This window comes from Lutaonella thermophila, from assembly GCF_055387725.1.
Map to the genome: position 1 here is coordinate 576,560 of NZ_AP043783.1, position 57,671 is coordinate 634,230.

57 protein-coding genes (2 of these 57 running past the window's edge) are annotated in these 57,671 nt (G+C 33.5%); 7 read left to right on the plus strand and 50 right to left on the minus strand.

Features of this window, described 5'->3' with window-relative positions; all coding sequences use genetic code 11:
* The 19 genes from ACZ5CF_RS02640 to ACZ5CF_RS02730 form a co-directional block, all read right to left on the minus strand.
* A protein-coding gene (locus ACZ5CF_RS02640) for a murein hydrolase activator EnvC family protein (protein WP_464580194.1) crosses the window boundary here: on the minus strand, nt 1-835 show its 5' portion. It extends 386 nt beyond the left edge of the window; only the first 835 of its 1,221 coding nucleotides appear in the window; the start codon lies at nt 833-835; the stop codon falls past the left edge of the window.
* A gap of 2 nt (nt 836-837) precedes the next feature.
* Nucleotides 838-1,599, minus strand: coding sequence for a lipoprotein insertase outer membrane protein LolB1 (gene lolB1 / locus ACZ5CF_RS02645; RefSeq protein ID WP_464580195.1), 762 nt, complete (start codon nt 1,597-1,599; stop codon nt 838-840).
* 16 nt (nt 1,600-1,615) lie between these two features.
* Nucleotides 1,616-2,545 carry a tetratricopeptide repeat protein gene (locus ACZ5CF_RS02650; protein WP_464580197.1) on the minus strand — a complete coding sequence of 310 codons (930 nt, stop codon included), beginning with the start codon at nt 2,543-2,545 and terminating at the stop codon, nt 1,616-1,618.
* A 41-nt stretch (nt 2,546-2,586) separates the two neighbouring features.
* Entirely contained in the window at nt 2,587-3,606 is a 1,020-nt protein-coding gene (locus tag ACZ5CF_RS02655) for a sugar phosphate nucleotidyltransferase (RefSeq protein ID WP_464580198.1), read from the minus strand.
* Between the two features lie 33 nt (nt 3,607-3,639).
* A complete protein-coding gene (gene dut, locus ACZ5CF_RS02660; RefSeq protein WP_464580199.1) occupies nt 3,640-4,074 on the minus strand; it encodes a dUTP diphosphatase in 435 nt (144 codons plus the stop codon).
* The gene (locus ACZ5CF_RS02665; RefSeq protein WP_464580200.1) at nt 4,064-5,533 is read right to left on the minus strand and encodes a lipopolysaccharide biosynthesis protein; all 1,470 of its coding nucleotides are present in this window, start codon (nt 5,531-5,533) and stop codon (nt 4,064-4,066) included. Before ACZ5CF_RS02665 ends, dut begins: the two co-directional genes overlap by 11 nt.
* A gap of 75 nt (nt 5,534-5,608) precedes the next feature.
* Nucleotides 5,609-6,103 (minus strand): hypothetical protein, encoded by a 495-nt coding sequence (locus tag ACZ5CF_RS02670; protein WP_464580201.1) that lies wholly within the window; start codon nt 6,101-6,103, stop codon nt 5,609-5,611.
* 130 nt (nt 6,104-6,233) lie between these two features.
* On the minus strand, nt 6,234-7,094 hold the full coding sequence (gene atpG, locus ACZ5CF_RS02675) for an ATP synthase F1 subunit gamma (protein WP_464580202.1): 861 nt from the start codon (nt 7,092-7,094) through the stop codon (nt 6,234-6,236).
* Nucleotides 7,095-7,193: 99 nt separating this feature from the next.
* On the minus strand, nt 7,194-8,774 hold the full coding sequence (gene atpA / locus ACZ5CF_RS02680; RefSeq protein ID WP_464580203.1) for a F0F1 ATP synthase subunit alpha: 1,581 nt from the start codon (nt 8,772-8,774) through the stop codon (nt 7,194-7,196).
* Between the two features lie 11 nt (nt 8,775-8,785).
* A complete protein-coding gene (gene atpH, locus ACZ5CF_RS02685; RefSeq protein ID WP_464580204.1) occupies nt 8,786-9,322 on the minus strand; it encodes an ATP synthase F1 subunit delta in 537 nt (178 codons plus the stop codon).
* 9 nt (nt 9,323-9,331) lie between these two features.
* A complete protein-coding gene (locus ACZ5CF_RS02690; RefSeq protein ID WP_464580206.1) occupies nt 9,332-9,832 on the minus strand; it encodes a F0F1 ATP synthase subunit B in 501 nt (166 codons plus the stop codon).
* Nucleotides 9,833-9,923: 91 nt separating this feature from the next.
* Entirely contained in the window at nt 9,924-10,118 is a 195-nt protein-coding gene (atpE, locus tag ACZ5CF_RS02695) for an ATP synthase F0 subunit C (RefSeq protein ID WP_042240059.1), read from the minus strand.
* A 59-nt stretch (nt 10,119-10,177) separates the two neighbouring features.
* A complete protein-coding gene (atpB, locus tag ACZ5CF_RS02700) occupies nt 10,178-11,293 on the minus strand; it encodes a F0F1 ATP synthase subunit A (RefSeq protein WP_464580208.1) in 1,116 nt (371 codons plus the stop codon).
* A 68-nt stretch (nt 11,294-11,361) separates the two neighbouring features.
* On the minus strand, nt 11,362-11,775 hold the full coding sequence (locus tag ACZ5CF_RS02705) for a DUF6168 family protein (RefSeq protein ID WP_464580210.1): 414 nt from the start codon (nt 11,773-11,775) through the stop codon (nt 11,362-11,364).
* Nucleotides 11,768-11,992, minus strand: coding sequence for an AtpZ/AtpI family protein (locus ACZ5CF_RS02710; protein ID WP_464580212.1), 225 nt, complete (start codon nt 11,990-11,992; stop codon nt 11,768-11,770). Before ACZ5CF_RS02710 ends, ACZ5CF_RS02705 begins: the two co-directional genes overlap by 8 nt.
* Nucleotides 11,961-12,374 carry a bactofilin family protein gene (locus tag ACZ5CF_RS02715; protein ID WP_464580213.1) on the minus strand — a complete coding sequence of 138 codons (414 nt, stop codon included), beginning with the start codon at nt 12,372-12,374 and terminating at the stop codon, nt 11,961-11,963. The genes ACZ5CF_RS02710 and ACZ5CF_RS02715 overlap by 32 nt, the downstream gene beginning before the upstream one ends.
* A gap of 10 nt (nt 12,375-12,384) precedes the next feature.
* A complete protein-coding gene (gene porW / locus ACZ5CF_RS02720; RefSeq protein ID WP_464580214.1) occupies nt 12,385-14,937 on the minus strand; it encodes a type IX secretion system periplasmic lipoprotein PorW/SprE in 2,553 nt (850 codons plus the stop codon).
* A gap of 128 nt (nt 14,938-15,065) precedes the next feature.
* A complete protein-coding gene (locus tag ACZ5CF_RS02725) occupies nt 15,066-15,761 on the minus strand; it encodes an ABC transporter ATP-binding protein (RefSeq protein ID WP_464580216.1) in 696 nt (231 codons plus the stop codon).
* 14 nt (nt 15,762-15,775) lie between these two features.
* The gene (locus ACZ5CF_RS02730) at nt 15,776-17,263 is read right to left on the minus strand and encodes a DUF5687 family protein (RefSeq protein WP_464580217.1); all 1,488 of its coding nucleotides are present in this window, start codon (nt 17,261-17,263) and stop codon (nt 15,776-15,778) included.
* A gap of 150 nt (nt 17,264-17,413) precedes the next feature.
* Between ACZ5CF_RS02730 and ACZ5CF_RS02735 the strand changes: the two genes are divergently transcribed.
* On the plus strand, nt 17,414-18,466 hold the full coding sequence (locus ACZ5CF_RS02735; RefSeq protein WP_464580218.1) for a 2Fe-2S iron-sulfur cluster-binding protein: 1,053 nt from the start codon (nt 17,414-17,416) through the stop codon (nt 18,464-18,466).
* A 107-nt stretch (nt 18,467-18,573) separates the two neighbouring features.
* Complete coding sequence (locus ACZ5CF_RS02740; RefSeq protein WP_464580219.1) at nt 18,574-19,179, plus strand: TetR/AcrR family transcriptional regulator; 606 nt, start codon at nt 18,574-18,576, stop codon at nt 19,177-19,179.
* 42 nt (nt 19,180-19,221) lie between these two features.
* On the opposite strand, the gene ACZ5CF_RS02745 is transcribed toward ACZ5CF_RS02740, so the two are convergent.
* The 3 genes from ACZ5CF_RS02745 to ACZ5CF_RS02755 are packed head-to-tail and all read right to left on the minus strand — an operon-like array spanning nt 19,222 to nt 21,832.
* On the minus strand, nt 19,222-20,256 hold the full coding sequence (locus tag ACZ5CF_RS02745; RefSeq protein ID WP_464580220.1) for a glycosyltransferase family 9 protein: 1,035 nt from the start codon (nt 20,254-20,256) through the stop codon (nt 19,222-19,224).
* 5 nt (nt 20,257-20,261) lie between these two features.
* The gene (locus tag ACZ5CF_RS02750; RefSeq protein ID WP_464580221.1) at nt 20,262-20,867 is read right to left on the minus strand and encodes a DUF4254 domain-containing protein; all 606 of its coding nucleotides are present in this window, start codon (nt 20,865-20,867) and stop codon (nt 20,262-20,264) included.
* Nucleotides 20,868-20,908: 41 nt separating this feature from the next.
* Complete coding sequence (locus tag ACZ5CF_RS02755; protein ID WP_464580223.1) at nt 20,909-21,832, minus strand: DUF6427 family protein; 924 nt, start codon at nt 21,830-21,832, stop codon at nt 20,909-20,911.
* Between the two features lie 49 nt (nt 21,833-21,881).
* On the opposite strand from ACZ5CF_RS02755, the gene ACZ5CF_RS02760 reads away from it, so the two are divergent.
* A complete protein-coding gene (locus tag ACZ5CF_RS02760; RefSeq protein WP_464580224.1) occupies nt 21,882-22,103 on the plus strand; it encodes a DUF6341 family protein in 222 nt (73 codons plus the stop codon).
* On the opposite strand, the gene purD is transcribed toward ACZ5CF_RS02760, so the two are convergent.
* From purD to ACZ5CF_RS02860, 20 genes are all read right to left on the minus strand, one after another.
* Entirely contained in the window at nt 22,098-23,375 is a 1,278-nt protein-coding gene (gene purD / locus ACZ5CF_RS02765; protein ID WP_464580225.1) for a phosphoribosylamine--glycine ligase, read from the minus strand. The two genes, ACZ5CF_RS02760 and purD, sit on opposite strands and share 6 nt — an antisense overlap.
* Before the next feature lie 63 nt (nt 23,376-23,438).
* The gene (locus tag ACZ5CF_RS02770; RefSeq protein WP_464580226.1) at nt 23,439-24,419 is read right to left on the minus strand and encodes a UDP-glucuronic acid decarboxylase family protein; all 981 of its coding nucleotides are present in this window, start codon (nt 24,417-24,419) and stop codon (nt 23,439-23,441) included.
* 3 nt (nt 24,420-24,422) lie between these two features.
* Nucleotides 24,423-25,775, minus strand: coding sequence for an undecaprenyl-phosphate glucose phosphotransferase (locus tag ACZ5CF_RS02775; RefSeq protein ID WP_464580227.1), 1,353 nt, complete (start codon nt 25,773-25,775; stop codon nt 24,423-24,425).
* A gap of 43 nt (nt 25,776-25,818) precedes the next feature.
* Entirely contained in the window at nt 25,819-26,562 is a 744-nt protein-coding gene (locus tag ACZ5CF_RS02780) for a WecB/TagA/CpsF family glycosyltransferase (RefSeq protein WP_464580228.1), read from the minus strand.
* Nucleotides 26,549-27,769, minus strand: a complete 1,221-nt coding sequence (locus ACZ5CF_RS02785) for an O-antigen ligase family protein (RefSeq protein WP_464580229.1) — start codon at nt 27,767-27,769, stop codon at nt 26,549-26,551. The genes ACZ5CF_RS02780 and ACZ5CF_RS02785 overlap by 14 nt, the downstream gene beginning before the upstream one ends.
* Nucleotides 27,750-28,790, minus strand: a complete 1,041-nt coding sequence (locus ACZ5CF_RS02790) for a glycosyltransferase family 4 protein (RefSeq protein ID WP_464580230.1) — start codon at nt 28,788-28,790, stop codon at nt 27,750-27,752. Before ACZ5CF_RS02790 ends, ACZ5CF_RS02785 begins: the two co-directional genes overlap by 20 nt.
* On the minus strand, nt 28,783-29,304 hold the full coding sequence (locus tag ACZ5CF_RS02795) for a serine O-acetyltransferase (protein ID WP_464580231.1): 522 nt from the start codon (nt 29,302-29,304) through the stop codon (nt 28,783-28,785). Before ACZ5CF_RS02795 ends, ACZ5CF_RS02790 begins: the two co-directional genes overlap by 8 nt.
* Nucleotides 29,279-30,382: a glycosyltransferase family protein gene (locus ACZ5CF_RS02800; RefSeq protein ID WP_464580232.1), complete on the minus strand. Its 1,104-nt coding sequence runs from the start codon at nt 30,380-30,382 to the stop codon at nt 29,279-29,281. The genes ACZ5CF_RS02795 and ACZ5CF_RS02800 overlap by 26 nt, the downstream gene beginning before the upstream one ends.
* Entirely contained in the window at nt 30,379-31,536 is a 1,158-nt protein-coding gene (locus ACZ5CF_RS02805) for a hypothetical protein (RefSeq protein WP_464580233.1), read from the minus strand. Before ACZ5CF_RS02805 ends, ACZ5CF_RS02800 begins: the two co-directional genes overlap by 4 nt.
* A complete protein-coding gene (locus ACZ5CF_RS02810; RefSeq protein WP_464580234.1) occupies nt 31,514-32,758 on the minus strand; it encodes a hypothetical protein in 1,245 nt (414 codons plus the stop codon). The genes ACZ5CF_RS02805 and ACZ5CF_RS02810 overlap by 23 nt, the downstream gene beginning before the upstream one ends.
* The gene (wecC, locus tag ACZ5CF_RS02815) at nt 32,745-33,965 is read right to left on the minus strand and encodes a UDP-N-acetyl-D-mannosamine dehydrogenase (protein ID WP_464580235.1); all 1,221 of its coding nucleotides are present in this window, start codon (nt 33,963-33,965) and stop codon (nt 32,745-32,747) included. Before wecC ends, ACZ5CF_RS02810 begins: the two co-directional genes overlap by 14 nt.
* Nucleotides 33,952-35,097 (minus strand): non-hydrolyzing UDP-N-acetylglucosamine 2-epimerase, encoded by a 1,146-nt coding sequence (wecB, locus tag ACZ5CF_RS02820; RefSeq protein WP_464580237.1) that lies wholly within the window; start codon nt 35,095-35,097, stop codon nt 33,952-33,954. The genes wecC and wecB overlap by 14 nt, the downstream gene beginning before the upstream one ends.
* Nucleotides 35,098-35,177: 80 nt before the next feature.
* Nucleotides 35,178-35,942, minus strand: a complete 765-nt coding sequence (gene rfbD / locus ACZ5CF_RS02825) for a dTDP-4-dehydrorhamnose reductase (RefSeq protein WP_464580239.1) — start codon at nt 35,940-35,942, stop codon at nt 35,178-35,180.
* Entirely contained in the window at nt 35,935-36,489 is a 555-nt protein-coding gene (gene rfbC, locus ACZ5CF_RS02830; RefSeq protein ID WP_464580240.1) for a dTDP-4-dehydrorhamnose 3,5-epimerase, read from the minus strand. The genes rfbD and rfbC overlap by 8 nt, the downstream gene beginning before the upstream one ends.
* Nucleotides 36,486-37,343: a glucose-1-phosphate thymidylyltransferase RfbA gene (gene rfbA / locus ACZ5CF_RS02835; protein ID WP_464580241.1), complete on the minus strand. Its 858-nt coding sequence runs from the start codon at nt 37,341-37,343 to the stop codon at nt 36,486-36,488. The genes rfbC and rfbA overlap by 4 nt, the downstream gene beginning before the upstream one ends.
* Complete coding sequence (rfbB, locus tag ACZ5CF_RS02840; protein ID WP_464580242.1) at nt 37,340-38,356, minus strand: dTDP-glucose 4,6-dehydratase; 1,017 nt, start codon at nt 38,354-38,356, stop codon at nt 37,340-37,342. Before rfbB ends, rfbA begins: the two co-directional genes overlap by 4 nt.
* A gap of 3 nt (nt 38,357-38,359) precedes the next feature.
* Nucleotides 38,360-39,352 (minus strand): hypothetical protein, encoded by a 993-nt coding sequence (locus tag ACZ5CF_RS02845; protein WP_464580244.1) that lies wholly within the window; start codon nt 39,350-39,352, stop codon nt 38,360-38,362.
* A gap of 5 nt (nt 39,353-39,357) precedes the next feature.
* A complete protein-coding gene (locus ACZ5CF_RS02850; RefSeq protein WP_464580245.1) occupies nt 39,358-41,046 on the minus strand; it encodes a DUF6909 family protein in 1,689 nt (562 codons plus the stop codon).
* Between the two features lie 41 nt (nt 41,047-41,087).
* Nucleotides 41,088-42,584, minus strand: a complete 1,497-nt coding sequence (locus tag ACZ5CF_RS02855) for a GH3 auxin-responsive promoter family protein (protein WP_464580246.1) — start codon at nt 42,582-42,584, stop codon at nt 41,088-41,090.
* A gap of 5 nt (nt 42,585-42,589) precedes the next feature.
* The gene (locus ACZ5CF_RS02860; RefSeq protein WP_464580826.1) at nt 42,590-43,459 is read right to left on the minus strand and encodes a M23 family metallopeptidase; all 870 of its coding nucleotides are present in this window, start codon (nt 43,457-43,459) and stop codon (nt 42,590-42,592) included.
* A gap of 109 nt (nt 43,460-43,568) precedes the next feature.
* Between ACZ5CF_RS02860 and tatA the strand changes: the two genes are divergently transcribed.
* Together tatA and ACZ5CF_RS02870 are read left to right on the plus strand one after the other, a co-directional pair.
* Entirely contained in the window at nt 43,569-43,760 is a 192-nt protein-coding gene (gene tatA / locus ACZ5CF_RS02865) for a twin-arginine translocase TatA/TatE family subunit (protein ID WP_464580247.1), read from the plus strand.
* A gap of 194 nt (nt 43,761-43,954) precedes the next feature.
* Entirely contained in the window at nt 43,955-44,122 is a 168-nt protein-coding gene (locus tag ACZ5CF_RS02870; protein WP_464580248.1) for a DUF6747 family protein, read from the plus strand.
* A gap of 81 nt (nt 44,123-44,203) precedes the next feature.
* Here the strand turns inward: ACZ5CF_RS02870 and ACZ5CF_RS02875 are convergent, their stop codons facing one another.
* From ACZ5CF_RS02875 to ACZ5CF_RS02885, 3 genes are all read right to left on the minus strand, one after another.
* Complete coding sequence (locus ACZ5CF_RS02875; protein ID WP_464580249.1) at nt 44,204-45,172, minus strand: DUF4837 family protein; 969 nt, start codon at nt 45,170-45,172, stop codon at nt 44,204-44,206.
* Between the two features lie 24 nt (nt 45,173-45,196).
* The gene (locus ACZ5CF_RS02880; RefSeq protein WP_464580250.1) at nt 45,197-46,777 is read right to left on the minus strand and encodes a lytic transglycosylase domain-containing protein; all 1,581 of its coding nucleotides are present in this window, start codon (nt 46,775-46,777) and stop codon (nt 45,197-45,199) included.
* Nucleotides 46,778-46,853: 76 nt separating this feature from the next.
* A complete protein-coding gene (locus ACZ5CF_RS02885; RefSeq protein ID WP_464580251.1) occupies nt 46,854-48,044 on the minus strand; it encodes a phosphoglycerate kinase in 1,191 nt (396 codons plus the stop codon).
* A 120-nt stretch (nt 48,045-48,164) separates the two neighbouring features.
* Here ACZ5CF_RS02885 and ACZ5CF_RS02890 point away from each other — a divergent pair, with 120 nt between their 5' ends.
* On the plus strand, nt 48,165-49,325 hold the full coding sequence (locus ACZ5CF_RS02890) for a DNA polymerase III subunit (protein WP_464580253.1): 1,161 nt from the start codon (nt 48,165-48,167) through the stop codon (nt 49,323-49,325).
* A gap of 25 nt (nt 49,326-49,350) precedes the next feature.
* On the opposite strand, the gene ACZ5CF_RS02895 is transcribed toward ACZ5CF_RS02890, so the two are convergent.
* The 5 genes from ACZ5CF_RS02895 to ACZ5CF_RS02915 all read right to left on the minus strand — a co-directional run bounded on the left by ACZ5CF_RS02895 (nt 49,351) and on the right by ACZ5CF_RS02915 (nt 56,670).
* Complete coding sequence (locus tag ACZ5CF_RS02895) at nt 49,351-49,866, minus strand: OmpH/Skp family outer membrane protein (protein ID WP_464580255.1); 516 nt, start codon at nt 49,864-49,866, stop codon at nt 49,351-49,353.
* Nucleotides 49,867-50,097: 231 nt separating this feature from the next.
* Nucleotides 50,098-50,934, minus strand: coding sequence for a class I SAM-dependent methyltransferase (locus ACZ5CF_RS02900; RefSeq protein ID WP_464580256.1), 837 nt, complete (start codon nt 50,932-50,934; stop codon nt 50,098-50,100).
* Nucleotides 50,935-51,012: 78 nt separating this feature from the next.
* The gene (gene mnmG, locus ACZ5CF_RS02905; protein WP_464580257.1) at nt 51,013-52,884 is read right to left on the minus strand and encodes a tRNA uridine-5-carboxymethylaminomethyl(34) synthesis enzyme MnmG; all 1,872 of its coding nucleotides are present in this window, start codon (nt 52,882-52,884) and stop codon (nt 51,013-51,015) included.
* 5 nt (nt 52,885-52,889) lie between these two features.
* Nucleotides 52,890-53,312: an rRNA maturation RNase YbeY gene (gene ybeY / locus ACZ5CF_RS02910; RefSeq protein ID WP_464580258.1), complete on the minus strand. Its 423-nt coding sequence runs from the start codon at nt 53,310-53,312 to the stop codon at nt 52,890-52,892.
* Nucleotides 53,305-56,670, minus strand: a complete 3,366-nt coding sequence (locus ACZ5CF_RS02915; RefSeq protein ID WP_464580260.1) for a hypothetical protein — start codon at nt 56,668-56,670, stop codon at nt 53,305-53,307. Before ACZ5CF_RS02915 ends, ybeY begins: the two co-directional genes overlap by 8 nt.
* 91 nt (nt 56,671-56,761) lie before the next feature.
* On the opposite strand from ACZ5CF_RS02915, the gene ACZ5CF_RS02920 reads away from it, so the two are divergent.
* Nucleotides 56,762-57,671: the 5' portion of an alkane 1-monooxygenase gene (locus ACZ5CF_RS02920; RefSeq protein WP_464580261.1), read on the plus strand. 140 nt of this gene lie beyond the right edge of the window; only the first 910 of its 1,050 coding nucleotides appear in the window; it begins with the start codon at nt 56,762-56,764; the stop codon falls past the right edge of the window.

Genomic DNA, 57,671 nt, shown 5'->3' on the forward strand with positions numbered 1-57,671 from the left:
GTTTTCCTTTATTAGCTTCAAACCCTGCATTTACCAATTTAGTTTCCGGTGTTAGTGCAAAATTAGTAGAACGCGTATTGCCCGAGCTTTTATTTGATTTTGCTATAGCTGCTTTAATTATTTCGTTTATTTGCTTTTCTATAGCTGCTGCTTCACGTTGCTTTTTCCTAATTTGTGTAGCATATTTGCTTTCGTTCTTTTGTATGGTTTGCAATAACTCTCGTTGTGCTTTTCTTTCTTGCTCCAGTAGCGCTTGCTCTTTTTTGTTTTCGGCAATTAAACGCTCTTTTTCTTTGCGTTGTGCTATTAGTTCATTATTGAGCTGTTTTAGTTTTTCTGTTTTTTGCTGAATACTATTTGCTTGCTCTTTTCTGTAATTAGTGTACTGCTTTAAATATTGTAATCGTTTATAAGCCTGAAAGAAGTTTTTAGATGATAAAATAAACATTAACCTGCTTTGTGTAGATTTGTTTTTGTATGATTTTCTAATCATTTCGGCATAATCTTCTTTTAAAACTACGAGTTCTTCGGTGAGATTTCTAATTGCCTTAAGGTTACTGTTTATTTGTCTGTTAAGTAGGTTTGCTTGCTGGTTTGTAACGCTTATTAATTGGCGTCTAACACTTATTTTTTTATTAATATCTTCTACATGCTCTAAAACCGATCGCTTTTGCTTTTTTTCTTTAAAAAGTAACTGATTTATAGTTTTAATTTCTTCTAACAAGCGCTGACGCTTTTGCTCAAGCTCTTTTTGTTGGTTGGTTTGAGCAAAGGCAGGTAGCAAAAAAAATAATGCTGCAACTACTATAAGTAGGTTTTTTAATTTAACAAGCATGGTTATTCTAACACTATTTCATTAAATCCTTCCGGTATTCTGTACGGAAAAGTAACTCTTTCGTTAAAAGTAATATTTTTATATTCTAGTTCTATTTTAGTTTGTGCCACCCCTTCTGTTGCAATTAATGTTATTTTATCAGGAAATGTTTTATTATCTATTTTAAGGTAGTTATTATAAAATATTTGCAAGCTTCTATTTTGCAAAGGCATACTAACTTGTTGTGCAACCATTTTGTAGTGCGCCGGATCTACAACAAATAATTGTTGCCAAAAAGCGTCTTCTTCTTTAGGTTCTAACTTATAAGCATTCCCAGATGCTGTTACTTTAAAATCTGATGGGTTTAACTCTTGTATTGCTTGACCCAAAAGTAAGTTTTGAACTTTATAAAAGTTTAGTTCTGTTCCTAAAAGTTTGCTTAAATAGCTAAAATCACCATCAAAATAAGTGTTATCTAACTTATTATAAAAACTAACCCTATTGGGCGTAATAAGCACCTTAACTACAGATAGTGTGGCGCTTAGCCAAATAGCACTGTCTTTTTGCATTCTAAAACTAACGGTAAAGTTTTGTTGTGTGTGCCCATCGTTAAAATCAATCTTCATTCTTCCTCTTATGGTAGAAAAATCTAATGCTTTGTTGTAATGATTAGCAATAACCTCTTTTGCTGCTACATTTTTAGAAGCTTTCTTGCCAGATATAACATTTTTAGTTCCGCAAGACACAAAAAACAAAGTAAAAATTACCACAAATAGTTGTCTCATTTAGATACAGTAAATTTTAAAGTCGGCTTTTAGTTTTTTTAAGATAAATAGAGGCTTTTTTTGTATCTCCTAATGATGAATAAGAAACCGCTAATTGTTTATAAATGTTGTTTTTAAGCTCTACGTCATCAATCAAAAAATCGAGTGCCATTTCTAAAACCTCAGCAGCTTCTTTATATTGGGCTACACTGTTTAAAGCCAATCCTTTAGCATAATAAAAGTATGGTTGTGTTGGAAAATTATCTAGCGCTTCCGTAGCTACTTGCAGCAAGGCTTGCTTATGTTCTACCTCTATTAGTTTAGCTAATATGGTTTTGTATTGATTGATTGGGTTTTGGGTATCTTTCTGAATTACAATTTCGCGTGTTGTTTTCTTCTTGTTCTCTTCAAATTGGTAGGCTAAAACTAATGCTCTTAGGTTTTTTCTCTCTGTTGTAACACCATGTTTAGCATCTAATTCGTCTAAAACCTGTAAAGCGTGCTCATAGTTGCCAAACTTAGCGTAAAGTTTGGCCAAGTTTTCGCGCAATTGTAAGCTTTTTATTTTTAATTGATTATCTACATTAAGTGTATTATACATATCTCCACGGGCATCATAAACTGCTAAAAGTGCTTCTAAATACCATATGTTTTCGGGTTCTACTTTAACCGCATTCTCTAAATACGATTGTGCTACAGCATATTTTTTTAGTTGAAAGTAATTTTTCCCCAGCTCAAAATCTACAGCTACATTAGTAGGTTGTAAATTTTTGCAAAGCATAAGTTTTTCTATGGCTCTATCGTAATTTTCTACAGCCCTTTCTTTAAGAGCTTCAAAAAAATGCTCCTGAAAACTATCCGATACTATTTCTTGCGTTACATCGGCTGCTGTATCTTCTTGAGCATAACTGCCGTTTAAAAACAACAAGCCAAAGGCTATAAATAATATGTAGTTTGCTTTTTTCATTATGCTATACCATACGCAAAAAATATGCCCAATTAACTTTGTTACACCAATTGAGAGTAGTCTCCAATACTAATACTGGTAAAGTTGCCATCGTACTCTACGTGATTGCCAATCATAGCATTTTGTAAGGTAGCATTTTTTATGGTTGTGTGCGCCTGAATTAAGCTGTTTTTAACAGTTGAGTTTTCTATTGCCGTATTTTCTCCAACCGACACATGCGGACCAATTGTTGTGTTTTTTAAAACAACACCTTTGGCAATAAAGCAAGGCGATATTATCTGTGCATTCTCTAATACAACCTCCGAATGAATAAGTTCTTCTTGGGCATCTGCAGCTAAAAAATCTAACATTTTAGCGTTTGTCTCTACCGTTACATTTTTATTACCACAGTCCATCCATTCATCTACAGTTCCTGTTTTAAATACTTTACCTTCGGCCATCATTCGTTTTATACCATCGTTTATTTGGTATTCTCCGCCATTGGTAATGTTTTCATCTAAAACTTCCTGCAATTTTTCTTTTAATACACCAACGTCTTTAAAATAATATATACCAATAACAGCTTGGTCTGATACAAATTCTTTTGGTTTTTCTACCAGCTCAACAATTTCGTTTTTATCATTAAGTTTTACAACCCCATAGGCCTCCGGATTAGCCACTTTTTTTGTCCAAATTACACTATCTGCATCCGTATCTAAATTAAAGCTGACCCTAATAAGCGTATCGGCATATGCAATAACAGCCGGACCGGAAAGCGATGGCTCTGCACACATAATTGCATGGCCGGTTCCTAACGGTTTGTCTTGTCTGTAAATAGTAGCTTTAGCACCAAGATCTTGAGCTAATGCGGTTAAACTTTCTACCACATCTTCACCAAAAAAAGCCGGATCTCCTAAAATAAAAGCAATCTCTTGTACCGGTTGTTTTAATACTTTTACGATGTCTTGTACCAGTCTGTGCACTATTGGTTTTCCGGCTACCGGAATTAATGGCTTTGGTACTGTTAATGTGTGTGGTCTTAATCTTGAGCCTCTACCGGCCATAGGTACTATAATCTTCATAACGCTTTCTTCTGTTTTTTGCAGTATTACTCTTTATTTTACTCCTGTGCTCCCAAAACCTCCTGCTCCGCGTTTAGTTTCTGAAAGTTCCTGTACTTGTTCCCAAACGGCTCTTTCGTGTTTAGCAATAACTAACTGTGCTATACGCTCACCGTCTTCTATTGTAAAGGGTTCGTTAGAGAGGTTTACTAAAATCACTCCTATTTCGCCTCTGTAATCGGCATCTATGGTTCCGGGTGCATTTAACACTGTTATGCCTTTTTTGGCTGCTAAACCACTTCTTGGTCTAACCTGAGCTTCGTAACCTATGGGAAGTTCTATAAATAACCCTGTTTTAATAATAACTCTTTCTAACGGTTGTAGTGTTACCGGTTCTGAAAGATTAGCTCGTAAATCCATCCCAGCAGAAGCCTCCGTTTCGTAATGAGGTAAGGTGTGTTTAGATTGATTGACTATTTTAATTTTCATTGCGACTGATAAGTAATTTTAATCTGTTTTTTTCTAGTTTATATATAATTCCCAAAAATATTAAAAGTAGGAGTGTGCCAATAACCAAATTTCCATTGAAACCATAAAATACAATAGCAGAAAATGCAATGGCTGTTCCTAGGCTAATGCCTATTTTTTTTAGATTGTATGGTATTGGATAGTGTTTTTTGCCGAAATAAAATGATAACAACATCATAGTACCATAAGCAGCCAATGTTGCCAAAGCAGATGCTTTATACCCTATAGTAGGAATAAAAGCCAAATTAATAACAAGTGTAATTAGTGCTCCTGTAACCGATATGTATGCTCCAAAACGTGTTTTATCGGTAATTTTATACCAAACCGATAAGTTGTGATAAATACCCAAACACAGGTTAGCCAATAATATTACAGGAACAATCCACATTGCTTCCCAAAATGCTTTATTCTGAATAAAAATTAGTTTTAACACATCGGCAAAAACAACTACAGCCAGCAAAATAACAGCTCCAAACATTACAAAATATTCTAATATAATAGCGTAGTGCTTTTGAGGGCTCTCTGAGTTAGCATGACTAAAAAAATAGGGTTCTATGCCAAGTCTAAATGCTGTTACAAACAACGTCATAAACACTCCCAGTTTGTAACATGCAGCATAAATTCCTACTTGAGCTTCTGCAATGTTTTCAGGTAGTAGGTATTTAAGTAAAATTTTATCGAATGCTTCGTTTATAGAAAAGGCTATTCCGGCAATTAAAACCGGATAAGCATATTTTATCATTTGTTTCCACATATACTTATTAAAGCCAAGCCCAATTTTTTTGTAAACCGGAAAAACCCAAACAAATGTTATTATACTTGCTGCTAAATTGGCTAAAAACACATATTTTACTTTGTTTTCCGGCCAATATATGTGTGCCAAAACAGAATTTGTAGAATCTGAAACAAGTTCCGGTAAAAGCAAAAAGAAAAACAGGTTTAACCCTAAGTTTATACTTACGTTCCCTATTTTAATTAAAGTGTAATTTTTAGGCTTCTCGTTAGCCCTAAACCAAGCAAAAGGCAAAACCACCAAGGCATCAAAAAATAAAATGAGTATGGCATATGTAATATAAACCGGGTTGTATTCTAACCAATACGCAATATCATTTTTAAAAATTAACCCGACAATTACAAAGATTGATGATGATATTAATAGCGATGTTAGTGCAGTAGCCTGTATAGTTTGTTTTTGATTAGGATGCTTGTTTACAAACCTAAAAAAAGCGGTTTCCATACCATATGAAAGCACTACATTCCCTAAAATTAAGTAAGCAAACAACGATGCATAAATACCGTATTCTTTTTGAGTCATGAATCCGGTGTACAACGGAAGCAATAAAAAGCTTAGCATTCGGGGCAAAACCGTTGCTAAACCATAAATAAAGGTGTGCTTAACTAGTTTTTGTAGTGCGCTCAAAAGAAGTGTTACATGTTAACCGTGCTAAAAATATTGATTTACGGTTGTTTAACAAAGCTCCAAAGTTATTTAATATTAGTTATAGTTAATAGGGGCTTTTTGTACAATTCCGGAAATTTTAAAAAATTTCTCTGTATTTCCATCAACATATTTTAAAACAGCCTCGTCTTCTTTTAGCTTAAAAGGTATTTTATGTTTTGGTTTTGGAATGGTATTACCAAACTCTTTTTTAGGATCACTATGCATTACCATATCAGATTTCTGATCTGGTTTTATTACAAAGTTAGCAACACAAGTAACAGCATCTGAAGTACTTTCTGTTGTTATTGCTGCTTTCATTCCTCTAAAATACAAAGAGTCTAAACTAACTCCTTCTGGCATATTTTTTACCGTAAACGATACTTTAATTCCGTTACCACTTTCCGGCCTTCCTCCATACCAATTTTGTGCAATAGGTTTTTGCACTATAAAAGGTGTTTTTTGTTCTAATTTTTGAGAAGAAGAACAACTTGAAAATGCTATAAGCATAATTACACTTAATAAACTGTTATAGAAAGCGGTTGTTTTCATAAATATACAAATTAAGGATTAAGCAAAAGCTTACAGTAGCTCTGCTAAATATACAAAACCAAAAGCGTGCCAAAAACAAAACCCCAAGATTTTCTTGGGGTTTAATATGGTTAAAATTTAAAGTCTAACTTTAGTTGTTTAGTGCTTCGGCACCTCCAACAATTTCAAGAATTTCTCCTGTAATTGCTGCCTGACGGGCCTTGTTGTAGTTAAGCGTTAATTCGGCTTTTAATTCTTTAGCATTATCTGTTGCCTTGTGCATAGCAGTCATACGTGCACCATGCTCTGCAGCAAACGAATCTCTAATAGCTTTAAACAGCTGCATTTTTAGAGATTTAGGAATTAACGTCTGAACGATTTCGGCTTTAGTAGGCTCAAAAATATAATCTAATTGCGTTGTGCTTTCTGAAGCTTGGGCAACAATAGGTAAAAACTGCTCTGCTTTTACAATTTGCGTAGCAGCATTTTTAAATTGATTGTAAACTAATACAATCTTATCATAAGCTCCTTCAGCATATTTATTCATTAGCATTTGAGCAATCTCAGCTACATTTTCGAACGTTAACTCGTCAAAAATGGCATTATTATTTTCTATAACCGAAAAGCGTTTTTTAAGAATATCGTTTCCTTTCTTACCAATAGTAACAAAGTCTACTTGCTTACCGGCATAAACCTCTGTTGCTTGGTTTGTAGCTTCTTTAATGATATTACTATTAAACGCACCACAAAGACCTCTATTAGATGTAATTGCAACCACAAGCACTTTATTAACCTCGCGTTGTTGTGCATATACACTTCCAGAATCTCCTTCTAATGTAGCACTAAGACTTTGCAACAACTCGGTAAGCTTATCTGAATACGGACGCATTGCTGTAATAGCATCTTGAGCCTTTTTTAATTTGGCTGCAGATACCATTTTCATAGCGCTCGTAATTTGCATTGTAGAGGCTACCGACGATATTCTGTTGCGTATTTCTTTTAAGTTTGCCATTTTAATTAAATCGGTTCGTAACTAATTACGAAATAAGTATTACTTATGTTGATTTATATATAAAGTTTCTGCCCCTTGAACAGGGCAGAAACCTACAAATTATGCTTTATATCTAGCAGAAACATCTTTAGCTACTTTAGTTAAGGTATCTGTAACCTCATCGGTTAATTTACCTGCTTTTAAAGTATCTAACACGTCTCTGTGCTTAGCATTTAAATACTCTAAGTACTCTTTCTCGAACTCTTTAACGCGCTCTACAGGAACGTCTTTTAATAAGTTCTTAGTACCTGCGTAAATAATTGCAATTTGGTCTTCTACGGTAAACGGTTCTCCTTGAGCTTGCTTTAAGATTTCTACGTTACGCTTACCTTTTTCGATTACGTTTAATGTAGCAGCATCTAAATCAGAACCAAACTTAGCGAATGCTTCTAATTCACGGAACTGAGCTTGGTCTAACTTAAGTGTTCCTGCTACTTTTTTCATTGATTTAATTTGAGCTGATCCACCTACACGAGATACCGATATACCTACGTTAATAGCCGGACGAACCCCTGAGTTAAATAAGTCTGACTCTAAGAATATTTGCCCGTCTGTAATAGAAATTACGTTTGTAGGAATATAAGCTGATACGTCTCCTGCTTGAGTTTCGATGATTGGTAACGCTGTTAACGATCCACCTCCTTTAACAATTCCCTTAAGAGTATCAGGCAGGTCGTTCATTCCTTTAGCAATATCATCATCGGCAATAATCTTAGCAGAACGCTCTAGTAATCTTGAGTGTAAGTAGAATACGTCTCCCGGATAAGCTTCACGTCCTGGAGGTCTTCTTAATAATAATGACACCTCACGGTATGCTACTGCTTGTTTAGAAAGATCATCGTATACAATTAAAGCAGGACGACCTGTGTCTCTAAAGTACTCACCAATTGCTGCTCCAGCAAACGGTGCGTAAACTTGCATTGGTGCAGGGTCTGAAGCATTTGCAGCTACAATAACTGTGTAGTCTAACGCTCCTTTATCTTCTAAAGTTTTAGCGATAGCAGCTACTGTAGAAGCTTTTTGCCCAACTGCAACATATATACAATATACAGGCTCACCTGCATCGTAGAATTCTTTTTGGTTAATGATGGTATCAATAGCAACAGTAGTTTTTCCGGTTTGACGGTCACCAATAATAAGCTCACGTTGCCCTCTACCAATTGGAATCATTGCGTCTACCGCTTTAATACCGGTTTGTAAAGGTTCATTTACCGGCTGACGGTAAATTACACCCGGTGCTTTACGCTCTAATGGCATTTCGTAAAGCTCACCTCCAATTGGACCTTTACCATCTATTGGGTTACCAAGGGTGTCTACAACACGCCCTAGCATTTGTTCTCCAACTTTTATAGAGGCAATACGTTGGGTACGTTTTACGGTAGCTCCTTCTTTAATTTCTTTAGAAGGTCCTAATAATACTATACCTACGTTATCTTCTTCAAGGTTCAATACAATACCTTCCATTCCACCTTCAAACTCTACTAACTCGCCATATTGCGCGTTAGAAAGTCCGTAAGCACGTGCAATACCGTCACCCACCTGAAGTACGGTTCCTACTTCATCTAAAGAAGCTTGTGCTTCGAATCCTGATAATTGTTGCTTTAAGATTGCTGATACCTCAGCAGCTTTAACTTCTGCCATCTGTTTCTATTTTAGTTTGTTGCTAATGACCTTTTTAAGTTGTTTAATTGATTTGAAATGCTTGCGTTATACTGTTTGTCTCCCACACGTAAAATAAAGCCTCCAATAATACTTTCGTCTATTTTATTTTGAAGCTCTACTTCTTTATTGGTAAGTTCTTTTACTTTGGCAAGCACTTTTTTCTCTAAGTTAGAATCTAAAGGAAATGCTGTTGTAACAACAGCTACTTCTTTTCCTTTAAGTTCATCAAAGAGTACTTTATATTTTTTAGCTACTTCGCCTAGTAGCGCAATTCTTTTATTGGCAGCCAACAAGTCTATTAACTGTAAGGTTAGTTTATGGCTGTCTTTAAAAATTGCTTTAAGCGATGCTTTTTTGTCTTCTGTTTTTACAATTGGGCTTTGAAGCATTAATTGTAACTCTCTGCTTGTAGCAATAGTTTTAGCCACTTGCTCCATATCTTTAGCAACTGCTTCGGTAGCATTTTGCTCGTTTGCAAGTTCTAAAATTGCTTTAGCGTAACGTATTGCTGCTCTTAATCCCGTCATTGTTATAAATTAGTTTAAGGTAACTTCTTCTAACATCTCGTCTACCAGCTCTTGGTGCTTTCCTTTTGTTGAAAGTTCTTTACGCACCACCTTTTCTGCTATGCTAACAGATAAAGAAGCTACTTCGTTTTTAAGTTCTGCTAATGCAGCTTTCTTTTCGGTTTCTATAGTGGCTTGCGCTTGCTTAATCATTTTATCTGCTTCTGCTTGCGCTTGCTCTTTAGCCTCTGCAATCATTTTTTCTCTCATCTCACGCGCTTCTTTAAGCATGCTTTCTCTCTCTGCACGAGCTTCTTTTAATACTCTGTCGTTGTCTGCTTTAATGTTTTCCATTTCACGCTTAGCGTTTTCAGCAGCTTCAAGAGCATTTTTAATTCCTTCTTCACGCTCGTTAACAGCATTTAAAATTGGTTTCCAAGCAAATTTTACTAATAAGAACATTATTCCTAATAGTAATACAATTTGCATTACGAATAACCCAACCGAAAAATCATTTAATAATGTATCCATTATATTATGTGTTTAACTACTAATTATCTTTAGTTTAAGTACACTTTCCTGCAACCAACCGTTACAGGAAAGTGTTTTTGTTTAGTTTGGATTATTTTCCTAAGAATAATGCACCAAACGCTAAACCTTCTAATAGTGCAGCAATAATAATCATTGCTGTTTGGATTTTACCAGTAGCTTCTGGCTGACGTGCAATACCTTCCATTGCACTTCCACCGATTTTACCTAAACCAATACCAGCACCAATTACTATTAAACCAGCACCTACTAAATTTGGAATTGTCATAACAATTAATTTATATAGTTAACAATTAAACTCTTTTTTAGTTTCTTACTTTGCGTTTATTAATGATGATCGTGCTCTGCAACGGCCATACCAATAAATAAAGCCGATAGCATGGTAAAAATATACGCTTGTAAGAAGGCCACTAACAACTCTATTAGTGTTATAAAAAACGACAGTACAAACGACAACAATGTAGATCCTACTGCTCCTAAAGAAGCTTTCATTGTTATCATAATTGCTATTAAACTCATAACAACTATGTGTCCTGCCGAAATGTTTGCAAATAAACGAACAAGCAGTGAGAACGGTTTAATTAAAAATGCTCCTGCTAATTCTATAATTGCGAGCACCGGACGTATTAAAATTGGAACTCCCGGCATCCATAAAATATGCTCCCAGTAATCTTTATTTCCGCTAAAGGTGTAAATAACTAGTGTTAGGATAGCTAATGCAGCTGTTACAGCTATCTGTCCTGTAACGTTAAACCCAAGAGGTGTTAAACCAAGTAGGTTAGAAATCCAGATAAAGAAAAATACTGTTAGTAAATAACCTGTAAACTTTCTGTAGTGCTTGTCTCCAATATTTGGCTTTGCAATCTCGTCTCTAACATAAAGCACTAAAGGCTCTAAAATTCTACCAAAGCCGGTTGGTATTTTGTTTTTCTTGTACTGCTTAGCTAATGATCCAAAAGCTAACAACATTAGTAATCCCACCAATAAAATTCCGAAAACGCTTTTGGTTATAGAAAGGTCTAAAACTTTTGATGCATTTACAGGATGGTGTTCTTCATCAAAAACAACCTTATCGGCTCCTTTTTCAAGCTCATAAATTTTACTGTGAACTTTTACAAACTTTAAGCCTTTTTTCTCTACAATAACACTGCCGTCATCGTTGTGATGAAATTCTGAAGACATGAAGGTAACCAGCCCCTCGCTAGTCCATAATATTACAGGTAACGGAAACCCAACATGTACGCGCTCACCTTCGCTATTGGTATAAGAAAAAAGCGAAAAATCATGCGAATCTTTAATGTGATGTAAAATGTAATCTTGTATTTCTTTTGGAGTATCAACAGCATCTCCTTTTTCAGAACCTCCTCCTGCAAAAGAAGTGGTTGTTGTTAATGCTGCTGCCAGTAAGACTAATAACTTGATAGATTGTTTTACTGCCTTCATTCTAAAATAATTCAAAAAACTATCCTTAAAAATTTCGTGCAAAGGTAGTTATTTAATTGAAAAAACAATTATTTTTTATGCTTAAAATTATTCTCGTGCAGTTGGTTTAAAATCCTGGCAATAAAATAAACCTCTACCATTAAAAAAATAAACAACGGAATGAGTAATTGAAGGCTTTCTGAAGGTGTTAGTTTCTGCTGGTTAAAAACAGAATTGTAAAAGACCGTACAAAAGGCTACAATTTTTAATACTAATGCAACCAAATACAAAAATCCTATTTGAGGTTTAAACTTATTTATTGTGCTAAGCCCCAGCAAAACAGCGCATATTATAAATGATGAGACCCCATAAAAAATGTAAACTTCTTTTATGTTAAAGAGGGTTAGTATTTTGTTGCTGTCTACAAGATTAATATGAGCCAAATACCCTAAAAAAGATAACCCGAAAAAACTGATGGCGTAAGCTATTAAGCTTTTAATCATTTTTTTTTGATAGTTTAATTACTTGGCTAATTACCATATACATTGCGGCAAATACAGCAAAAAGTGTTATTGAAGATTCCCAATAGGTTGTTTCGTATTTTTTATCAAGCCATTTGCCCAATAAATTACCCAAATAAATGGTAGCCCCCATTTGGAAGGCTACAGTAGTAAACCTAATGTAAGGGTTAGGCCGATTTTTCGGTTTTTTGGGTTCCATTTTGAATTGGCTTTACACCGGCGCCTTTCATAGTGCAATTTGCATTAAAGTTTGCTCCGGGCTCTACGGCAAGCTTAGCAACTGTTACGTCTCCTTCTATAACAGCCGAAGCTTTTAAAAGCAATAAACTGTTTACTTGAAGCTCTCCTGAAAATTTACCCTCAATATCGGCATTTTCACATTGTACTTTACCATTTATGCTGCCGTCACGCCCAATTACTACTTTTCCGGTAGTTGTTAAGTTTCCTTCTAAATGTCCGTCTATTCTAAAATCGGCTTCAGAAGTTACATCTCCTTTAATTTTGGTTGTTGCACCTATTCTGTTAGGTTGTGCGTTGGCAGCTTCCATAGAAAGTTTTCCTTTTTTGTTGTCTGAAAACATAGCTAAAAAATCAATTAGTGTTCTGAGTACTTATTTTACTTAAATAATCGTCTAAATTCTTATGAATTTGTACAATTTTGTAGTTGTCTGACAAAATTACAAAATTCTCATCCCTTACTTTGTAATCTTTGTTAATATTTAACAACTCTGCATATCCTAAAGCGTATTCTTTTTGTTTAAATCCATGCACTACCACAAACATTGTTGTAGTGTTGTAAATATCTTTAGATAGTTTTAAATGATCGTAACGCAACTCTTTTAACGAGCGTTCTAATGTTTTGTATAATTTATTAATAGCAACTGTATCTGATTTTTTAAACGGAAAAACCAATTTGTAATTTCCTCTCGGCACAGATTCTGCAAAGTTGCTGTTGCCTAATTTAGGTAATTGTTCTTCTATAATTTTTTGCGCATGCTTGCCCTCCGGATTGTTAGGGAAATTAAGCGCCACATAATTTAATGCTTCTTTAAAAGCCTCAAATCCTTGTAATCTTCCTATTGCCATAGCCTTAAGCATTGCAAATTTTGCTGCAATTGGCAAGCCGTTATATGTTTTAGCGTATTGTTCTGATGTTGTTATTACATGCTCATAATTTTGAGCTTCAAATTCTTTGTATAATTTACTATATAAAGCCTCCGGACTGTTTTTTGATTGATTGTCTATTACATTTTCCGGGCGTAAAAGCAATTGTGCATATTGCGATGATGGATAATTTGTCACAATATCTTCTTTAACCTTCTCGGCTAAAGGATTGTTTAATATTTGATATACTTTATATAGATTATATTTTGATGGAAGAATTAGTTTTTCTTCGGGGTTAGACTGAAGCACTGCTACTAATTTTTGAGCTGCCAACTCGTACTCTTTAAATTTTTCTTTATAAATAAGCGCAAGTTGGTAGTTAGCAAAATTACGTTCAAGTTCTAAACTATCAATTACCTTACTATTGGTTGGAATTTTCTCTATATAATATGTAACATCATATAGTTTATCTCTTGGCACTACTTGGTTGGGTTGTGTGGTAGCACTTGTACCGGCTGTTTCTTGCTCAGAAACTGTTGTTTTGTTAGATAAGCGCCAATTGTCTTCTAAAGGTCTGTCTCCCCATTTATTTTTAAATGCTGTTTTACCGTAGCCTACAATAGTAGTATTGTAAAAGTAAAATGTATCTCCGGAACTTACATTAGTGTTAGACAGCCCTGTGCCTGCAAAACCGGTTTGCTGCTTTAATTGCTCTCTTTTAGCTTCTTCTTGCGCTTCTTTTTCTTTTAGTTTTTCTATATGAGCTGTAAAGTAAGCAACGCGCTCTTGGGCAGATGCATTCACTAAATACAGAATACTGTCGTTTTTTTGTACTAAACTTTCGTATTGTATAACCTCATCTAAATTGTTTCTTTTTTTAGTGATGTTTCTAAATTTTCTGGTGTTTTCAGATATGTTTGTAAGTGTACTATCGTAATATGCGCCCGCTATTTTATAGTTTTTATTGTAAAAGTTTATTTCGGCTAAGCGCTCATAATTTAGCGCATTTAAAACAGCATCTTGTTTAGAGGCACGTAACGATTTATTGAAAAAAGTAATTGCGGTTTCTGTAGAATCTGCTTTATGATGGTAATTAGCTATTTCGTGATAAATTTTGTGTAAAAATGGTCTGTTTTCTCTGTTTTCTGCCATTTCTTGTAATTGCTCGTAAATAGCTTCTTTGTTATTATCTGTAAGCTCTTGATTTTTTAACAGTTGTAGTTTAGCGTGAATATGATACGTTCTTGATGTTTTTCGGTTAAGTTCTACCACTTTACTAAACGCCATATTTGCGGTGTCTTTAACACCCATTTTGTTGTAAAGCTGACCAACAATGTAATAGTACCTTCCTTTTTCTTCGAAGTTTTTGGTTGCCTTAGCTGCTAATCGTAATCTTTTAGCTGCACTATCTAAATGTTTTAGGTTTATGTATGCTTGTGCCATCATTGCAGAAGCATCTGCATAATCTTGGTCTGTTAGACGCTCTTGTTTTAGTAGTTTTTTTAGGTTTTCTAATGCAAGCTCTTCGTTTTCTAGCCTAAGATTTACTTTTTCTCGCCAAATTTTAGCTTGTGCTATTGTGCTACTATTAGGATATTTATAAAGGATGTAGTTAAACGCTTCTAGTGCAGGAATAAAGCGTTGATCATAGTATCTGGATTTTCCTAACAACAAAAAAGCTTCGTCTATTTGCGGGTTGCGTTCTCTGTTGTTAATTTCCATACCATGTTTTTGTATGGCTTTTGTGGCTTTTTCTTCGGCTCTTTCAAAATTAGGGTTTTTAGGAGCTGATGATAGTTTTACCTCATCAGAGACAGCCATGCGCTCTACCGGAAGAATATCCCAGTAATTATCTACATACGTTGCATTTAATTGCGCTACACCTTGTTGCAATGCATTGTACCCGTTATAAAGCGTGTTGTATTCTGCCGTAATAGCATGCCAATTACGATTTATAAAAGTGTCTTTTTTGGTAGAACACCCAATAATCGTAGCAGTTAAAACAAGCGTAAGACCCAGTGTTTTGTGTTGTAGTTTCAAAATATAGCTAAGGAATCCTTTTGTTTTGTAAACTAAAAAAGGCTTGGTTTAGTATGTTTACAGGTAAAAATAATGTTATTTTTTAAACAAAAGGAATTCTTATAATGCGCAAACAATTAATTTGTACGCTATCCTGCAAAAAACTGTTCTAATTCTTTAAGGGTTTCTGTAGATGTTTTTATGTCTTTTACCACTTCGCCTTTGTGTAGTACAACAATGCGATCGCTAACTTCGGTTACGTGCATTAAATCGTGACTAGAAATAAGCAGTGTTTTATCTGGGTTTTGTGCCAACTCTTTTATAATACGTTTAAGCCTTATTTGAGTGGTTGGGTCTAAATTTGCAAAAGGCTCATCTAACACAATAACCTCCGGATTACCAATAAGCGAAGCTACAACACCTACCTTTTTTTGATTTCCTTTAGAGAGATCTCTTAAATATTTTTTCTTACCTAAAATCTCATCATTAAAAAACTCTTTAAACTCAGCTAAAAGGGCATCCACATCGGCTTTGTTGCTCCCGCGTAATTCGCCAATAAAATAAAAATACTCTTCGGGTGTTAAGTAGCCAATTAAAAAGCTCTCATCTATAAAAGCTGATGTGAACGGTTTCCATTCTTCGCTTTTGTTTACCTGAATTCCATTATTTTCTATATACCCTGTTGTAGGTTGTATTAAATCTAACAACAAGCTAAAAAAAGTTGTTTTTCCGGCTCCGTTGTTTCCAACCAGACCAAAACTTTGTCCTTTCGGAATTTGTAAGCTCTCTATGTTTAGTACCGTTGTGTCTTTGTATTTTTTAGTTAGGTTATGTACTGTTATCATTGCTTTCTGTTTTTTTATTCTGATTGTTGTTTAAATCCGTGAATCATGGCGTATTTGCGTTTAATGTAGGCATTTGCTATGGGGTTTAACAACCAACTTCTAAGCATTAACCCAACTACACCAAAGGCCCCTAAAACAATTGATGCTATGCTAAATGAACCCAATTTGTAGGCTAAATACCAAATACCAATAGGAAGGAGCATTAGCGGTAAACCAATAATCCATTGGGTTGCTCCCGTACCTTGGTAATTCATAAACGGACTTTTCTCTAAGTCTATTCTTTTTTTATTAAACGATCCGGCATAGATAATTACCGGAATGTTTACTCCTATATTGTAGAGTGCACAAGCAATATTTAGCGCGAGAATATGCCATCCAAAATATACATATGGAGTGCTCAAGAAAAACAAAACTACCACGCTAAATGTCATTAACCCAATTTTAGAAGAGAGGTATTTTTTAATTGGAATGTTCTGTGCCATCATCATGGGGTAATAACTACTGTCCCAAGCGGGTATAAACTGCCCGAAATTAATCATAAAAATTCCCGATGTGAATATGCCCACAAACACAAAAAATGCCGGCATTTGTTCATGATAAATATCGTTCGGGTAAAATATAAGCCCGTATGCTAAAATTAAAAGGCTAATCCAGATAGTTGTTTTAGGTCTTTTGTTTCTCCAAATAAGTTTTAAATCTAATTGTAAAAAAGGGGCAATATCTCCAAAACGTCTGGTCCAAGACAAATCGGTTGTAGTAGCTTCCTTTGTTTTGGCTTGTAAAGAAGCATCTAAATAAAACTTTTTAGTTAAAAATTTATAATTAAATGCATAAAGACCAATTAAAAGCAAAAGTGGAAACCCTACTAAAAAAGGCTTGTTAATTAAAGTAGTTAAATCATTCCCTATATAATTGCTAATGCTAAAAATTTTAAAAACTTCTAAAACAACAAATACCAAAGCAATGACTAAAAAGGGAAGTAACGCTTTTAAGTTTTCGGCAAATTTCTTCTTCAGCAAAAAGTTTGCATAGTTAACACTTAAGGTTAAACAGTATAAAGAAAACATCCATGCCACCATACCCCAAACCGGCTTATTTCCTGCAAAAACACAAATTATACCAAATGGTATTATAACTAAAAGCGGTAATAAATTATAAAAAGAGAAAAATGATTTTAACAATACATAATGTACTACCTTGCCCTTTTTTATTGGGAGTGTTAGCAAGGGTTTAATGTTAACTACCGGAAGCGTTTGCATAAAAAACCTAAACACCAGCTCTATAGCCAGCCAGATAACTACATAACTGTTTACAATTTTTAACGGGTCTTTTTCCGGGTATAAATCTTCAAGTAACGGGTATAATCCAAATCCTAATCCTAAAAAAGCTACTGCAAAGTAAATGGCTAAAAATCCCATTAATATTTTTAATCCAATACTTTTATCTACACTGGCCGATCTAAAAAAAGATTTCCACTGTAGTGTAATAAAGTGTTTATACATAGTGATAGGATAATTTTGGTTAATTGGTAGTTATTAAACTCATTTTGTTACAAGTATACAGTTATTTTTAATGTGTTAGCTAGTAATTGCAAACACTTTTTACACACTTTATTCGTGTTGTTTTATATTTTTGGGCAAATTTTACAGGTTATGGCTCAATTTTATCCTTTAACAGTATCGCACATTAAAAGAGAAACCCCTAATTCTGTTGTGGTAACTTTTACTATTCCGGATAACTTACAAGACGTTTTTACGTTTTTGCCCGGACAATACATTACCATAAAAAAAGAGTTAAATAATACAGAGCTTAGGCGCTCTTACTCCATCTGTTCTCCGGCCGGAAGTAAAGATTTATCTGTTGGAATTAAAAAAGTTAAAGGTGGTACTTTTTCTGTTTATGCCAATAATGAGCTACAAGTGGGCGATACGCTACAGGTTAGTGCTCCAGAAGGAAAGTTTGTTTTAAAGCCAGACAATAATAGTCGTACCGTTGCTGCATTTGCTGCAGGGAGTGGTATTACACCCATAATGAGCATAATGCAAAGCCTTTTAAAAAATGAGCCTAACAGTACGTTTATTTTGGTTTTTGGCAACCAATCGGTTACAGAAACTATGTTTTATAATCAAATTACAGAACTGGCACAAAAATATAGCCAAAACCTAAGCGTATATTTTGTTTACAGCAGAACTAAAGAAGGCAATGCTTTATTTGGAAGAATAGATGCCTCTGTAGTAAACTACGTGATAAACAACAAGCATAAAAACCAACATATTGATGCTTTTTATTTATGTGGCCCGGAAGGAATGATAACTACTGTTAAAGAGCAACTTGTTGCTAACGGTGTGTCTGAAAACGCAATTTTAACAGAGTTGTTTACAACCAGTAGCAATGCTGTTTCTGCTAGCGAAGATATTGCCCCCGGAAAAACAAAAGTTACCGGAGTGGTAGATGATGATTCGTTTAGTTTTATTATGGATAAAAAGCAACGTGTATTAGATGCCGCTTTAGATAATAATGTAGATGCACCTTATTCCTGCCAAGGCGGTATTTGCAGTAGCTGTATTGCACGTGTAAAAGAGGGTAAAGTAACAATGGCCAACAACCAAATTTTAACCGATGCCGAAATAGCCGAAGGTTTAATACTAACATGCCAATCTCACCCTGTAACAGACACGCTTGTTATTGACTATGACGACGTGTAGTTAATCGGGGAACTTTGCTGTGATAACGATTAAACCACAATTTCTGTCTTTACAAATAAACAAGATTACATACTAATTGGTATCTTAAAGACACTAGATACTATAGTATGTCTAAATCGATAAAGCGCAAACTTACTCGGCAACTAATACTAGACCAAGGATTGGCTTTGTTTTTACAAAACGGATACCAAGCCACCAGCCTTGACGATATTCTGTCTGATTTACAGCTTACCAAAGGTGCCTTCTATTATCATTTTTCAAGCAAAGCAAATTTTCTATTAACCATCATAAAAGAAGTGGTTTCTAAGAAAGTGTACAGTGAGCTTATAACACCTCTTGACGAATCGGGAAATCCTGTCAACTTAATTTTTGATGCTATAGAAAAAAGCCTGGTAAAACTAAGCCCAATAGAGAAAAGACACGGTTTTATGCTTAGTAATTTTTTTAACGAATTTGCATCGTCCGATACTGAAATTGCAACAGAATTAAAAAGTATTATAACCGAATGGCAGTTGGGTATTGTAAAATGTTTACAGCGAGGTAAAACAAGCAACTTTATATCGCGCCACGTAGATAGCGAAGCTGTTTCTGTTTTTATTATTTCGTCTTATTTGGGGGTTAGAACACTAAAAAAGGGAAACGGAGATGAAACAATTAGGTACAAATACTTAACAGAACTAAAAAAATACCTCAACAATCTACAAGAAAACTAGCTTAAAACATACTCATCGGTATGTGTTGTTGTTTCATCGTATTTACAGTAAATCTGTCACCTTTTTAACTACCATTTCCGGGGTAATTGTTGCCATGGCTTGATCATAATTTTCAGGTATTTTATTACCATAAACCGATGTTGGTATAGCGGGAAATTTAGTTCTGTCTGCTAATAGTGCATTGTTTGGGTTTTGAGCAAACGGATAAAAGCCTGCATACGGGTGTGTTACTCCCCAAAGTGTAACCGTAGGCACCCCAAACATGGCTGCTAAATGAGCATTACCACTATCCATAGATAGCATAACATCTAAATTGGCTATTAAAATTAACTCTTCTTTAAATGAGGCCTTTCCGGCTAATACTAAAACATTGTTGTGTTCTTGTTTTAGTTGTTTTAATTTATTTACATCATTAGGACCGCCAAATAACACCACTTTATACGTATTGTTTGCTGCTAAATTACAAACAACTTGTTTCATTAAGTGCATGGGGTAGGTTTTACCGGAAAATGCTGCAAAAGGCGCAATACCAATCCATTTTTTGGGCTCTGCACCTAACAACGTTGTTATTTTAGGTGTTAGCGATGGTTTAGGTAGTATATGCTCTTTTTTAAGTTGTAGTGTAAAACCAAGTTCCCTGAAAACATCTGCATACCTCTCGTGTGTAGTTTGTAGAGGTTTAAAAATTTTGTTTTTTGCCCTGGTAAGTGCTTTTTTTTCTTTACGCCCTTTATTTATTTGACGAACAGGAATTCTACTTAGTAAAAAAAACTGCTTTAAAACATTACTTCTAAGCACATTATGCATATCGGCCACAGCATCTATTTTTAGTGCTTTAAGCTCTTTGTAAAGCTTATACAACCCTGCTATACCTTTATGCCGTGTTTTAACTTGAGCAGAATAAAACGATACATTAGACAGGTTGCTAAAAATAGGTTCAAAAAAAGGTTTAGAAAGCACCGTTAGTTTAACCTCGGGGTGTTGCTCTTGCATGGCTTTTAAAACCGGAACCAGCATAGCCACATCTCCCATAGCAGAGAGCCTTATTACAAGAATGTGCTTATAAGGTTGGCTCATTAGCCTTATTTTTTGCTTTGATATAGTACAGGATTTAACTCTTCGTCATTGTACATTTTCATTTGCTTATAAACTTTCATGTACTTGTTGCCTTGTTCTATATCGTGTAGTAATTGATCTATAGCAGTAGATAAATCCTTTTTTTGCTCTAAAAGCACCGCTAATTTAGCCTTACATTTAGCTCTGTGTTCTTCAGAAGCATCTTCGCGTTCTGCTTCTTCCTTCATGTGGTAAATTTTTAATGCCAAAATAGAAAGCCTGTCTATTGCCCAAGCCGGACTTTCTGAATTTATGGTAGCATCCGGCTTAACTTTTACGTCTTTGTACTTGTTTAAAAAATAACTATCTATATACTCTACCGTATCTGTTCTGTCTTGATTAGATGCATCTATTTTACGTTTAAGCTCTAAGGCCTTAACCGGATCTATGTTTGGATCTCTAATAATATCTTCGTAATGCCATTGTACTGTATCTATCCAGTTTTTTCTGTACAGTAAATGCTCGATTTTATCTTTAGGATAAGGATTATAAAACGGCTGATTTACATCGTCTATTTCGTGGTATTTTTCTATACTTTCTTCAAAAATTTTAAAGGCAAATTCGCTAAACATAATTTGTGTTTTAGATTGCAAATATACTGCTATTTTATGGTTTAGATAAGCAATTGTATAACAACACTCAAACTAAGTAAGCTCAACAAAACAACTTCTTTTAACCACTTTTTACTGAGGTTTTGTACGTAATTACCAATTATAACAGCCAACGGAAAAAAGGCAAAAATTAAAGCCTCTTGTATATTGTTGGAAAGCGCTATAACTGCCACGGCTATTATTAACGTTTGAAATACAATTGTTTTAGAACCGTGTTTAATAGTTTTCTTTCTTTTTTGCTTGAGAAAATAATGTGCTACAGCTACAACAGTAATTGCTAAAATAGCCACAATGGGAACCCAGTTGGTTGGCAGCTTATTAACTGTTATTACAAACGATGCATTAAGCATAAATAGGTTTGTAAACCAGTTTACATCTTTTAATAATAGGGCATAACATAATACCAGTACAGATACCGTTAGAAAACTAACCAAAGGAACAAGCCAATTTTTAAAATCTTTTGATACGTACTTAAATATAACAAGGTATAGTACAATAAAGTATAGTATTGTCCACTCAAAACAAAAGAAGGCGAAAGTTATCCAGAATGCAGCATCAAATATTTTTAACTTAATGTCTCGTAAGGATTGGATACTAATAATTTTTCTGAGTGCTAACAGTATTAATATCTGAGAGAATACCAGCCAGATATTGTTTAAAACTTGAGGAAAAACACCAACTAATATTCCGTATACAAAAATCACATAATGATTTTGCTTGCTTAATTTATTACGTTTAGCAATAAAATCTGCCGCTAAAACAGAAAAAAACAACGCACAAAACAGCAGTAATGCTATAAAAATGGTTTCGGTGTAATTGGCAGGTGTCTGCTTGTGTATGGTAGCCCAAACCACACAAAAAAACAGGAATCCACCAATTAAAATAAAGTTTATGGGTTTAGTTTTTCCAAAAATGCTTGAAATCATTCGCTGTTTTATTATTTTTGTACCCTAAATATAAGACAACTTTTAGGTCATGAAATCATTTTTTGAAGGAATTGAAACGTTATTCGTAGACTATTTGTTTTGGCCCTTAGACGTTTTACGTTTTACCGAAAACTGGTGGGTAGCCAATACATTAAACTGGATATTTATAATTATTGGCTTTGTAGCAATGGTATATTGGGTGTTAGAACTTAAAAAGTTTAACGATAACAACGAAGAAGATAAGAGTATTACCTCTCACTCTTTTTTATAAATCAAAACCAATATCTTTTCTATAATACATCGTATCAAAACTTATTTTTTGTAGGTTTTGGTACGATTTTTTTAGTGCTTCTGTAAAGGTTTCACCAAACGCTGTTACGGCTAAAACTCTACCTCCGTTGGTTACTACTGTGCCATCATCTAACATTTTAGTTCCGGCATGGAAAACAACAACATCTTCTGATACTGCCTCTATACCGGTTATCTGTTTGCCTTTTTCGTATGCTTCAGGATATCCGCCAGAAACTGCCATCACTGTTGTAGCTGCTTGTGGTGTTGTCTCTATATTAATCTTATCAAGTGTTCCTTTAGCCGTTGCTAAAAGCAATTCTACCAAATCGGTTTGTAGTCTTGGTATCACCACTTCGGTTTCGGGGTCGCCCATTCTAACATTGTATTCTATTACAAACGGGTTACCATCTACATTAATTAATCCTAAGAAAATAAACCCTTTATAGGGTAATCCATCGGCTTGTAATCCTTTAATGGTAGGAACAACAATTCTATCTTCTATCTTCTTCATGAAAGCTTCATCTGCAAACGAAACCGGAGAGACAGCGCCCATTCCTCCGGTGTTTAAACCTGTATCGCCTTCACCAATACGCTTGTAGTCTTTTGCAGTGGGTAAAATTTTATACGATTTCCCATCTGTTAAAACAAAGCAACTAAGCTCTATTCCGGACAAAAATTCTTCGATAACCACTTTAGTACCTGCTTTACCAAATTTGGCATTAATAAGCATGTTTTGAAGCTCTGTTTTTGCTTCTTCTAAACTATCTAAAATTAAAACGCCTTTACCGGCTGCCAAACCATCTGCCTTTAGTACATACGGTGGTTTAAGCGTTTCTAAAAAAGCAAATCCCTCTAGTAAGGTGTTAGACGTGAAACTTTTATAAGCTGCTGTTGGAATATTATGGCGCTGCATAAATGCCTTAGCAAAATCTTTGCTGCCTTCTAACTGTGCAGCTGCTTTTTTAGGCCCTATTACATGAATATTTTGCAGGCTGCTATCTTCTAAAAAGTAATCGTGAATACCTTGCACTAATGGGTCTTCAGGGCCCACAACAACCATTTGAATGTTCTCTTGTAAAACCAGCTTTTTTATCGCTTCAAAATCAGTTGCCGAAATGTTTACATTGGTGGCTATTTGTGCTGTTCCTGCATTGCCCGGAGCAACAAATAGGTTATTACATAGTTTACTTTGCTTGATTTTCCAGGTAAGTGTATGCTCTCTTCCTCCCGAGCCAAGTACAAGAATATTCATGAAATTAGTTTTTGCAAAGTTAGGGTTTGTTGTATGTTTAACAGTAAAATTATTGTCTTCTTTTTATGCTTTTTTGTTAAACTCTCTATGGGCCGATTTTTTAAGTTCTTCTTCTGATAGTGATTTAAAATACTCGAATGTAATTCTCATTCCGGTAGCTCTGTCTACTTTAGGCTCCCACCCCAGTATTTCTTTTGCTTTACTTATATCGGGTTGTCTTTGCTTGGGGTCGTCTTGCGGAAGCGGTTTATACACTATTTTCTGATTAGTTCCGGTTAGTTTTATAATTTCTTCGGCAAATTCTTTAATGGTTGTCTCATGCGGATTCCCGATGTTTATGGGATATACATAATCACTCATAAGCAATCTGTAAATCCCTTCAATTTGATCGTCTATAAAACAGAACGAGCGTGTTTGTAATCCGTTGCCAAAAACGGTTAAATCTTCTCCGCGTAGGGCTTGCCCCATAAAAGCAGGAACAACTCTACCGTCGTTTAATCGCATTCTTGGCCCATAGGTGTTAAAAATTCGGGCAATACGCGTATCTAAACCGTGGTATCTATGATACGCCATTGTGATAGATTCCATAAAGCGCTTGGCCTCATCATAAACTCCTCTTGGACCAACCGGACTCACATTTCCGTAATATTCTTCGTTTTGTGGATGCACAAGGGGATCTCCATACACCTCTGATGTAGAGGCTACTAAAATGCGTGCCTTTTTTTCTTTTGCAAGGCCTAATAAATTATGGGTGCCCAAAGCACCAACTTTTAAGGTTTCTATGGGTATTTTAAGATAATCTATTGGGCTGGCCGGCGAAGCAAAATGTAAAATATAGTCGAGCTTGCCCGGAACATGCACAAATTTGGTTACATCGTGATGATAAAACTCAAATTCTTTTAGTTTAAATAAATGCTGTATGTTTTTTAGGTCGCCGGTAATAAGGTTATCCATTCCTATTACATGATAACCTTCATTTATAAATCTATCGCATAGGTGAGACCCTAAAAACCCGGCTGCACCGGTTATTAATATTCGCTTCATGAATTAGTATGCTTTTTCTTCTCCTCTAATAGCGTTAAGCAATGTTTGTACTATTATTTTTAAATCGAGCGCCATGCTCCAGTTTTCTATGTAAAAAATATCAAACTTAACACGATTTATTATGTCTGTTTCTGTTTCTATTTCGCCTCTATATCCTCTTACTTGTGCTAAGCCTGTAATCCCCGGTTTAACAAAATGCCTAACCATGTATTTATCTACCAATCTGGCATATTTTTCTGTGTGTTTAACCATATGTGGTCTTGGGCCAACAACCGACATATGCCCCAAGAAAACATTATAAAATTGTGGAAGCTCATCGATACTAGTTCTTCTAATAAATTTTCCGATGCGTGTAATACGTGCATCTCCTTTAGTGGCTTGGAGTTTATCGGCTTCTTTGTTTAATGCCATCGACCTGAATTTGTAACAGGCAAACTCTTTAGAGTTAATTCCGTTGCGGTACTGTTTAAAAAATACGGGGCCTTTTGATTCTATTTTTATTAATATTGCCAGTAACGGTGTTAACCACGACAAGATAAAAACTATTACTAAGCTTGAAAACGCAACGTCAAAAGCTCGTTTAATTACATAATTAATAGAATTGTCTAGTGGTATATCTCGTAAAGAGAGAATCGGTAAGTAGTCGTAGTATTCAAATTTGAGCTTTCTTGTAAATATGTTTTTGTTATCCGGTAAGAATTTAACAACTTTTAAGTTGTTATCTGCAAAATCTATTATTTCTTCTATTTGATCGTTATTTAGCTCTGCAATAGAACAGTAAATTTCATCAACATTGTTTTCGGCTATGTATTTAAAACATTCTTGAAGATTGAAATTAAGCGAGTTAACATCGAATTTGCGTTTAAATACGTATCCGTATTCTAAACGTTCTCTAAAAACTTGTATAAGCTGATTGGTTTTAGCGTTGTCACCAATTACAACGGTAGTTCTTCTGTTACCTCCTAAGCTTTCTCGGTACTTTTGAAGCAAATAATACCCTAATATTTTAAAAACCGATATTAGAATACAGCATATTAAAAAATACTGCCCCAGTAATAATCTGCTAATTAAATTCTCTTTAAAAAAGCCAATAAATGCATAGAGCACCAAAAAGAAAAAAACAAATTGCCTGAATAATAACGATAAAATTAGAGGTATTTTAGTGTAACGCTCAACTTCATAAAACTGATTTCGAACAGAAATTATAATCCAGGCTATCGCTAAATAGCTAAAAAACAAGATTGGGTTGTGTAGCCTAATAGGAAGAAAGTATGCCAATAACAAAATAATTGCTAAGTCTACTGCATACGAAATAGGCTTTAAAAACCCCGAGTATCTTCCTTGTTTTGTGAACATTTAGCGTGCAATATTGGCACTGCAAAGAAACAAAATATTTAGCTTATTTTTTTTTTGAAAACTTCTCTTTAATAACCAATATGATAAATCTTGCGTTACCAACAAGATATCTTTTCCATAACCTTTTAGGCTCTTGAATAAACCTATAAAACCACTCTAAACCTAATTTTTGCATCCATATCGGGGCTCTCTTTACTTTTTCAGCAACAACATCAAAACTACCGCCAACTCCCATTATAAAGTTTACATTTTTTAGAATTTCCTTATTGTCGTACAAAAAGTTTTCTTTTGTAGGAGAACTAATTGCCACAAATAAAATGTTAGCACCACTACTAGCTATTTGTTTTGCTATTTCTTTTTCCTGGTTTTTGTTAAAATACCCATTTCTGTATCCTGCTATTATTTCTGGTGAGTAAAGCTCAGAATACTTAGTTACAACTTTTTTTACTACCTCTTCTTGAGCTCCAAAGAAAAATATTTTATGTTTGTTTTTGTAAGCGCTTTCAACAAGTTTTTGCATTAAGTCTATCCCTGCTACTCTCTCTTTTAAGGGCTTCTTTAAGAATTTAGACGCCCAAACAACGGCTTGGCCATCTGCATTTATTAAATCGCTGCTATTTACACTCTCCCTTAGTTTCAAGTCTTTTTGCATTGCAACAATTTTCCCCGCATTAACAACCACGTGATGTATTTGCTTATTTTGCTGTATAGCCTGTTCAACTCTATCCAGCGTTTCTTGCATTGTTAGGTTGTCTATTGTAGTGTTTAGAATGTTAATTTTTTTCATTCCATTTATCAATTGAAATAGTCCCATTCTTTAGTAGATAAAAACAGTAGAATAAAAAGACTGTAAAAGCCAAAACTCCCTTTTGTCTTTCTAGTATCGATTCGGTTAATCCTACAGTTAAAAAAACCAAAAGAATTTCTAACAATAAATAATTTCTTGTTTTAATAGACTTGTATAATATGTATATTATTAATGTAGCAAATAAAATAACTCCAAACACTCCATGACCAGCGAGTACACTCAAATATTGGTTATGTGGATTGTATCTCCTTTTTGCGCATGGCCAACATTCTATTTCTTTAGACCTATACTCTTTTATTAACTCTTCTTTTAATTTTCCTGTTCCTATTCCAAACCATTTGTTATTTTCCCAAACATTAAATGATGCTTTTATTTTTGCAACCCTTACTGATACGCTTCCATAATCATTATTATCATAATAATTTAATCCTTTAAAAGATAAGACTTGATTAACTTTATATTGAAAGTCATTAGACAAAAAATAGAATGTTAAAAAAGAAATAATACTTAAAGAAATAGTAATTAAATATCTATAATCAAAAGACAAAAGCATTTTAATTAAAATAATTACTATTGTTGCTAATATTACAATTCTGCTTGCCGTGAAGAATATAAATAGTAAAAAGAAAATAATAAAAATATTAGATTTTTTTTTGTTTTTGAAAATCTTTTCTCTATCTAGTAATATCATTGATATTAAGGCATACATTGCCATGTAAGTAGGGTGAAAACCGTATTTCTCAATACTTTGAAAGTACCAATTCCCTAGTGTTTCACCTTTGTAAGCATCAATTAAACAAAATAAAATTGTATAGAATGAAATGAAAACTACTCCATATACAAACCCTCTAAAAAAAATATTTTTTTTAGGTATTATAGTAGGGATTATTATTAGTGGGATAAATAGAAATGAAATATTTTTCTCAATAAACTTAAGGCCTTGAGAGAAGTTTGAGTTTAAATCTAATCGAACTATATAATATACAATTATTAGAAAAAATAAACTCTTAAAAAAATCTAGTTTAAATAATATCCTTAATTTAATTCTGGCAATTATTGATACTATCCCTATTAATATTAATAATAATGGGGCTATTTTATCTGAAAATGAAAATGAAAATCCTAATAAAAAAATTAGGACATTATAACATAAAAGTATAATATCTTTATTTAAGAAAGTTTTCATAAATGTAATTATTATACCTATTTACCATATTTGTATAGCTAAACTTAGTTTTAAATTGTTTCATGCTATTTTTCGAAAGCCTATAATATTCTTTTTCAGGCATCCTGCTTATAATATTAAAAACATTAAGTATCTCATGAATAGAATTAACTAAAAACCCATTAAACCCATTTCTTAAAATTTCACAATTTCCTCCAACGTCATTACATACTATTGGAAGACCATAAGAGCATGCTTCAATCAACGATAAAGGAAGGCCTTCTTTTTTTGAAAATAACATCACAAAATCAACTTCTTTGTATATTTTGTCCATATTTGTAATATGCCCTAAGACTTCAAACTCTTCATGGCCCTTAGCCTCTTCCCTAAGTTTTGTCAATTCATTTCCGCTTCCAGCAAAAATGATTTTAATATTTTTTGGGATCTTCGATTTTAAGTTTTGAACTATCTTTACTTGTTGTTTAATGTTATTAACTCTTCCAGGATACAAAATTTTTATATTATGATGTGAAAATTGTGGTATATAACTAATTTGATTGTAAGGTGGTTTAATTCCATTGTAAATTACTTCAACTCTATTTTTTAATTTAAAATAATTCATGTGGTTATAAGCTACTCCATTTGAAACAGCAATAACGTTTTTAGGAAATAATGTAACAAGCTTTAAACTGTTAAATTCATTATGCGCTATATGTACTAAGTTCATTTTAATTTTTAAAACCTTAGAAATAGCTATTATAAAAGTAGTTATCTTTCTATGATGAGATATGACAATTGCATTGTTTAATTCTTTAACAATATTTTTTAAGTTAAGTTTAAAGTATTCGTCATTGTTAATTTTTCTCTTATAAGTATTGTGAAGTTCATTGTAACTGTCAAATGAAGAGATTTTATACTCTCTAAAATTTAATTGCTTAGATAAGCCTTCGTGAAGGGAGAAGCATAAGCTCTGGGCACCGCCAACACTTTTAAAACTGCTATATATGCTAATTAGTTTAGTTAGGTTCTTGTTTTTAACCATTTTTCTTAAACTTATTTACCCCAAAACAAATAGTATTGTCTGGGATATTTTTTGTTATAGTAGAATTTGCAGCAACAATTACATTCTTGCCAACTATTACTGGGCCAATAATCACAGAAGAGGTGTATATTATAACATTATCTAAAATGTACGGTTGCTTTATTATTTTTCCGTTGTAATCAAAAACCTTGTTGTTACTCCCGCCTAGAGTTATGTTTTGATATAATGTTAATCTTCCTTTACTTTCTACCTCTCTTCCAACTACTATGCCAATAGGGTGAACTAACTTAAGGCCTGCTTCTAATTTTGCGCCTGGATCAATATCTACTGAAAAGACTATTCTATTTATCAACCAAAAGAATTTTGAGACAACAAAAAAGTTTTTGTAAAAAAAATAATTAGAAATCCTATAAATTAGAATTATCCAAAAACTTATGTTTAACATTTTTCTAAAAATAGATGCTCCCTCTATTCTACTAATATCTTTTTTAAATTTCTGAAATAATTTTCTCATAGAATTCGACGTATTTGGGAACATTATTAGACAGTGATAGATGGTTTCTTGCGAAATTTGCTATTTTTTCTTTCTCAATAGACGTGACCTTTTCTAAGTTTAATTTTAACAATTCTTGCTCACTTTTAACTAAATAACCTAAAAAGGAGTTTTGTAAAATCAATTTAGAATATGCCCCTGCAGAATTTATAGCAATAACTTTCAACCCTTTGCCAAAGTATTCAGATACTTTTGTGGGAGTAGCAACTTTATTAAATAATTTAGAGTCTCTATATAAAATTCCATAATCAAACCCATTAGCAATCTTGTTTATTTTTTTAGATGATAAATTATTATAATAAGAGACATTATCAAGTTTAGGTTTCTCTTTTACTGGTTTTTTTGTGATAAGTGTCAATTCCCAATCTTTTCTCATTTTGAACACAGAGAGAATACTATCGAGTTTTTGATAACTTTGATTGCCTCCTATGTAAAGTATTTTAACTTTATTTTTATTTGATTTTAATTCTTTTTCATATTTGTATGCAAAATCATCATAACCACTATTACAAATAATTTTTCTTTCGTAATCTAAAAAGCTATATTGTTTGGAATAAAGTTCAAAAAGTTCAAAAGATACAAAACTAAAATATATGTCAGACGAGAATAATTTTTTGTTCATTTTATGAAATAGTTCTTTTCGTTTGTATTCTTTCATGAACTCTTTCTCTTCTTCAACATATCCTCTAACATCGTATAAAACCTTAACATTACTTCTTTCTTGTTTAATTAAGAATCCTATATATGCTGCTTCAATGTTTCTGCAATGAAAAATTACTTTCCTGTTCTTGGGAACTTTTTTAACTATTTTATCAGCTATCTGTTTATAATCTATTCTCTTTCTAGTAAAATAAATTTTAACTCTTTGCTTAAATATTAGAGAAACTATCTTTAGGGGGGCTCTAAAAGGAATTTTCTGCACAATAATCAATTCATTATCTATATTTTTTAATCTATCAAACCTCTTGAACAGTCCCATTACCTGTGATTCAAAAACAGTAGAATTTACCCCTTCCAATGTCAAATAGTAAACTTTCATTTATTATTGATTGTTAATGATCTTAATTTAAAGCTAATTAAGTAAAATGAAAATATATACAGTAAATTATAAATTATATGACTAAAAAGTGCCATAGATAAAACAATTGGTAAAAGTAGTATGATTTTTTTTTGTAGGCTAAGTCCTTTTAAAGGATAGTAAAGGGCTATAAAAAAACTAAAGACCCCTAATGCTCCCATTTTAAAAAGAATTGTTAAGGGTCCATTATCTAGAAGAACGAATGTTACTTTCCCGATCCATTCATTAATAAAAAGTTCAATCTCTGCTCCCAAACCATAGCCAAAAACTTGTCTTATAATTGATTGTTCTCTATAATCATTGATAAATAACTCATTACTTACTAGTCTGTAAACAAAAGAAGAGTCTTTTTGAGGATTTAATATTCCTGTTATCCTTTGTGGGTCTGAAATATATACCATATACGCACCAAGCATTATAAATATAGCGCTTAATACAATATGCTTAATCTTAATTTTACTGCTATTTCTATATATCAATGACCAAATCAATAAAGCAAACATCAAAACTAAATCTGTTCTAGAAACACGATAGATATAGATTATTGCAGTAAAAATTATAAAGGTTATATAAAAACTAGCTGGTCTCGATTTGTTTTTTAGTACAAGATATATATATATGTAATTTATCAATACTACACTTGGCCCAAAAATCGTTTCTTTATGCTCATCTTTTTGAAAGCTCTCAGGAATATAAAAATATCTTAATTCATTGAAAAAGGGTAGTATCAAATAAATAAAAGCTGTAGTATAAATTAATATATAAAAAACTTTTTCAAATCTAATTTCATAATAAACTCCTAAAATATAACCCGAATAGATTGATGTTAAGAAAATAATTAAAAAACGTAAATCGCTGAGTAAAAAAGGGGTTGAACTTAGCGCTCCCATTATTGTTGATGATAAAATTGACACCAACATAAAAAGGATTACAATAAGAACTCTCTTGTTTATTCTCTTTTTTAAATTTGACAAAAAAAAAGCTATAATTAATATATCTATAGCTCTAAGACCCAAAACAACTTTACTAGAAATGCCAGCATAGATCAAAGAGAATAATATTAACCATACCTCTCCCTTACTTAAGTTAATTTTAAGTTTTTTGTTTGGAAACATATTTTAAAAAAATGTAAAATGATCTAACTAAAAAAATTATTACTAGTAAAACTACTACTAAAAAAATACTTACTCCTACAACTTTAAGAATACACAGCCCCAATAAACATAATGAAAATGTAATGTAATTTAGATGTTTAAACTCTTTAACCTTTCCGACAGCTCCAATTAAAGCTGAAAACAAACCGTAGTTTAATTTACATATTCCTAATATTGAGATAGCAATTAATATTAGAAAGTCTTCCTTTATATCTACTTTAAAAAAGTTGCCGTTGTCTATAATTAGTATTATGTAAATAAAGAAAAGTATTGTGCTACTTATAAGGCTTAATTGCCTTAATTTATTTAATACCTTTTTTTTACTTAATTTGCTTTTTTTAAAAGTAACTAATTCCTTAAACCCCACATACTGCTGAAGCATTGTTAATGGAAACAAAAAAATTGTTGAATAATAGTAATACTTACTAAATTCTTGACTTCCTAAGTCTTCTAAAATTATTATTCTTTCACCATATCCCATTAAAGTAATTATTAATAAATTAAAAAACATTGAAAAAAAATACTCCTTAAATTGAGAAGTCTTCTCTCTTGTTAATGTTATTTTTTGAGCTATGCTTAAAAGTAGTATAATGCTGGAGATAATCAGAAATAAAACAAAAGAGTTAAAAATCAAACTATAATTTATTTCATTATCTAATTTAAATAAATACGGCGATATAAAAAGAATTGCTAAAACTAATTTGAAGCTATTCTTTATTATTTGAGATATACTATAGTTTGCGGTAATTCTGAATATATTATAAGCAAAGAGAAATATATTAACACATATTCCTGTGAAGATAAAATTTCCAATAGAAATGATTTCTGTTTTATTATAGAAGTATATTGATAGCAAGAAGGGGGACAAAAAAATAGTTGCTACAAGTCCATGAATAACATTTTTACCAACATATACTTTCCCTTTTTGCACTTTACACAGTCTTAAGAAAACTTGATCAAGACCTATTAGCCCAAAAGAAGATATAATCCCTATATAAGTTACAAAAACAGAATACGAATCAAAAATTGAACTCTCTGCTTCTTTTTTTAATATAAGAGTTGTAAAAAAATTGCTAGAGCCACCAATTAGTAATATTAAAAAGGGTAATTTATCCTTACTTAATGTGTACAGTTTTTTTTTTAGTTTAATATCCCTGTCTTTAATTTTATTACTCTTCTCCATTGATTACTCCGCAAAAATCTATAATAACCTTATCTTTGGACACTTTCAAAAACTTAAACTCTTTATGTGCAACTAAAAAAGCTATGATATCTGCTTTATCTACTGCCTTTTTATAGTCTGTTAGCTTAAAAACGTTATGTTCTTTAATATTAGGTTCAACTATATAGTATTCTTCATTATTGGCATTTTGTAACACTTTTTGAACAATATATTTTGCAGGAGATTCTCTTAAATCATCAATGTCCGGTTTAAATGCCAAGCCCATAAGTGCTATTTTAGGTTTTCTCCCATGTTTTAACTCAAATTCTAATTTTGTTGATTGTATTTTCTCTGCACACCAAAACGATTTATAATTATTTATTTCACGTGCTTTCCCTATTAATTGTGACTCCATCGGATAGTCTGCAACAATAAAATAAGGGTCTACAGCAATACAATGCCCCCCAACACCACATCCCGGTTGTAAAATATTTACCCTTGGGTGTTTATTAGCAAGATTAATAAGCTCCCAAACATTAATTCCTGCTTTGTCGCAAATTAATGAAAGCTCATTAGCAAAAGCTATTTGAACATCTCTTGAGGAGTTTTCTACCAGCTTACACATTTCTGCTGTTCTGGCATTTGTTTTATGTAGTTCTCCTTTAATAAAGTTACTGTAAAATTCAACCGCTTTTTCTGTTGCTTTTTTATTTATTCCTCCTATTACTCTATCATTATGCACTAGCTCATACATAACATTTCCAGGAAGTACTCGTTCAGGACAGTAGGCAACATGAATTTTGCCTTCTAATTCTGGCCTTTCAGAAAAAATAAGTTCAGCCATTTTTTCTGTAGTGCCAACCGGAGATGTAGATTCTATTATATATAAATCTTCATCTTTTAATAACGGAATAACTGCTTTGGTTGCCGCCTCGACAAAAGAAATATCAGGTTCGTTTTTATTTTTAAAAGGAGTAGGAACAACAATTAAATATACATTCCCTTCTTCGGGCTTAGTACTGGCTTTTAATAACCCTTTAGCTACTGCACTTGCTACAGCTTCATCTAATTCGGGTTCTACAATGTGTATTTTTCCTTGATTTATGGTATCTACTACCTTTTGGTTTACATCTACTCCATGTACATAAATACCTTTATTAGCTATTAAAGCTGCTGTTGGCAGGCCTATATAGCCTAATCCCATCATTACTACCTTATTGTTGCTCATTAAAAATGCTTTTTTTTACAAAATTAACAATCCTCTCACTTGCTAAGCCATCACCATAAGGATTGTGGCGCTTGGACATTTCTTTATACTGAGTTGTATTATTTAATAACCTGTTTGTTTCTGATATAATTTTGTTTTTATCAGTCCCCACTAAAACAACGGTTCCAGCTTCTACAGCCTCTGGTCTTTCGGTGGTTTCGCGCATAACCAATACCGGTTTTCCTAAACTCGGCGCTTCTTCTTGAACACCACCACTATCTGTAATAATTAAATAAGATTTGTTCATTAACCAAACAAAAGCAGGGTAGGACAACGGATTAATTAGGCTAATATTTTTTGTTTTAGACAATAACTCATAAACCGGTTTTTGAACATTTGGGTTTAGGTGAACCGGATAAATAATTTGTACATCATTATGAGTTTCTGCTATTTCTTTAAGTGCTTCACAAATTCTAATAAATCCATCTCCGTGATTTTCTCTTCTGTGCCCCGTTACAAGAATTATTTTTTTAGAGTCGTCTATACTTTTCTTAAGTTCTTCAATCTCTTTGTCTTGATAGTTTTCTTGATTAACTTTTTTAACACTATAAAATAAAGCATCAATCACAGTATTTCCGGTAACTAGTATATTGTTCTCTGCTTTATTTTCTTTTATTAAGTTGTTTTTTGATGTTGGTGTTGGTGCAAAATGATAATTTGAAAGTACTCCTGTTACAGTTCGGTTCATCTCTTCAGGAAAAGGAGCCTGAAAATTATATGTTCTTAAACCGGCTTCTACATGACATACTTTTACTCCACAATAAAAAGCCGCTAAAGAAGCAGCCATTGTTGTAGTTGTATCTCCATGAACATAAACCAAATCTGGTTTAAACTCTTCATAAACACTCTTAAGGCTTGTTATAATATCTGCTGTTAAAGAGTGTAAGTTTTGATTAGGTTTCATTAAGTTGAGATCATAATCAGGTTCTATTTCAAAAAAAGACAGAACTTGATCTAACATTTCTCTATGTTGTGCAGTAATACAAACCTTGGTTTCGAATATATTTTGCTCTTTCTCAAACTCTTTAACAAGAGGAGCCATTTTAATTGCCTCGGGGCGTGTGCCAAAAACGATTAAATTCTTAATTTTCATTTAAGCTAAAATATTTGCACAAAACTACGATAATTCCTTATCCTCACAATAAATAACAGATAAAGATTAAATGCTACTGCTTATCTTAAAACAGAATATTTGGGTCGCTTAGCTTTTGTAATTATTTCTTTAGGGTTTACCTCTACTTTTAAGCTGTTTTGGGCAACAATTTTTTTAGCAAACTCAAACCACGTCATTACCTCATCATCAGAGAAATGATACATGCCATAAGGTGCTTGTTTATTAATTAACGACAGCAAAAAATAAGCTACATTAACGGTATTGGTCGGGCATCCTGTTTGACTATCTGTAACGTAAAGAACTTTTTCTTTTTTTGCTTTTTCTATAATGGTTTTGTAAAAGTTTTTTCCGAAAGTTTCATGGTATAACCATGATGTCCTTACAATGTAATATTGCGTTAATAACTCTTTAATATATTGCTCTCCTTTTAGTTTAGATTTTCCGTACTGGTTTACAGGGTTAGGCACATCTGCAATAGTGTAAGGTGTTTTTTTCTCACCATCAAAAACATAATCTGTAGATATTTGAATAAGCACACAGCCCATTTGAGCACAGTTTTCCGCTAAATACTTAACGCCCTCTGCGTTTATTAAAAAAGCTTTTTCGGGTTCTGTCTCTGCTTGCTCTACATTGGTGTAAGCTGCGAAGTTAATGCAATAATCAGGACTATATTTTTTGAACGTGTTTTTTAATTGGGATTGATTGGTAATATCTAAGTCTGACTTGCTTAAAAAAATAAATTCATGCTGACTATATTCTCCAGCAATACTTTGCAGGCTCTTTCCTAACTGACCATTAGCACCGGTTACTAAAATTTTAGCCATACTGCTGTAGAAATTGTTGTAGTGAGGGTAAGTTTTTATCTTTTTCTGAAATAATATATTCTGACGGATTGCCGGGCCATTCTATATTTAATTCTGCATCATCAAAACGAATTCCGGTATCTGATTCTTTATGATAAAAAGCATCACATTTATAGCTAACAATTGTGTTTTCTTGTAATGCTAAAAACCCGTGAGCACATCCCTTAGGAATAAAAATTTGATTATTGGTAACATCATCTAATACTACCGTTATGTGTTTACCAAATGTTTTTGACTCCTTTCTAAGATCTACACACACATCAAACACTTTACCTTTTACAGCTCTTACTAGTTTACTTTGTGCGTGGATCCCTATCTGTAAATGAAGGCCTCTAAGCACATTTTTTTTGGAAAATGATTGGTTGTCCTGTACAAACTTAATAGAAAGCCCTGTTGCGCTTAAAAATGTTTTCTCATTAAACGATTCAAAGAAATAACCTCTATCATCTTTAAAAACTTCAGGCTTAACAATAAAACATCCATCTATTATTGTTGGCTCTATTCTCATACTAACTGCATTAAATAGTTGCCATAACCACTTTTAAGCAATGGTTTAGCTAAACGAACTAGTTGCTCTTTGTTTATGAAACCCATTTTATAAGCTGCTTCTTCTATTGCACCAATTTTTAAGCCTTGCCTTTTTTCTATTACGTGCACAAATTGTGAGGCTTGCATAAGCGAATCAAAAGTACCGGTGTCTAACCAAGCTATTCCTCTGTCTAATACTAAAACTTGTAATTTTTGTTGCTCTAAATACTGCTTATTAACATCGGTTATTTCTAACTCTCCTCTTGCACTTGGCTTGATAGATTTAGCTATTTCTACCACTTTATTATCATAAAAATAAATTCCCGGAACAGCATAATTAGATTTAGGGTTTTCGGGTTTTTCTTCAATAGAAATAGCTTTCCCGTCTGAATTAAATTCTACTACACCATATTTGTTTGGGTTTTGAACATGATAGGCATAAATAATACCTCCGTTGGGGTTTGTGCTTTCTTGAAGCGTTTTATGCAATCCGGTGCCATAAAAAATATTATCGCCTAAAATCAAAGCAACACTATTGTCTGCAATAAATTCTTCTGCAATTATAAACGCTTCTGCCAAACCATTGGGCCGTTCTTGTACGGCATATTCAAATTTGCACCCTAATTGAGTCCCGTCTCCGAGCAGCTTTTTAAATAAGGGAAGGTCTTGGGGTGTTGATATGATTAAAATTTCTTGAATTCCGGCATACATTAAGGTTGAAAGCGGATAATAAATCATCGGCTTATCGTAAACAGGCATTAACTGCTTACTAACCGATAATGTTAGTGGGTGCAATCTTGATCCTGTTCCTCCTGCTAAGATTATCCCTTTCATTTTTTATTGCTGTATTTTTTTAAATACCAATGTACTGTTTTTTCTAACCCTTCGTTAAAGTTTACCGTAGGTTTCCAACCTAATTCTGATTGAATTTTAGAAGCGTCTATGGCATACCTGAAATCATGCCCGGGCCTGTCTTGTACAAACGTTATTTGGTCTGAATAACTTCCTGACGGTTTTGGTTTAATTTCATCTAAAATACTACAAACTTTTTTGGCGATGGTTAGATTTGGTATTTCATTGTTTGCTCCAACAACATAGGTTTCTCCTGATTTGCCTTTGTTAAAAATAAGATCAATCGCCCTACAATGGTCTTCAACAAAAAGCCAATCTCTAACATTGGTTCCTTTTCCATAAATAGGGATTTCATTCCCTAATAACGCATTCCTGATTATTGTTGGTATTAATTTTTCGTCATGTTGTTTTGGACCATAATTGTTAGAGCAGTTAGATGTAACCACATTAAGCTTGTAGGTATGATAATAGCTTCTTACTAAAAAATCTGAACCTGCTTTGGTTGCGCTGTAAGGGCTGTTTGGAGCATAGGGTGTTTGCTCGTTAAAACAACCTTCAGGACCAAGAGAACCATACACCTCGTCTGTACTAATATGATGAAATCTGGCGTCTTGGTAGTTTTGTTTATACGCTCCGGGGCCTTTTAACCAATTGTTTCTTGCTGCTTCCAGAAGATTAAATGTTCCTAACAAGTTTGTATTTACAAAAGAGTTAGGATTTGCAATAGAATTATCAACATGAGATTCTGCTGCAAAATGAATAACCGCATTAATGGTATACTCTTTAAATATTTTGTTTACTAATTGAGCGTCACAAATATCACCTTTTACAAAGGTATAATTACTGTTGTCGGCTACTTCGGTGAGATTATCTAAACTACCGGCATAAGTAAGTTTATCTATATTCACTAGATGAACCTCCGGATGCTTTTGTAAGTAGTATGCAATAAAATTACTACCTATAAACCCGGCTCCTCCTGTAACTAAAAGGTTCATTTTTTAACTATTTGCAAATTCTCTTGCAGTTGAAAATAAGTATTTTAAGAAGAAGAAGACTGAAACTGCTATAATTAAAAATAGGGGTGCTTGTATAACCTTTTTCTTTAACAATCTTTTTTTAACTAAAGCAACCTCATCTTTTTTAACCACTTTCAGCACTTCATTTTTTATTTTTAAATTTTCTTCAAGCCTTTGTTGCTCTTCTAAAAGGCTTGTTTTTTGTAAAATTATATTAGCAACATCCGGCTCTTGTCCCTCGCTATAAAGGGTAAATTCTTTACGGGCACTTAACGCTATGTCTGACTCTTTATTTAAACTTTCTAAATAGCTGTCAATTAGCGCAATAGATTTTTTGTTTTGTTCTATTCTGTATTTCAGGTTCTCTGCTCTTATTTGGCCAAGCTCTTTATAGTATTCGCTGTCTTTTAAATATTCCAGTAAGTTTACCGTAATTTCCTCTGCATTGGTACTATCTTTAAACTCTACAATGAGTTTATGTTTAGAGTAAAACTGCACGTAAGCAGGATCGTTTAATATTTTATCGTCTATGCTTTTTAAGTTATCTCCTAAAATAGCTTTGGCCGCATCATTGTTTATATTGCTTAGAAAGTCTGATGTATTAATTATTGGCGTAACTTTAATTTCTTTAATGTTATCCCATTGCTCTTGGGTTATGTTAACTTCAGGAATCGGGTTTTTTCTATCTACCGCTTCAACTAACTCTTTAACATTATCATAAAAATAACTAACGCTTCCAAAATTTGGCTCAACAATAACTTCTTGCTTATTGTCTAAAATCACATAATCAATTACATACCCCAAGCCTAAACCAACAACAAACAACCCAACAAAAAGCATCCATTTTTGTTTATAAAAATCAACCGCTTTAAAAATTAAGCGTAAGACCTTTTTAAAAAAGTTGCCAATCAAATTAAAAACTTCTCTTAAGTCTATTTCGTCTGATGTGTTATTTAGTTGAGGTTGATTGCTCATAGCTTTTAGTAATTAAAAATGTAATGTAAAATTTTGTCGGTTATTAAATATGTTGGTTTAACTCCGGTGGTTCCTAAACCTCCAGAGGCTAACGTGCTTCCGGTTTCTAACGGATTATCTGATGCATAGTACGCATATAAAACCTTAACATCTTCGCGAATACTTTTACGTATTTTAGATGCCGATTGGATGGCTTTTTGGTAATGCGCTCCTTCCATTTCTAATCCGATTACATTCCAGGTAGATTCATTAAAGAATTTTAGCAAGTCTCTGTTCTGTAATGATGTTCCCAATACTGTTACCATAGAGCCTTCAAAAACTTTGAGCCCATGCCCTTCAAAATCTTCTTTATGCAGTTCGTTTTTAAACGGATAGTTATCTGCTGTTCCTTCAAAAATATGAGCATTCGGAATCATTAAGTCTCCTTTGTCTCCTTCTAAAATACCGGCTTTCCCCATAATTGAGATTGAGGCTACGTTTAAAAACTCCGGTTTTTTGCCATTGTCTTTGTAGGGTTTTAAAAGCTCGTCTATAGTTTCATACGCTTGCTCACCAAAGGCATAATCCATTACAAAAATTACGGGCTTTTCATCTTCTTTTTTATCTGTAGCAAATTTGTAGGGTATCGGCACATTAATTTTAGCTGTATCAAAAATTTGAACGTCTATATTTGTTCCCGAAACGTCTTCTAACGCAATCATTCCGTTTTTTAGGGCTAGCGTGGTTACTTTTTTACGCAACGCATCGTTTTCGGGTTTACTTAACGCTACAAATATGTCGAAATCCGACTTGCCTTTAAACTCTTTCTCTAACGCTTTGCGTGCAAAAAGAGAGTTCATAACACTGTGCATGTTTGCACTAATTATGTGTATAGGCCTATTTAAAAGTTTATGTTTTTTGAGTGTTTTTTTAATGTTATTTGCCCAAATTTCACCATGAATATGATGTCCTAAGCGCTCTCTTAACACCGGACTAAAAGTAATGGTACGTTTTTTACCTTGTACCTCTTCTTCTATGGCTAGTTTTCCTAACCAATACACAATGTGTAAAAAACGTTCCGGCTGTTTTTTGGTAGCAAAAAATGTGTAAACAGATTGTATTTCTTCGAAAGTTCTTCCTAAAATACCGGCAACATGAATCATAGCCAACTCGCGCTCTTGTAAGGTAAGTTTTGACTTTTTAACTACTTCGGCTAAATATTTCCAGTCTCGAGTTGTTTCTCCGCTATCAGAAATTAGTACGCGATTGCTAATTTTTTGAGACTCTATAAATAAAAATGTTAGGTGCGTTAAAATATCGTATATATCTGAGCGCCCTCTGGTAATTTCTATATTCATTTGCTCTTTATCTACCCTGTAGCAGTTTCGCCTTCTTTTGGGCGGAACAATAGGAGTAAAGTGCGATTTTTTATAGCCTTCGTCTGAAATTAAATTTATATACCTGCATTGCTCTATGCCTTCAGGAAGCCTGTCTAACACATACATTAAACCATTTAGTTCTGCTTTTTCTTCGGCTACAGAACCATAAATTTCCGGTCTTAATTGCAATAATGATTGCCTGAGTGTCTCTCCAGAAACACCCATAGGTTTGTAAAATCCTCTGTTAAATAAATGGCGCATTGTAATGTACATGCGCTCTATGGCATTGGTAGATTCTTGTGCTCTTGTTCTTCCTTTATGCGTTTGTTTACTCATATATTATTTTAACCTGCAAAGGTAAGCGATTTTTTACAATTTTATTTAACAAATGGTTGCAAAGCATCTGCAATAGAACGATCGTTAGCTAATCGTTGAATTTTATTCTGACCGCCTAATTTGCCTTTTTGCTTCATAAAATTATGAAAACCTCCCGGTTTTATGCTTGTAATTTTTAAGGTTTGAAGAATTTTTCCATCAATTAAATCAAAATAATAACTGTTTTGCTCCTGCAATCCCTTATCTATTTTCTTGGCAAAATCTGTTAAATTTTCAGGCTCTTTTTCAAATTCTATAAACCACTCATGGTATGGGAGCTCTCCTTCCGGAGGATTTACTTGCGGTGCCACGGTAAACTCTGTTACACTTACGTTAGTGTTTTTTATAGCTTGTTGTAGCGCTTGTTCTACCTCGCTGGCAATTACATGTTCACCAAAAGCAGATATAAAATGCTTTATTCTGCCTGAAACTATTACCCGATATGGTTTTGTTGATGTAAACTGCACGGTGTCTCCTACGTTATAACTCCATAATCCGGCAGATGTAGATACAATTAGCACATAGTTTACCCCAACTTCTACATCTTTTATTGTTATTCTTTTAGGGTTTTCGTTAAAAAACTCATCGGCTTTAATAAACTCATAGAATATCCCTGAATTTAACTGCAGTAGCATTCCGGGCTGTTTTTGAGTGTCTTGAAAAGCAAAAAACCCTTCGCTTGCCGGAAAAAGCTCTATGCTGTCTACCTTTCTTCCTATTAATTGCTCAAATTTATTTCGGTACGGTTCAAAGTTTACGCCTCCATAAATAAACAGTTGAAAGTTTTTAAAGAGTTCTCCTATTTTTTGCCCGCTTTTTTGCTGTAGTTTTTCAAAATACATTTGTACCCACGATGGGATTCCGCTAATAACGGTCATGTTTTCATTAAGGGTCTCTTCTACAATGGCATCAACCTTAGTTTCCCAATCATCTATACAATTGGTTTCCCAACTTGGTAATCTGTTTTTTTGAAGATATCCGGGTACGTAATGCGCAACTATTCCTGAGAGTCTTCCGGTTTTAATACCATTAGTTTCTTGTAAAATTGGGCTTCCTTGTAAAAAAATCATTTTCCCGTCAACAAAATCAGCATTTCCGGTTTCGGCTATATAACAAAGCATAGCATTGCGGGCTGCTTCAATATGGGTAGGCATAGAATCGGCTGTAATAGGAATATATTTTGCCCCCGATGTAGTACCCGAAGTTTTGGCAAAGTATAGTGGCTTTCCGGGCCAAAGTACATTTTCTTCTCCTTTTTTTATTCGCTCTATGTAAGGCCTTAAGCCCTCATAATCTCTCACAGGAACACGTGCAACAAAATCTGAATACGATTGAATGTTTTTAAAATCGTGATCTTTGCCAAAAGCGGTGTTCTGTGCCTTTTTTATAAGCTGTTTAAAAACTCTTTCTTGAGTTTTTACCGGTTTATTGGCCCAAGTGTTAATTTTATTTTGAGTGACTTTGGCCAGTATTTTTGCTCCGAAAGTTTTTAACGACATATGTCTTATTCGAATTCTATATAATGTTCTGGATTTATTGGATATCCGTTATTCCATAGTTCAAAATGTAAATGTGGTCCCGTTGTGAGCTCTCCTGTATTACCAACGGTAGCAATTACTTCTCCGGCTTTTACAATTGCTCCCTGCTCTGTTGTAATTGAGCCGTTGTGTTTATAAACAGATATTAATCCTGAGGCGTGCTCTATAATTACCACAAATCCGGTTTCGGCTGTCCACTCTGCAAAAATTACCGTACCATCTGCAACTGCTTTTACCGGAGTTCCTTTGGGGGCAACCACATCTGTGGCAAAGTGCTTTTCTTTAGGATTGTATGTTTGAGAAATGGTTCCTGAAACCGGTGTAAATAATACAAAGTTCAGATTCGTGATTTCGCTTTCAAAAAAGCTGTATTTTTCTTCTTGTGCTACTTCTTCTCTTAATAAGGAGTCTTGTTTGCTGGGTCGTAAATCTACTTCGGACGGATCTAACTTAAACTGCGCGTACAATGAGTCTTTATTTATACTTGTGCTGCTAATTTCTCCTTTTAATACTTTTTTTATGTTCTCCAGATATTGGTTGTTGTAGCGTAAAACATTTACCAAAGAATCTGTTTTAAATGTAAGCTCTGTGGCTTTTCGTTTTAATTCGGTAGATGAATACCCCGGAATGTATTCTCTAAGCGGGGTGAAAGCAATTAAAATGGTGGTTGCTGCTATTAAAAATATGGCAAAAAGTGTTCCTACTACAAAAACGTTTAATCGGCTTAATTTAAATGAGAGTTTCTCTTCGTAAGTATCTTCATTTAAAATTACCAGCCTGTATTTATGTAGCAATTTACGTTTTATGCGCTCCCTTTTCTCTCTCTTTTTTGCCATCATGGCACAAATATAATCAACCCTAAAAAATGCACTTCTTAAAATTAGCACAAATAAATGCGCTTTTAAACATTTCTTTATACCTTTGTTGTATTAAAATGAAAGTATTATGACTGCGCAACATATTTTATTAGGTATGCTCGGGCCTTGGCAAATAGTTCTGATTGTGGTAATTGTATTGTTGCTTTTTGGCGGTAAAAAAATACCTGAACTAATGCGAGGACTTGGCAGTGGTATTAAAGAGTTTAAAGACGCCACAAAAGAAGATGACAATCAAAAAATTGAAGACAAAAAAGAGTAACTTTTTATAAACTACTCAAAAACCACGTTTAAAAGCGTGGTTTTTTTATGCTCGTTTTTTTTCACCGATGTTTTTTTACGCTTTATCTAACGCCTTTTCTTTTCGTCTATTTTTAAGTTAGTTACGGCTATTTTTTAACATATCCTTATAAGGTATAATTAGCTTTGTGTTGCTATTAATCTTAAATGTACCTTATGACAACAGTTTTACTTATCAGAGAGCTTTATGTAAAAGCGTTTAAAAATTTGGGGCACTATTTGGTAGTTTCCTATTTTAAAGCTTTATCATGGCTATGTTTTTTAACCATAGGAATCATTTTATACGCTTTTGTGTATAGATTGTTTACCGGATTTGCATTTTAATTCCCCCTTTAACATAAAGCATTAAAAAAGCGCTTACTAAGTAAGCGCTTTTTTTATTGGTAATATGCGTGTTGTTTTGTACTATAAAAACTTGATAGATTGTAAAATAGCATCCAACTCAAACATAATATCTCTTTTATCTATAGAAGGGGCAAAGGTAAAGCCTTCTATAACAAGTGTTCTGTTGTTTTCTTGGTCTTTAATCATATAATTTATAAATGGTCCGGCCATAAAAAAGTTTTTTACTTCCCACATTCCTCGGGTTTCTATTGCCGGTTTAGTGGCTATTTCAGCATTGAAAACATAGGGAGCGTAGGCTTTTTCTGTAATCATGTACATGCCTTCTTCTCTTCCGGGGATGTGCTTCTCTCCGATAGAGTCTCTCATTTTTATTATTTTTTCTACTGTAATGGTATCCTTCGGAAAATAATTAAGTGGAAGCTCGTATACTAAAACACTCATGTTTCCTTTTTTGGTTTCACGCCTAATCCAAACAAAATTATCTTCTTGCTTAGCCACTCTGTAAACCGAAGGCATGGTTAGTTTTATACCAAATTTTTCTTGCAGAACAGTCTCTTTATTTAGTGATTGTGTAAATCTTTTTTGATTTTCTTTAAGTTCTGATGCTTTAAGTTGCGGTATGTATTCCGGTGCTTTTTTATCTATAATACGCTTTAGGTCTTCGTTAGTTTTACCGGTAATATAGATTACTTGTTGTGGGGTGGCATAAATGTCTTCTTGAATGGTAAACCCATTTGTAGAATCTTTTTTTATGATAAAAATATTGCGCCCATGTGTTACAAAACCACTAAAAACATCCGGAGATATTTGATTTAATGTAAACAAAGGCTCATCTATTGGTAGCCCAATTACCGGTGCTGTAAAATGTTCTCGTATTTTATCGCCAACCTCACCTTTCCATAGATCATCATCTATAACAACATATAATGTATTAATGGCGCCTACAGAGTTGGGAAGCCTTTTTTTTGTGTCTGAATTACACGATACAAGAAGTCCTACTGCTAAGAGTAAGAAAGTAATTTTTTTCATAGTTTAATTGTTTTGATGGTACATTTAGCATCCGTTACAAAGCTTTAGCTTTTGTCCCGGTTTTAATTTTGTACCACTAATACCGTTCCATTTTTTAATATTCTCTACAGAAACTCCCGGAAATTTTTGAGCAATCGTCCAGAGCGAGTCGCCTCTTTGCACAATATAAATGTTGCCATTATTGGTGGTTACTGTTTGTGATTGCTTTTTAGGTGCACTATAGGCTGGTTTTCTTGGATAAATTGTAAGGCGTTGGCCCACTCTAATATTGTTATTTCTTAACCCGTTCCATCGTTTAATATCGCTTACTCTAACACCGTATCTGTTAGCTATTTTTCCTAAATAATCTCCACTTCTAACACGATAACGAATTCTTGAAGGGTGATTAAAAAGTTGTGGTAACGGTTTTTCTCTTTTAGCCAGCTCTGCTTCAACAAAAGCATAAATACTGTCTTCGTGTGCTACAAATTTACCCATTTCTTTTACGGGCAATCTTAGCGCATAGTTTTTATTTTCTACGTACGGAATAATATCAAGCTTATACGATGGATTTAAAAACTGTAGTTTTTCTACCTCAATATCTAAAAGTTCAGAAATCTGATCGAATGTGATAGTTTTCTTTACATGAACGGTGTCTGTTTTAAAATAAGGTATTTCTGCTTTTTTAGGGTTAAATCCGTGTTCTTGGGCGTATTCAAAAATGTACATTGTTGCTAAAAATGCCGGTACATATCCTGCAGTTTCTCTGGGTAAAAACGGACGAATATTCCAATAGTTTTTATACCCTCCGGAACGCCTGATTGCTTTTGTTACATTACCCGGACCGGAGTTATATGCTGCAAGCGCTAAATCCCAATCGCCAAAAATCTCATATAGTTTAGCTAAATATTGGCAAGCTGCTTTAGTAGATTTAATCGGGTCGCTTCGCTCATCAACATAACTACTTACATCTAATCCGTACATTTTACCCGTGCTAAACATAAATTGCCATAATCCTGTTGCGCCTACTCTTGATTTTGCCCGTGGGTTTAAAGCAGATTCTACAATGGCTAAATATTTAATTTCTAAAGGGATATCGTAATTGTCTAATTCTTGTTCAAATAGCGGAAAGTAGTACTGACTCATGGTCATGAGTCGCTCTAATGTTTTACGTCTGTTTTTTAAAAACGATTTTATAACGCTTTCTAAAGATGGGTTATAGGCTATATTAAAGGGGGTTTTTTGATTGAGTTTTTCTAACCGTTCTTTTAAAAGCGCTGTTGGTAAATTATCGTACGCAACCGTATCGTAACTTAATGTGGCAACCGTTTTATAAATAGTATCGTACAAAGAAGTGTTGTAAAGCTCTTGAAGCCAAAGACTGTCTAACGTTGCTGCTTCTTCGTAATCTGATAAGTTGTATTTACCTTGTTTTTTAAAAAAGACTACTTTTTTGTTATCTGGTAATGTGTCTTGGTGAGCGCTAATTAATTTAGTAGAAGCATCATTAATGGCTTGTATAGTATCTGCAGATAATGTTGCCTCTTCTGCTACTGTAGTTTTAGGCTTTTGTTGTGCATTTAATAATGAACATGTTAAAAATAATAGAAGCCAAAGGTTTCGCATTAGTGTTGTTTTTACTTGTTGTTTATATACCATTACGTAAATACGATAGGGTTTAGTATGCTTAAAATGTTAAAATCTAAGCATCTAAAATTGCTGCTATGCCCGGCAGTGTTTTTCCTTCTAAACTTTCTAACATTGCACCTCCTCCGGTACTAACGTAACTTACCTTATTTTCAAACCCGAATTGTTTTACGGCTGCTACAGAATCTCCTCCTCCAACTAAAGAGAAAGCACCTTTTTCTGTAGCTTCTGCAATGGCATTGCCTAAAGCAATTGTTCCTTTAGCAAAGTTTTCCATCTCAAAAACTCCTAAAGGACCATTCCACAAAATAGTTTTAGATTGGTTTATAACTTCTGCAAAAAGCGCTTCGGTTTTAGGACCAACGTCTAATCCCATCCATCCTTTTGGGATAGTATTCACTGCCACAACCTTAGTTGCTGCATCATTTTTAAAAGCATCTGCCACAACGGCATCTACCGGCAAATGTACTTTTACTCCTTTAGCTTTTGCTTTGTCTAATATAGAAAGTGCTAATGCTAATTTATCGTCTTCAACTAAAGAATCTCCTATTTCTCCTCCTTGTGCTTTAATGAAGGTAAATGTCATTCCTCCACCAATAATCAAGTGGTCTATTTTATCAAGAATATTTTCAATTATCGTTATTTTAGACGATACTTTAGCGCCTCCTAAAATTGCTGTTACCGGTTTAACACTATCGTTTAATACTCGATTAAGACTTTCAATTTCTTTAGCTAACAAATACCCAAAGCATTTTTGGTTTACAAACTTAGCAACCACAGTTGTAGAAGCATGTGCTCTGTGGGCAGTACCAAAGGCGTCATTAACATACACATCGGCTAGTTGTGCTAATTGTTTTGCAAACTGCTCGTCGCCTTTTTCTTCGGCTTCATAAAATCGTAAGTTTTCTAACAGTAAAACTTCGCCCGGAGCAAGTTCGCTAACAGCTTGTTCAACGCTATTGCCAATACAATCTGGTACAAATTTTACTTGTACGCCAATTATTTCTGACACCTTATTTACAATGTGTTGTAAAGAAAGTTCTGGTGTAACTTTTCCTTTTGGTCTTCCTAAATGACTCATTAGTATAGCGCTACCACCATCTTCTAGAATTTTTAAAATAGTAGGTTTTGCTGCTAAAATTCTAGTTGCATCTGTTACCTGAAGTTCATCATTTAAAGGAACATTAAAATCAACTCTAACAAGGGCTTTTTTATCTTTAAAATTAATGTGTTCTACCGTTTTCATAATTGTAATTCTCTAAAATAGTGGCTGCTAAAATAACCAATTTATAACACACTGTATTAGTAGCTGCAAGAAAGCCGAAAATTACCGCATTCTTACCTCAAAAATTATATATTTGCTCTTATGCTGTTTTCAAGAGTTTTAGGGCAAGAACATATTAAAAAACACTTATTAGCAAGTGTAAAAAATAATAGAATTCCGCACACACAACTATTTGTTGGTCCGGAAGGTAGTGGTACCTTGTTAACTGCCATAGCATACGCTCAAGAAGTACTTTGCCACTTTGCTCCGGATGAAGCTACTAAAGAAGCCGCAAAGAAAAAAGTTGAAAATTTTACGCACCCCGATTTACATTTTGCATACCCTGTTGCTAAAAATGCCAAAGCAAAAAAAAATAATGTTAAGCATATTGTAAGTAATTACTATGCAGAAGAGTGGCGTAAATTTTTAAACACTCAGCCTTATGGTAATTTATTTGATTGGTACCAGCTTATAGGAGTTGAAAATGCACAAGGTTTAATTAGTGTTCATGAGGCAAATGATATTAACAAAAAACTCTCTTTAAAAGCATATGAAGGCGGTTATAAGGTTATGATTATTTGGATGGCCGAAAAGATGAATGCAGAAGCCTCAAATAAACTCCTTAAACTACTTGAAGAGCCTCCGCATAAAACGCTTTTTATTTTAATTGCTGAAGATGAGGAGCTTTTGTTGCAAACCATTAGATCGCGTTGCCAGATTTTACATTTTCATCCTGTTGCAGAAAAGGTTATTAAAGATTGTTTAATTAACGTGCATAATGCCTCTCCGGCAACTGCAGCTTTAATTGCACACCAAGCCAATGGTAATTTTAATAAAGCGCTTGATTTATTACATAACGATTCTGAAGATTTAGTTTTTGAGCAATGGTTTGTTTGGTGGGTTCGCTCTGCTTTTAAAGCTAAAGGAAATAAAGCTGCTATACACGATATTTTATCCTGGAGTGAAGAAGTTGCAAAAACCGGAAGAGAAACTCAAAAGAAATTTTTGCACTTTTGCTTAGAAGCCTTTAGGCAAGCTATGCTTTTAAATTATAAAGCAAAAGATCTGGTTTTTTTAGCCATTACTGCAGAAGATTTTAAGTTTGATAAGTTTGCTCCTTTTGTACACGAGCGCAATATTGTTAGTATAACTAAAGAGATAGAAACTGCTATTTACCACATAGAGCGCAATGCAAATGCCAAATTGGTGCTAACAGACTTGTCTATAAAACTTGCGCGATTGCTACATAAAAAAGCAGCATAAAATAAGCGCCCCAGAGGGCGCTTACTTATTTTTTATTTGAATATTCTTCGTTGAGTGCTTTTAAAATTTCTTCGGTAAGGTCTTTTTCATCACTCCCATACAAAACGCTTCCCGCATCATTAGAGCCAAAAATATAGGTGTAGCCATTTTCTTTTCCGTAAGTTTTTACAAAATCTTTAACCTTTGTAATTACAGAATCTATTTTGGCCTGCCCCTCCATTTGTAAGCGTTGTTGCTCTGCCTGTAATTGCTGACCCAAATACTGCCCCTTTTGAGCTAATGCTTGGTAAGCTTCTTGTACTTTCTTTTGAGACATGCTTTTGGCATCAGACTGGAATTTTTGCTCTTCTATTTGAAAAGCCTTAGAAATACTATCTCTTTTAAGATTAAATTTTTCTGTTTTAAGTTTAAATGCTGCTTCAGCATCAATCATTTCTTGATAGCCTTCAACTAATTTTCCGGTATTTACATAACCGGTTTTCTCTAAATTACACGATGCAAAAACTACTAATGCAAGTACTAATAATGGTAAACGTTTCATAAAATGTAAATTATTAAGATGGACAACAAAAATAGAAAAGTAGTTGCTCTGTACAATAAAATAATCGAAAAAGAGCTTTATAAGCATTAGTTATTGATGTGCTGATTGATAATAGTTATTGTTTATTATACAAGCGTTAAATATTTTGCTTTTACAGCAACTTTTAAGTTTTAGCTTATAGTTTGCTTGATTAATGATTAAAAAGCAGCTTAAAAAGCTTTAAAATACGTTTTAGCACTTTTTTAGCACATATAACAAAGAAGAGTACTCTCCTGTTCGCTTCGCTTTCTTGTTAGACTGATAACCAACATACATTGCTTTAAACCAAGGCAGCTTATTTTTTTTGTATTGCTCTGACAATAACGACACATAATAGGCATCAAAATACATTGGTAAGATTTTTACTACATTTAAATTTGTGTTGGCAAAAAGTTTTTTTATACTGTTTTGAGAAAAGTGCCATAAGTGTCTAGGGACATCATAAGCAGCCCAATACGATTTATAATATGCTGCATCTAAACTTTTATAATTTGGCACTGCTATAAACAAGTAGCCGTTGTGCTCGAGCAAACTGTTTAATTGTTGAATTGTTTTCTGAAGGTTTGGCATATGCTCTAACACATGCCACAAGGTTATTACATTAAATTTTTTGTTTTGCAGGTTAAAAATATCTGAGCATACTTTTATGTTTTTTTTCTCTATAAAGGCTTTTGCATTTTCGTTTGGCTCTACAGCCAAAACATTCCATCCATTTTTAATTGCTACCTCTAAAAAGGCTCCTGTGCCGGCACCAATATCTAATAAATTACCTTTTTCAGAAAACTGTTCTACAAGGCTTATTTTTTTACCAAGCATATACTTTTTAACTGCAGCATAAATCCACTCCATCAGATTTCGTTTGGCATCAGTATGCGAAATATAGTTGTCACTTTTATAATATGCAGATAATGCCTTAGTATCAGGAACAGGTTTAGTTATCAGCATATCATGCTCTTCATCATAATACAAACTAAACTCTTCGCCTGAAAGCGCAAAATCTTTTGTTTTTAAATACAGCTTGTCTTTCATTTTTCATAAAAATAAAAGGCACATCTACTGCACCTTTTTAAACAATTAATTTTATGTTCCACGTGGAACAAAACTAAATTATCTGCCCATAAACACCAACAAGACACTTATATCGCTGGGCGAAACACCACTAATTCTTGATGCTTGTGATAGCGTTTTTGGCTTTATTTTTTTGAGTTTTTCTTTTGCTTCAAAAGAAAGTGATTTAACTTTATCGTAATCAAAATTATCAGGTATAATTATATCTTCAAGCCTGTTTAACTTGTCGGCATTGTTCTTTTCTTTTTGAATATATCCTGAATATTTAACCTGAATTTCTGTTTGCTCTAAAACTTCTGTGTCTAAATTATTTGCTTTAATATAATTATCTACAACAGGAAGTGTTCTCATTTTTTGTAACGTAACGCCTGGTCTAGAAAAGACTTTATACATTTTATCTGATTGTTTCATTGTGCTAGATCCAATCTCCTCAAGAACAGGGTTAATCTCTTCAGGTTTTACACTTGTTTCCTTAAAAAACTGAATAAACGCTGAAGATGCTTTTTGCTTTTCCTCCATTCTTTTTAGTCTTTCTTCAGAAGCAAGACCAATTTCAAAGGATTTTGGCGTTAAACGTAAATCGGCATTGTCTTGCCTTAACAATGTTCTGTATTCTGCTCTCGAGGTAAACATTCTATAAGGCTCTTCTGTTCCTTTCGTGATTAAATCATCAATTAAAACGCCTATATATGCTTCATTACGCTTTAATACAAATGCACTTTTACCGTTTATTTTTAAATGCGCATTAATACCAGCCATGATACCTTGTGCAGCTGCTTCTTCATATCCGGTAGTTCCATTAATCTGTCCTGCAAAATATAAGTTTTCTACCAGTTTAGTTTCTAATGTGTGGCTTAATTGTGTTGGCGGAAAATAATCGTATTCTATAGCATAACCCGGCCTAAAAAACTTAACATTTTCAAATCCGACTACAGAGCGTAGCGCTTTAAATTGAACATCTTCAGGTAACGATGTTGAAAAGCCATTAACATAAACCTCTACTGTATCCCACCCTTCTGGCTCAACAAAAATTTGATGTCTTTCTTTATCTGCAAACCTGTGTATTTTATCTTCAATAGAGGGGCAATATCTTGGGCCAATACTTTTAATTCGACCGTTAAACATAGGAGACCTATCAAATCCAGAACGCAAAAGATCGTGAACCAGCGGACTGGTATAGGTCATATAACAACTACGTTGCTTTGTTAAGGGCTTGGTTTCGTTAGAATATGAAAATTTATCTGGGTTGTCATCTCCCGGTTGTTCAATCATTTTAGAATAATCTAAAGAACGCCCATCAACCCTTGGAGGCGTACCTGTTTTCATTCTACCCGATTCAAACCCTAACGCAACTAAATCTTCTGTAATGCCCGTTGCTGCTTTTTCTCCGGCTCTACCACCGCCAAACTGCTTTTCACCTATATGAATTAAACCATTTAAAAATGTACCGTTTGTTAGAATTACAGATTTAGCATAAATTTCAAGTCCAAGAGAGGTTTTAATCCCTTTAACAACACCATCGTTAACTATAATTCCAGAAACCATCTCTTGATAGAAATCAAGATTTGGTGTTCTTTCAAGCATTAATCGCCACTCTTCAGCAAAACGCATTCTATCATTCTGGGCTCTCGGACTCCACATGGCCGGCCCTTTTGATTTATTAAGCATTTTAAACTGAATAGCAGACCTGTCCGTAACTATACCGCTATAACCTCCTAACGCATCTATCTCTCTAACAATTTGACCTTTAGCAATACCACCCATTGCAGGATTGCATGACATCTGGCCAATTGTTTGCAAGTTCATAGTTATTAAGAGCGTTTTTGAACCTAAATTAGCTGCTGCTGCTGCCGCTTCAGATCCTGCATGCCCTCCTCCTACAACAATAACATCGTAATCTTTATCAAACATAACTATTATAATTGTTCCACGTGAAACATTCTAATTTTCTCATCTTCTTTTTGGCGCATTACAGAAGTTTCTTCCTCTGTTTTATCTTTATAACCCATAAAATGCAACATGCCGTGCGCCATAACCCTAAGCAATTCTTGCTCAAAATCAACTTTAAATATTGTTGCATTTTCTTTAACTCTGTCTATTGATATGAAAATATCTCCTTGTAAATTTTTTCCTACACTATTATCAAAACTTATAATGTCTGTATAAGTGTCATGATTTAAATATTTAACATTTAAATCATATAAATACTCATCGGTACAAAAAATGTAATTAACAGCTTTTATCTGGTATGCTTCTGATGCAGCAACTTGCCCTAACCATTTTTTGTACGATGCCTGTTTAGGTAATTGTGGTGTGTTTTCGTAAAAGAATTCAATCATTGTTTTGTTTAAAATAGTCTCTTACCTTGTCTTTATAAATTTTGCGCAAAGGTAATACTTGTCTATTTAAAATTTCTAATTGATTGAAAAATTCTTTGTAGTCAATTAATTGAGTTTCAGTAGGCTTAGCAAAGTCTTTAGTATTTGTTATGCTTTCTCTTTTATTATCTTCGCCCTGTTTAAAAGCGGCTTTGTCTAATTGTAGTAATTTATGTTTAAGCCTAATCATCCGTTTTAACGTATTTTCATTAAAGCCTTGTTCTAATAAATTGTTCTCAATTTGCTCCATTTCATTAAGGAGTTGCTGCTGGTTATTGGGCAATTTATCTCCAAATTTATCTTGTAATTGCTTTTCTAAAGCGGAACGTATTTGTTGCTGTTGCTTATAAATTTCGTATAGTTTTTCTGCATTTTCATCCTCGCCTTCTCCTTCACCATTACCTTTTTTATTATCAGAATTATTTTGATTTCCTTTTTGTTGTCCTTGTTGACCATCTTGTTGGTTAGTATCATTTTGTGAGCCGGATTGTTGTTGCATTTGCTGCTTCATTTGTTCATTTAACTTTTCTTGAGACATAATTATATCCGGTAATTGAAAACCTTTAGATTGACTTGAATTACCCGATGCGCTCATCATCATTTGCTCATTCATGTTATCTAGTGCATCACCCAAAAAACTTGCTAATGTATTTGCAGCAGTTAAAGCTTTTTGCTGACTCGCAATACCTTGATATAGTCTGTTTTCAGGAAAATACTCTAATGCTTTATCAATGTTATAAAAAACCTCTGTTATTTGAGGATTGATTTTATCAGAAATTTCAGGCCTGCGTAAAGAGAGCGCAAATAAGCTGTCATCAACATGTTCAAACAACGTGCGAAGTTGGTTTTGTTTTATAACCTCATTATTTAAACTAACATTTGCTTGCGTGTTTTCTAAAAAAGTGTTCATGAGGAGCTCTTGCTCAAAAGAAAAAATAACCAAATTATCAAGCAACTGTCGTAATGCATCTATATCTTCTGTAAGGCTTTCTGCAGATGAAGCATTCATAGCTTGCTGCATTTGTTTGCTTAATTGTTTTAATTTTAGGGCTGCTTGCTTTTGTTGTTGTTGAGCCTTAGAAAGAGTTGAAGGATTAGGTTGCTGTTCGTTTTTTTGTAGTTGTTGCTTAGCAGACTCTTGATCTATAGAAATTTCATTTTCCTTGTCTGAATCGCGAGGAAGCTCCATTGGTTTCTTTAAGTCGTTATTATCTTTCTCTAAGTCGTTTAATTGTTTTTTTAACTCATTAAAAGCATTGTTTAAACTATCTTGTTTTTGTGATGTGTTTTCTTGTTGATTACTATTAGCAAGATTTTCTTGCTTTTTTGCTAATTCAGAAATTTGCTGTTGTAGTTGCTGCATCCTTTGCGCAACATAAAATCGTTTAGTTAACTCTACTAATTGTTGTAAACTTTTTTGATTACTCTGTTGGTTTTTTGCAAGTTGCTCTAATTTTTGTGCTAACTGTTCTTTATTTATTTTATCGGTAAGTTCTTTTAATTCCTCTAACAAACGTTCGTTTTCTTTTAGCTCTTGTTGTTGTCTTTCTAAGCGTTCTTGCAATAGCTTTTTATATAAACTATCTTCTTTGTCGTTGTTTAGTTGATTTAAATTTTCTTTTAATTGCTCTGTGAAACGTTGCATTTGCTGTTCTTGCAATTGCTGACGCTCTAAAAAGTTCTGGATAGCTCTCTTATCGTTAAACTCTAACTCGCTTTTTTCTTTAGTAAGTCTGTTAATCTCTTGTAGTTTAGATTGTTGTTCTGTTAAAGATTTGATTGATTGATTAATAGCTTTTACAGTTGTATTCTGATCTTGTAATTGTTTAGACAATACCTCATTTTTAGTTTGCTTTCTGTAAGTAAAAGTTTTGCTTTTTGCTGATTTACTTCCGTTTACGCCATCATTATCAAAAACCTCAAAATAAAACTCATAAGATTGTCCTTCTTGCAAAGGAATTGTGTTTGGAAATTGATATGTAAATTGATAAAAATTATTATTTATCTGCTGTAACGGCAAGGTTGTTTTATTTTGTGGGTTACTTGTTGGGTAATACACTAATTGCATTCTTTTTAGCAAGTAATCATCTGTTGCCTGTCCGATTAAAGCAATATCTTCTTGAGTACTTTTATTTATAGAATCGTGTTTTGTTACAACCTGAATTTCAGGGTACTCGTCCTGGACAACCTCAACAGAAAATGCAATATTTTCATAGTTTTTAACATATTCGTTACTGGTAGATAATGTGTAAGGAAAATCAGAAGTAACTCTAAGTGACTTTACAAATGTATCTTCTTGTTTAGAGAATACATATGATGAATCTTTAGCCAATAAAACCAAATCCGTAGTAGCTTCGGTTTTAAGCTTCCAAGTTATAGTAGTGCCTTCAGGAACTACAGCATTTCCGTTGCTAACTAGTTCTTGATCTTTTTTTTGTGTATACGCAGGATAATCTAATTGCATTACAAAACTTAAAAGCTTAGGCACCGGAACAACCTTTACTGTTTGCGGGTTAGAATAAATTCCGTTAGCATACAACGTGTAGGTAAAAGTTTCTTTAGGTTGTTGTACTGTATAGGTAAAAGTGCCCGGAGAAACCTGCTCTAAGAAATAAGACTCATTATTAAGCGTTATGCTAACCTCTTCCGGTATAACATTTCCCTGTGTTGTAACTGTAATAGTATAGGGCTTATTTTGATAGGCAATTTCGTCATCATTTAAAATCACAAAACTAAACGGCGCCGGTGGTAAAAAAGGCTTTTGGTATTGTACAACACGTGTATAACTTTCTGTAATCCAATTTATGCTGGTAGTTATGGTAACAATAGCGAACATAGCAATTGGAAGCACCAGATACTTTGCATATTTAAAACTAGCTTTATAATTTATGGCAAGAGAAAAAGGTATAGGCCTAAGCTCGTTAGATTTTTGTTCTATAGAAGCCAGTAAAAGCTCTGTTTTGTGTTTGTTTTCGGCCAGTTGTAAAACATTATACAGCTTGTCGCTAACTTCGGGAAAGTGCGCGCCAATAAGTTTAGATGCTGCTTTGTAATCAATTCCTTTTGCCAGCTTAAACATTTTAAATAACGGTCTTCCAACAAAATAGGCTAAAAGTGTTATTTCTGTAGTTATAAATATCCAAAACAAAATTGCTCTTCCGGTTGTGCCCAGCCAAAGCATATACTCTAAAAACAACACTAAAAGCAAATACAAAAGTCCCGCTGATAAAAATAAAATCACGCCTTTAATAAGTTCGTTAGTATAATACTTTTTAATAAAGGCTTCTAGTTTATTGTGTATAGTTTCTAAAGCGGTCATTATTTAAATAACTCTTAATAATCCTTAAAATTACAATTTTCTTTTCCTTATAAATGTTTAAATTTGATAATAGTCTGTTAAAAGTTTCACTATGAGAGCCTTACGATATTTAGCTGCTTTTATATTGCCTGCCGTAGCTTTTTATAGCATTGGCAAGTCTGGTGCGTATTTGTTTTTAACGCCAATTGTGGCGTTTGTGGTTATCCCTGTATTAGAGATACTCCTTCCATTAGACGATACAAACATCTCTGAAAATGAATACAAAACACTTCTGGAGAACAAAACATTTGATTGGCTATTGTATTTAAACATTCCAATAGTTTATGGTTTAGTTGTCTATACATTATACAATTTTACAACAGTAACATATTCTACAACCGAAATAATTGGATTAGTGCTTAGCACAGGCATTGTTTTAGGTGCAAATGGTATAAATGTAGCACACGAACTAGGCCATAGAAACACGTTTACAGAAAAGCTATTAGCCAAAATACTGCTTATTCCTAGCCAATACATGCACTTTTATATAGAACATAATTTTGGTCATCATGTTCATGCTGCAACCAATGAAGATGGAGCTTCCGCAAGATTAAACCAATCAGTATATTCTTTTTGGGTAACCTCAATAACCAAACAATACATAAATGCTTGGCGTATTCAAAAAAGATTGTTGCAACAAAAGCAAGTATCTTTTTTTAGTTTGTATAACGATATGCTTTGGTATACTGTATTACAATCACTTTACCTTATTACAATTTATATGGTTTTTGGCTTTTTTGGAGTCTTGATAGCTTTGGCTATAGCCGTTGCAGGTATTTTACTATTAGAAACCATTAATTATATAGAACACTACGGGTTAAGGCGCTTAAAAAAGCCTTCTGGCAGGTACGAGCGTGTTAAAGAAATACATTCATGGAATTCTAATCATATTGTTGGGCGTTTGGTTTTGTATGAATTAACCCGACATAGTGATCATCATTATAAAGCATCAAAAAAATATC

What these genes read in the sequence shown, in the direction of transcription:
- lolB1 (WP_464580195.1), bottom strand. Translation starts at nt 1,599, where the DNA reads ATGAGACAACTATTTGTGGTAATTTTTACTTTGTTTTTTGTGTCTTGC.
- ACZ5CF_RS02650 (WP_464580197.1), bottom strand. Translation starts at nt 2,545, where the DNA reads ATGAAAAAAGCAAACTACATATTATTTATAGCCTTTGGCTTGTTGTTT.
- ACZ5CF_RS02655 (WP_464580198.1), bottom strand. Translation starts at nt 3,606, where the DNA reads ATGAAGATTATAGTACCTATGGCCGGTAGAGGCTCAAGATTAAGACCA.
- dut (WP_464580199.1), bottom strand. Translation starts at nt 4,074, where the DNA reads ATGAAAATTAAAATAGTCAATCAATCTAAACACACCTTACCTCATTAC.
- ACZ5CF_RS02670 (WP_464580201.1), bottom strand. Translation starts at nt 6,103, where the DNA reads ATGAAAACAACCGCTTTCTATAACAGTTTATTAAGTGTAATTATGCTT.
- atpG (WP_464580202.1), bottom strand. Translation starts at nt 7,094, where the DNA reads ATGGCAAACTTAAAAGAAATACGCAACAGAATATCGTCGGTAGCCTCT.
- atpA (WP_464580203.1), bottom strand. Translation starts at nt 8,774, where the DNA reads ATGGCAGAAGTTAAAGCTGCTGAGGTATCAGCAATCTTAAAGCAACAA.
- atpH (WP_464580204.1), bottom strand. Translation starts at nt 9,322, where the DNA reads ATGACGGGATTAAGAGCAGCAATACGTTACGCTAAAGCAATTTTAGAA.
- ACZ5CF_RS02690 (WP_464580206.1), bottom strand. Translation starts at nt 9,832, where the DNA reads ATGGATACATTATTAAATGATTTTTCGGTTGGGTTATTCGTAATGCAA.
- atpE (WP_042240059.1), bottom strand. Translation starts at nt 10,118, where the DNA reads ATGACAATTCCAAATTTAGTAGGTGCTGGTTTAATAGTAATTGGTGCT.
- atpB (WP_464580208.1), bottom strand. Translation starts at nt 11,293, where the DNA reads ATGAAGGCAGTAAAACAATCTATCAAGTTATTAGTCTTACTGGCAGCA.
- ACZ5CF_RS02705 (WP_464580210.1), bottom strand. Translation starts at nt 11,775, where the DNA reads ATGATTAAAAGCTTAATAGCTTACGCCATCAGTTTTTTCGGGTTATCT.
- ACZ5CF_RS02710 (WP_464580212.1), bottom strand. Translation starts at nt 11,992, where the DNA reads ATGGAACCCAAAAAACCGAAAAATCGGCCTAACCCTTACATTAGGTTT.
- ACZ5CF_RS02715 (WP_464580213.1), bottom strand. Translation starts at nt 12,374, where the DNA reads ATGTTTTCAGACAACAAAAAAGGAAAACTTTCTATGGAAGCTGCCAAC.
- ACZ5CF_RS02725 (WP_464580216.1), bottom strand. Translation starts at nt 15,761, where the DNA reads ATGATAACAGTACATAACCTAACTAAAAAATACAAAGACACAACGGTA.
- ACZ5CF_RS02730 (WP_464580217.1), bottom strand. Translation starts at nt 17,263, where the DNA reads ATGTATAAACACTTTATTACACTACAGTGGAAATCTTTTTTTAGATCG.
- ACZ5CF_RS02735 (WP_464580218.1), top strand. Translation starts at nt 17,414, where the DNA reads ATGGCTCAATTTTATCCTTTAACAGTATCGCACATTAAAAGAGAAACC.
- ACZ5CF_RS02740 (WP_464580219.1), top strand. Translation starts at nt 18,574, where the DNA reads ATGTCTAAATCGATAAAGCGCAAACTTACTCGGCAACTAATACTAGAC.
- ACZ5CF_RS02745 (WP_464580220.1), bottom strand. Translation starts at nt 20,256, where the DNA reads ATGAGCCAACCTTATAAGCACATTCTTGTAATAAGGCTCTCTGCTATG.
- ACZ5CF_RS02750 (WP_464580221.1), bottom strand. Translation starts at nt 20,867, where the DNA reads ATGTTTAGCGAATTTGCCTTTAAAATTTTTGAAGAAAGTATAGAAAAA.
- ACZ5CF_RS02755 (WP_464580223.1), bottom strand. Translation starts at nt 21,832, where the DNA reads ATGATTTCAAGCATTTTTGGAAAAACTAAACCCATAAACTTTATTTTA.
- ACZ5CF_RS02760 (WP_464580224.1), top strand. Translation starts at nt 21,882, where the DNA reads ATGAAATCATTTTTTGAAGGAATTGAAACGTTATTCGTAGACTATTTG.
- purD (WP_464580225.1), bottom strand. Translation starts at nt 23,375, where the DNA reads ATGAATATTCTTGTACTTGGCTCGGGAGGAAGAGAGCATACACTTACC.
- ACZ5CF_RS02770 (WP_464580226.1), bottom strand. Translation starts at nt 24,419, where the DNA reads ATGAAGCGAATATTAATAACCGGTGCAGCCGGGTTTTTAGGGTCTCAC.
- ACZ5CF_RS02775 (WP_464580227.1), bottom strand. Translation starts at nt 25,775, where the DNA reads ATGTTCACAAAACAAGGAAGATACTCGGGGTTTTTAAAGCCTATTTCG.
- ACZ5CF_RS02780 (WP_464580228.1), bottom strand. Translation starts at nt 26,562, where the DNA reads ATGAAAAAAATTAACATTCTAAACACTACAATAGACAACCTAACAATG.
- ACZ5CF_RS02785 (WP_464580229.1), bottom strand. Translation starts at nt 27,769, where the DNA reads ATGAAAACTTTCTTAAATAAAGATATTATACTTTTATGTTATAATGTC.
- ACZ5CF_RS02790 (WP_464580230.1), bottom strand. Translation starts at nt 28,790, where the DNA reads ATGGTTAAAAACAAGAACCTAACTAAACTAATTAGCATATATAGCAGT.
- ACZ5CF_RS02795 (WP_464580231.1), bottom strand. Translation starts at nt 29,304, where the DNA reads ATGAGAAAATTATTTCAGAAATTTAAAAAAGATATTAGTAGAATAGAG.
- ACZ5CF_RS02800 (WP_464580232.1), bottom strand. Translation starts at nt 30,382, where the DNA reads ATGAAAGTTTACTATTTGACATTGGAAGGGGTAAATTCTACTGTTTTT.
- ACZ5CF_RS02805 (WP_464580233.1), bottom strand. Translation starts at nt 31,536, where the DNA reads ATGTTTCCAAACAAAAAACTTAAAATTAACTTAAGTAAGGGAGAGGTA.
- ACZ5CF_RS02810 (WP_464580234.1), bottom strand. Translation starts at nt 32,758, where the DNA reads ATGGAGAAGAGTAATAAAATTAAAGACAGGGATATTAAACTAAAAAAA.
- wecC (WP_464580235.1), bottom strand. Translation starts at nt 33,965, where the DNA reads ATGAGCAACAATAAGGTAGTAATGATGGGATTAGGCTATATAGGCCTG.
- wecB (WP_464580237.1), bottom strand. Translation starts at nt 35,097, where the DNA reads ATGAAAATTAAGAATTTAATCGTTTTTGGCACACGCCCCGAGGCAATT.
- rfbD (WP_464580239.1), bottom strand. Translation starts at nt 35,942, where the DNA reads ATGGCTAAAATTTTAGTAACCGGTGCTAATGGTCAGTTAGGAAAGAGC.
- rfbC (WP_464580240.1), bottom strand. Translation starts at nt 36,489, where the DNA reads ATGAGAATAGAGCCAACAATAATAGATGGATGTTTTATTGTTAAGCCT.
- rfbA (WP_464580241.1), bottom strand. Translation starts at nt 37,343, where the DNA reads ATGAAAGGGATAATCTTAGCAGGAGGAACAGGATCAAGATTGCACCCA.
- rfbB (WP_464580242.1), bottom strand. Translation starts at nt 38,356, where the DNA reads ATGAACCTTTTAGTTACAGGAGGAGCCGGGTTTATAGGTAGTAATTTT.
- ACZ5CF_RS02845 (WP_464580244.1), bottom strand. Translation starts at nt 39,352, where the DNA reads ATGAGCAATCAACCTCAACTAAATAACACATCAGACGAAATAGACTTA.
- ACZ5CF_RS02850 (WP_464580245.1), bottom strand. Translation starts at nt 41,046, where the DNA reads ATGAGTAAACAAACGCATAAAGGAAGAACAAGAGCACAAGAATCTACC.
- ACZ5CF_RS02855 (WP_464580246.1), bottom strand. Translation starts at nt 42,584, where the DNA reads ATGTCGTTAAAAACTTTCGGAGCAAAAATACTGGCCAAAGTCACTCAA.
- ACZ5CF_RS02860 (WP_464580826.1), bottom strand. Translation starts at nt 43,459, where the DNA reads ATGGCAAAAAAGAGAGAGAAAAGGGAGCGCATAAAACGTAAATTGCTA.
- tatA (WP_464580247.1), top strand. Translation starts at nt 43,569, where the DNA reads ATGACTGCGCAACATATTTTATTAGGTATGCTCGGGCCTTGGCAAATA.
- ACZ5CF_RS02870 (WP_464580248.1), top strand. Translation starts at nt 43,955, where the DNA reads ATGACAACAGTTTTACTTATCAGAGAGCTTTATGTAAAAGCGTTTAAA.
- ACZ5CF_RS02875 (WP_464580249.1), bottom strand. Translation starts at nt 45,172, where the DNA reads ATGAAAAAAATTACTTTCTTACTCTTAGCAGTAGGACTTCTTGTATCG.
- ACZ5CF_RS02880 (WP_464580250.1), bottom strand. Translation starts at nt 46,777, where the DNA reads ATGCGAAACCTTTGGCTTCTATTATTTTTAACATGTTCATTATTAAAT.
- ACZ5CF_RS02885 (WP_464580251.1), bottom strand. Translation starts at nt 48,044, where the DNA reads ATGAAAACGGTAGAACACATTAATTTTAAAGATAAAAAAGCCCTTGTT.
- ACZ5CF_RS02890 (WP_464580253.1), top strand. Translation starts at nt 48,165, where the DNA reads ATGCTGTTTTCAAGAGTTTTAGGGCAAGAACATATTAAAAAACACTTA.
- ACZ5CF_RS02895 (WP_464580255.1), bottom strand. Translation starts at nt 49,866, where the DNA reads ATGAAACGTTTACCATTATTAGTACTTGCATTAGTAGTTTTTGCATCG.
- ACZ5CF_RS02900 (WP_464580256.1), bottom strand. Translation starts at nt 50,934, where the DNA reads ATGAAAGACAAGCTGTATTTAAAAACAAAAGATTTTGCGCTTTCAGGC.
- mnmG (WP_464580257.1), bottom strand. Translation starts at nt 52,884, where the DNA reads ATGTTTGATAAAGATTACGATGTTATTGTTGTAGGAGGAGGGCATGCA.
- ybeY (WP_464580258.1), bottom strand. Translation starts at nt 53,312, where the DNA reads ATGATTGAATTCTTTTACGAAAACACACCACAATTACCTAAACAGGCA.
- ACZ5CF_RS02915 (WP_464580260.1), bottom strand. Translation starts at nt 56,670, where the DNA reads ATGACCGCTTTAGAAACTATACACAATAAACTAGAAGCCTTTATTAAA.